The sequence below is a fragment of the Nocardioides aestuarii genome, from assembly GCF_039527245.1.
Classification (GTDB): domain Bacteria; phylum Actinomycetota; class Actinomycetes; order Propionibacteriales; family Nocardioidaceae; genus Nocardioides; species Nocardioides aestuarii.
Genome location: NZ_BAAAJT010000002.1, coordinates 3,021,989 through 3,066,313, shown reverse-complemented (window position 1 = coordinate 3,066,313; position 44,325 = coordinate 3,021,989). Strand labels below are relative to the sequence as shown.

General features: G+C 72.2%; 42 protein-coding genes (1 of these 42 running past the window's edge). 9 read left to right on the top strand and 33 right to left on the bottom strand.

The genetic code is table 11. The annotated features are described in order from the left end of the window. Nucleotides 1–89: 89 nt before the first annotated feature. The 10 genes from ABD091_RS15385 to ABD091_RS15340 all read right to left on the bottom strand — a co-directional run bounded on the left by ABD091_RS15385 (nt 90) and on the right by ABD091_RS15340 (nt 10,618). A complete protein-coding gene (locus tag ABD091_RS15385) occupies nt 90–770 on the bottom strand; it encodes a response regulator (protein ID WP_343920000.1) in 681 nt (226 codons plus the stop codon). A 51-nt stretch (nt 771–821) separates the two neighbouring features. Next, complete coding sequence (gene hpf / locus ABD091_RS15380; protein WP_343919998.1) at nt 822–1,442, bottom strand: ribosome hibernation-promoting factor, HPF/YfiA family; 621 nt, start codon at nt 1,440–1,442, stop codon at nt 822–824. A gap of 358 nt (nt 1,443–1,800) precedes the next feature. Next, nucleotides 1,801–2,526, bottom strand: coding sequence for a ComF family protein (locus ABD091_RS15375; RefSeq protein WP_343919996.1), 726 nt, complete (start codon nt 2,524–2,526; stop codon nt 1,801–1,803). A gap of 64 nt (nt 2,527–2,590) precedes the next feature. Then, complete coding sequence (locus ABD091_RS15370; protein ID WP_343919994.1) at nt 2,591–4,345, bottom strand: LpqB family beta-propeller domain-containing protein; 1,755 nt, start codon at nt 4,343–4,345, stop codon at nt 2,591–2,593. Beyond that, the gene (gene mtrB, locus ABD091_RS15365; RefSeq protein WP_343919992.1) at nt 4,342–6,012 is read right to left on the bottom strand and encodes an MtrAB system histidine kinase MtrB; all 1,671 of its coding nucleotides are present in this window, start codon (nt 6,010–6,012) and stop codon (nt 4,342–4,344) included. Before mtrB ends, ABD091_RS15370 begins: the two co-directional genes overlap by 4 nt. A 3-nt stretch (nt 6,013–6,015) precedes the next feature. Then, nucleotides 6,016–6,723 carry an MtrAB system response regulator MtrA gene (gene mtrA, locus ABD091_RS15360; protein WP_343919990.1) on the bottom strand — a complete coding sequence of 236 codons (708 nt, stop codon included), beginning with the start codon at nt 6,721–6,723 and terminating at the stop codon, nt 6,016–6,018. A 41-nt stretch (nt 6,724–6,764) separates the two neighbouring features. After that, nucleotides 6,765–8,195: an adenosylhomocysteinase gene (gene ahcY, locus ABD091_RS15355; RefSeq protein ID WP_343919988.1), complete on the bottom strand. Its 1,431-nt coding sequence runs from the start codon at nt 8,193–8,195 to the stop codon at nt 6,765–6,767. Between the two features lie 116 nt (nt 8,196–8,311). Then, on the bottom strand, nt 8,312–9,268 hold the full coding sequence (locus ABD091_RS15350; protein WP_343919986.1) for a DUF808 domain-containing protein: 957 nt from the start codon (nt 9,266–9,268) through the stop codon (nt 8,312–8,314). 149 nt (nt 9,269–9,417) lie between these two features. Then, the gene (locus tag ABD091_RS15345) at nt 9,418–10,023 is read right to left on the bottom strand and encodes a GNAT family N-acetyltransferase (protein ID WP_343919984.1); all 606 of its coding nucleotides are present in this window, start codon (nt 10,021–10,023) and stop codon (nt 9,418–9,420) included. Nucleotides 10,024–10,042: 19 nt separating this feature from the next. After that, nucleotides 10,043–10,618 (bottom strand): hypothetical protein, encoded by a 576-nt coding sequence (locus tag ABD091_RS15340; RefSeq protein ID WP_343919982.1) that lies wholly within the window; start codon nt 10,616–10,618, stop codon nt 10,043–10,045. Nucleotides 10,619–10,814: 196 nt separating this feature from the next. Between ABD091_RS15340 and ABD091_RS15335 the strand changes: the two genes are divergently transcribed. After that, entirely contained in the window at nt 10,815–12,197 is a 1,383-nt protein-coding gene (locus ABD091_RS15335; protein WP_343919980.1) for an HNH endonuclease signature motif containing protein, read from the top strand. 171 nt (nt 12,198–12,368) lie between these two features. On the opposite strand, the gene ABD091_RS15330 is transcribed toward ABD091_RS15335, so the two are convergent. Genes ABD091_RS15330 through ABD091_RS15310 form a run of 5 tightly spaced genes read right to left on the bottom strand, consistent with a single transcriptional unit; the run spans nt 12,369 to nt 15,872 of the window. Continuing rightward, nucleotides 12,369–12,839, bottom strand: coding sequence for a DUF6174 domain-containing protein (locus ABD091_RS15330; protein WP_343919978.1), 471 nt, complete (start codon nt 12,837–12,839; stop codon nt 12,369–12,371). 43 nt (nt 12,840–12,882) lie between these two features. Further along, nucleotides 12,883–13,911, bottom strand: a complete 1,029-nt coding sequence (locus tag ABD091_RS15325) for an SIS domain-containing protein (protein WP_343919976.1) — start codon at nt 13,909–13,911, stop codon at nt 12,883–12,885. Nucleotides 13,912–13,922: 11 nt separating this feature from the next. Further along, complete coding sequence (locus tag ABD091_RS15320) at nt 13,923–14,087, bottom strand: Trm112 family protein (protein WP_343919974.1); 165 nt, start codon at nt 14,085–14,087, stop codon at nt 13,923–13,925. Then, the gene (locus ABD091_RS15315; protein ID WP_343919972.1) at nt 14,084–15,451 is read right to left on the bottom strand and encodes a phosphomannomutase/phosphoglucomutase; all 1,368 of its coding nucleotides are present in this window, start codon (nt 15,449–15,451) and stop codon (nt 14,084–14,086) included. Before ABD091_RS15315 ends, ABD091_RS15320 begins: the two co-directional genes overlap by 4 nt. Nucleotides 15,452–15,497: 46 nt before the next feature. Beyond that, nucleotides 15,498–15,872 carry a DUF3499 domain-containing protein gene (locus tag ABD091_RS15310; RefSeq protein WP_343919970.1) on the bottom strand — a complete coding sequence of 125 codons (375 nt, stop codon included), beginning with the start codon at nt 15,870–15,872 and terminating at the stop codon, nt 15,498–15,500. A gap of 50 nt (nt 15,873–15,922) precedes the next feature. On the opposite strand from ABD091_RS15310, the gene ABD091_RS15305 reads away from it, so the two are divergent. After that, nucleotides 15,923–16,381, top strand: coding sequence for a metallopeptidase family protein (locus ABD091_RS15305; protein ID WP_343919968.1), 459 nt, complete (start codon nt 15,923–15,925; stop codon nt 16,379–16,381). A 7-nt stretch (nt 16,382–16,388) separates the two neighbouring features. Here the strand turns inward: ABD091_RS15305 and ABD091_RS15300 are convergent, their stop codons facing one another. The 3 genes from ABD091_RS15300 to ABD091_RS15290 all read right to left on the bottom strand — a co-directional run bounded on the left by ABD091_RS15300 (nt 16,389) and on the right by ABD091_RS15290 (nt 20,990). Next, nucleotides 16,389–17,798 carry a DUF5719 family protein gene (locus ABD091_RS15300; protein WP_343919966.1) on the bottom strand — a complete coding sequence of 470 codons (1,410 nt, stop codon included), beginning with the start codon at nt 17,796–17,798 and terminating at the stop codon, nt 16,389–16,391. Then, nucleotides 17,795–20,617 (bottom strand): glycosyltransferase family 2 protein, encoded by a 2,823-nt coding sequence (locus ABD091_RS15295; protein ID WP_343919964.1) that lies wholly within the window; start codon nt 20,615–20,617, stop codon nt 17,795–17,797. The genes ABD091_RS15300 and ABD091_RS15295 overlap by 4 nt, the downstream gene beginning before the upstream one ends. Before the next feature lie 118 nt (nt 20,618–20,735). Continuing rightward, on the bottom strand, nt 20,736–20,990 hold the full coding sequence (locus tag ABD091_RS15290; protein WP_343919962.1) for a WhiB family transcriptional regulator: 255 nt from the start codon (nt 20,988–20,990) through the stop codon (nt 20,736–20,738). Between the two features lie 219 nt (nt 20,991–21,209). On the opposite strand from ABD091_RS15290, the gene cofD reads away from it, so the two are divergent. Genes cofD through ABD091_RS15275 form a run of 3 tightly spaced genes read left to right on the top strand, consistent with a single transcriptional unit; the run spans nt 21,210 to nt 23,955 of the window. Then, nucleotides 21,210–22,217: a 2-phospho-L-lactate transferase gene (cofD, locus tag ABD091_RS15285; protein ID WP_343919960.1), complete on the top strand. Its 1,008-nt coding sequence runs from the start codon at nt 21,210–21,212 to the stop codon at nt 22,215–22,217. Continuing rightward, the gene (gene cofE / locus ABD091_RS15280; RefSeq protein ID WP_343919958.1) at nt 22,214–23,158 is read left to right on the top strand and encodes a coenzyme F420-0:L-glutamate ligase; all 945 of its coding nucleotides are present in this window, start codon (nt 22,214–22,216) and stop codon (nt 23,156–23,158) included. The genes cofD and cofE overlap by 4 nt, the downstream gene beginning before the upstream one ends. 44 nt (nt 23,159–23,202) lie before the next feature. Next, nucleotides 23,203–23,955 carry a DUF3105 domain-containing protein gene (locus ABD091_RS15275; protein ID WP_343919956.1) on the top strand — a complete coding sequence of 251 codons (753 nt, stop codon included), beginning with the start codon at nt 23,203–23,205 and terminating at the stop codon, nt 23,953–23,955. Between the two features lie 15 nt (nt 23,956–23,970). Here ABD091_RS15275 and ABD091_RS15270 read toward each other — a convergent pair whose 3' ends face one another. Beyond that, nucleotides 23,971–25,050: a mannose-1-phosphate guanylyltransferase gene (locus ABD091_RS15270; protein ID WP_343919954.1), complete on the bottom strand. Its 1,080-nt coding sequence runs from the start codon at nt 25,048–25,050 to the stop codon at nt 23,971–23,973. A gap of 18 nt (nt 25,051–25,068) precedes the next feature. Here ABD091_RS15270 and ABD091_RS15265 point away from each other — a divergent pair, with 18 nt between their 5' ends. Continuing rightward, nucleotides 25,069–25,776, top strand: coding sequence for a TIGR03089 family protein (locus ABD091_RS15265; RefSeq protein ID WP_343919952.1), 708 nt, complete (start codon nt 25,069–25,071; stop codon nt 25,774–25,776). A gap of 10 nt (nt 25,777–25,786) precedes the next feature. Here the strand turns inward: ABD091_RS15265 and ABD091_RS15260 are convergent, their stop codons facing one another. From ABD091_RS15260 to ABD091_RS15220, 9 genes are all read right to left on the bottom strand, one after another. After that, nucleotides 25,787–28,606, bottom strand: a complete 2,820-nt coding sequence (locus ABD091_RS15260) for an FG-GAP-like repeat-containing protein (protein ID WP_343919950.1) — start codon at nt 28,604–28,606, stop codon at nt 25,787–25,789. Nucleotides 28,607–28,783: 177 nt separating this feature from the next. Continuing rightward, entirely contained in the window at nt 28,784–29,044 is a 261-nt protein-coding gene (locus tag ABD091_RS15255; protein ID WP_343919948.1) for a hypothetical protein, read from the bottom strand. A 72-nt stretch (nt 29,045–29,116) separates the two neighbouring features. Further along, nucleotides 29,117–29,884 carry an ABC transporter ATP-binding protein gene (locus ABD091_RS15250; RefSeq protein WP_343919946.1) on the bottom strand — a complete coding sequence of 256 codons (768 nt, stop codon included), beginning with the start codon at nt 29,882–29,884 and terminating at the stop codon, nt 29,117–29,119. A gap of 1 nt (nt 29,885) precedes the next feature. Continuing rightward, nucleotides 29,886–30,806, bottom strand: a complete 921-nt coding sequence (locus ABD091_RS15245) for an ABC transporter permease (protein WP_343919943.1) — start codon at nt 30,804–30,806, stop codon at nt 29,886–29,888. Continuing rightward, entirely contained in the window at nt 30,796–32,868 is a 2,073-nt protein-coding gene (locus ABD091_RS15240; protein WP_343919941.1) for a glycosyltransferase, read from the bottom strand. Before ABD091_RS15240 ends, ABD091_RS15245 begins: the two co-directional genes overlap by 11 nt. Beyond that, nucleotides 32,865–34,046, bottom strand: a complete 1,182-nt coding sequence (gene glf, locus ABD091_RS15235; RefSeq protein WP_343919939.1) for a UDP-galactopyranose mutase — start codon at nt 34,044–34,046, stop codon at nt 32,865–32,867. Before glf ends, ABD091_RS15240 begins: the two co-directional genes overlap by 4 nt. A 43-nt stretch (nt 34,047–34,089) precedes the next feature. Further along, complete coding sequence (locus tag ABD091_RS15230) at nt 34,090–35,007, bottom strand: glycosyltransferase family 2 protein (protein ID WP_343919937.1); 918 nt, start codon at nt 35,005–35,007, stop codon at nt 34,090–34,092. After that, complete coding sequence (locus ABD091_RS15225; RefSeq protein ID WP_343919935.1) at nt 35,004–35,933, bottom strand: glycosyltransferase; 930 nt, start codon at nt 35,931–35,933, stop codon at nt 35,004–35,006. Before ABD091_RS15225 ends, ABD091_RS15230 begins: the two co-directional genes overlap by 4 nt. Nucleotides 35,934–35,957: 24 nt before the next feature. Continuing rightward, complete coding sequence (locus ABD091_RS15220; protein WP_343919933.1) at nt 35,958–37,412, bottom strand: LCP family protein; 1,455 nt, start codon at nt 37,410–37,412, stop codon at nt 35,958–35,960. Nucleotides 37,413–37,583: 171 nt separating this feature from the next. Here ABD091_RS15220 and ABD091_RS15215 point away from each other — a divergent pair, with 171 nt between their 5' ends. Beyond that, the gene (locus ABD091_RS15215) at nt 37,584–38,741 is read left to right on the top strand and encodes an LCP family protein (protein WP_343919931.1); all 1,158 of its coding nucleotides are present in this window, start codon (nt 37,584–37,586) and stop codon (nt 38,739–38,741) included. Nucleotides 38,742–38,748: 7 nt separating this feature from the next. Here the strand turns inward: ABD091_RS15215 and paaK are convergent, their stop codons facing one another. The 3 genes from paaK to ABD091_RS15200 are packed head-to-tail and all read right to left on the bottom strand — an operon-like array spanning nt 38,749 to nt 41,625. Further along, on the bottom strand, nt 38,749–40,020 hold the full coding sequence (paaK, locus tag ABD091_RS15210) for a phenylacetate--CoA ligase PaaK (RefSeq protein WP_343919929.1): 1,272 nt from the start codon (nt 40,018–40,020) through the stop codon (nt 38,749–38,751). Beyond that, the gene (paaI, locus tag ABD091_RS15205; protein WP_343919927.1) at nt 39,998–40,453 is read right to left on the bottom strand and encodes a hydroxyphenylacetyl-CoA thioesterase PaaI; all 456 of its coding nucleotides are present in this window, start codon (nt 40,451–40,453) and stop codon (nt 39,998–40,000) included. Before paaI ends, paaK begins: the two co-directional genes overlap by 23 nt. Continuing rightward, nucleotides 40,450–41,625 (bottom strand): cysteine--tRNA ligase, encoded by a 1,176-nt coding sequence (locus ABD091_RS15200; RefSeq protein ID WP_343919925.1) that lies wholly within the window; start codon nt 41,623–41,625, stop codon nt 40,450–40,452. Before ABD091_RS15200 ends, paaI begins: the two co-directional genes overlap by 4 nt. A 159-nt stretch (nt 41,626–41,784) precedes the next feature. On the opposite strand from ABD091_RS15200, the gene ABD091_RS15195 reads away from it, so the two are divergent. Further along, a complete protein-coding gene (locus ABD091_RS15195; RefSeq protein ID WP_343919923.1) occupies nt 41,785–42,162 on the top strand; it encodes a ClpX C4-type zinc finger protein in 378 nt (125 codons plus the stop codon). After that, nucleotides 42,159–42,503: a hypothetical protein gene (locus tag ABD091_RS15190; protein ID WP_343919921.1), complete on the top strand. Its 345-nt coding sequence runs from the start codon at nt 42,159–42,161 to the stop codon at nt 42,501–42,503. The genes ABD091_RS15195 and ABD091_RS15190 overlap by 4 nt, the downstream gene beginning before the upstream one ends. 6 nt (nt 42,504–42,509) lie before the next feature. Here ABD091_RS15190 and ABD091_RS15185 read toward each other — a convergent pair whose 3' ends face one another. Together ABD091_RS15185 and ABD091_RS15180 are read right to left on the bottom strand one after the other, a co-directional pair. Further along, nucleotides 42,510–43,682 carry an acyl-CoA dehydrogenase family protein gene (locus ABD091_RS15185; protein ID WP_343919919.1) on the bottom strand — a complete coding sequence of 391 codons (1,173 nt, stop codon included), beginning with the start codon at nt 43,680–43,682 and terminating at the stop codon, nt 42,510–42,512. Nucleotides 43,683–43,781: 99 nt separating this feature from the next. Continuing rightward, nucleotides 43,782–44,325 carry the 3' portion of an Ig-like domain-containing protein gene (locus ABD091_RS15180; protein ID WP_343919917.1) on the bottom strand. Its footprint extends 335 nt past the window's final position, so the window shows 544 of its 879 coding nt (coding positions 336–879); its start codon lies off the right edge, out of view; the stop codon is at nt 43,782–43,784.

Genomic DNA, 44,325 nt, shown 5'->3' with positions numbered 1-44,325 from the left:
GTGGGTTTGCGACCGTTCAGTCGTGTGCGCGTGACCGTCCGACCGTCACGAACCCGCGACTGGAAGGTCACAAACCCACGACTCGACCCTCAGGGGAGGTCGAGCAGCTTCTCCTTGACGGCGTACATGACCGCCTCCATGCGGGAGTGGAGCTGGAGCTTCTCGAGGATGTTGCGGACGTGGTTCTTGACCGTGTTCTCGGAGATGACCAGCTGCTTGGCGATCTCACGGTTGTTCATGCCGGTCGCGACCAGCCGCAGCACCTCGAGCTCGCGCTCGGTCAGCCGCAGGCCGGGGACCTGGCTCTTCTCCGGACGCGACATCTGCTTGAACTCGTCGATCAGCTTGACCGCCATCGAGGGGCTGATCAGCGACTGGCCCTCCGAGACCACGCGGACAGCCTGGGCGACCTCCTCGATCGAGGAGTCCTTGAGGAGGTAGCCGGCCGCGCCGCTCTTCACGGCCTCGTAGAGGTCGGCCTCCTCGTCGGAGACGGTCAGCATGATGATCTTGGCCGACGGCACCCGCTCCTTGATCGCGAGGCAGGCCTCGATGCCGGAACGCTTGGGCATCCGCACGTCGAGCAGGACCACGTCGGGGGCGATGCTCTCGGCGAGGGTGGTGCCCTCGACGCCGTCACCGGCCTCGCCGACCACCTCGATGCCCTCCTCGCTGCTGAGCAGCATGGTCAGGCCGCGACGGAACAGCTCCTGGTCGTCGACCACCAGCACCCGGATCGGCTCGCTGGTGTCGACCGCGTTGGTGGTCACGTCGCGCATCATGCCACGACGGGACCACCCCTCGCGGGCATCCGGGGCAGGTCAGGCCTGGGGGTCGAGGTCCAGCGAGATCACGCCGTAGTCGTAGCCGCGACGGCGGTAGACGACCGCGGGCCGCTCGCTCTCCTTGTCGACGTAGAGGTAGAAGTCGTGGCCGACCAGCTCCATCTCGTAGAGCGCCTGGTCGAGGGTCATCGGGACGGCGGAGTGGCTCTTCTCCCGGACGACGAGCGGACCGTCTCCGGTGACGCTGATCGGGCCGACGTTGTGCTCAACGACGGTCTCGTCGGCCTCCGGCTCCGCCGCGATGGTCTCCATCCCGGCCAGCGCCTGGCCGACCGAGGCGGGGGTGCGGGCCTTGTGGACGCGGCGCCGGTCCGCGGCCTTGCGCATCTGGGAGGCCATCTTGTCCAGCGCGAGGTCGAGCGCGCTCATCTTGTCCTCCGCGGCGGCCTCGGCCCGGATGACCGGTCCCTTCGAGAACGCGGTCAGCTCCACCTTGATCGCGCGGTCGTGCTGCCGCGGGTTGCGCTCGCTCTCCACCTCGACCTGGACCCGCATGATCCGATGGTCGTGCTTCTCCAGCTTCGTGAGCTTCTCGGCGACGTGGGAGCGGAACCGCTCCGACAGCTCGATGTGGCGACCCGTGACGACGACATCCATGTCAACCTCCGATGACTGGGAGAACACGCTGGACAGACCGGCCACCGGCTTTTCCGGGGCCAGGGGAAGATGGAGTCCGCCCGGCCGACCTGGTCTTCGTCCCCACAGCCGCCTGCTGAGGCTTCCGCAGCTTCTCTGCCACTACCGGCCTTCTCCCGCGCCGGCCCGCATCTGGCGGTCCGGTCGAGGCAGGACTTACCTCTAAGTCGCACCGTGATCCCCCGTCTCCGGGGTTACGTGGGCCGCTTCGCCTGCGACTGGCATCGGCTAGCCGGTACGACGTCTCGTTCACCCGAGCGGGCTCCCGCGGCGCCGAACCGACGCAACCACGGACCCGGGCGGACTCCATAACGAGACGCTAGTCCACGTCCTCCCCCCACGGAAGTCGTGGGCCTGACAATTCCCTGTGAGTGGGGATGCGCCCCGTCCCCGTACGCCGCTGCGTGGCCGCCACGGTCGCGATCCCGGTCACCGCGACCCCGGCGGCGGCGAGCGCGCGCTGCCCCTCGCGGACCGTCGATCCGGTGGTGAGGACGTCGTCGCAGAGCACCACGTGACCGGGGCGGCCGGCGTGGCGGCGCAGGGCCGCGGAGGGGCACCACAACGACCCGGCGAGGTTCGCCGCCCGCTCGACCGAGGTCAGCCCGGCCTGGTCGGAGACCCCACCGCGGGAGCGCAGCAGGCACGCGACCCGGGTGTCGGGGAGCAGCCGTGCGGCGCGGCGGCAGACGTCGAGCAGCGGCTCGTGGCCCCGGGCACGCGCCGCGCCCGGGCGGCTCGGCACCGGCACCAGCAGGCGTGGCCCGGGCGCCGCGGCCGCCGCGGCCGCCGCCAGCATCCCGGCCAGGTGGACGGCGAGCCCGGCCACGTGGCGCTCCTTGTGGGCCAGCAGCGCCGACCGCACCACCCCGTCGTAGGGCGCCGTCGACCACGGTGGCGCGAGCCCCGGAGGCGACGGGCTGGGCCAGGCGGGCCAGGCCGTGCCGGGCAGCAGTGCCACGCAGGCCGCGCACAGCGAGCGGCCCGGCTCGCCGCAGCCGACGCAGGTGCCGCCGAGCAGCAGGTCGAGCACCGGATCGAGCACGAGCCGATCCTCCCCCGCCCCGGCGCCGCGAGGTCGGCCGTGGGAACCACCTGTGGACGACGGGTCAGCCGACGTAGGTGAGCGAGGTGACCGGTGGGTCCTCGACCGCGACGCGCGAGCCGGAGAGGGCGTCGGTCAGCCCGCCGCGCGTGACGACGTAGACCGGGTCGGTCGCGCGCGGGGAGGACACGAGGGACCGCGGCCGCTCCTGCACCGTCGTCGCCAGACCGGCGACCCCGGCGGGAGCGCCGTCGACCGGGAGGGTGCGGACCTGGTAGAGGTCACCACCGAGACGGTGGGCCACCACGACGGAGGTGGCCGACGACCAGCCGATGTCGAGGACCGCGAGCCGCGGCTGCTCGTCCCAGGTGATGGTGCGGGCCCGGGTCCCGCCCAGGGGCCGGCCGCGGCCGTCGTAGCGCAGCCGGCTCACGACGATCCGGTCGCCGGCGGGGCGGTCGCCCGCGGGCCGGTCGAGCACCGCGACCAAGCGTGAGCCGTCGCGCGAGACGAGCGCCCGGGTGACGCGCTCGCCGGTGATGCCGGGCACGGTCACCTCCGTCCGGCGGCCGTCGCGGACCGAGGTCACGGTCGCCCCGCCGCTGGTGCGGTCGACGGCCCAGATCCGGCCCGCGTGGTCCCAGCTCGGGGCCAGCAGGTCGGTGGCCCCGCTGAGGACCTCCGTCACGGCGGCGTCGGGGTCGCGGACGTCGCTGACCAGCAGCGCGTCACCGGCGCCGGCGACCGCGGCGACACGGGCACCCGTCAGGTTCACCGCCACCGAGCGCACCCCCTGGACCGCGGTGCCCAGCGGTCCGCCCGCGACCTCCATGTCGCCGGGGACCCCGAGCACCAGGCGGCCCTCCCGCAGGCCGAACAGCAGTGAGGTCGACTGGGCGGCCACGGGGTCGAGGGTCTGGCCCTCGTCCATCGGGAAGGTCGTGCGGCCCCCGGAGAGCGTGACGGGCTCACCGTCGAGGGTCACGCGGAACCCGGTCAGCCCGGGGTCCTGGGCGAGGGTGCGGGCGAGCTGGGCGACCATCAGCGTCGCGTCCGGCTCAGCCGGCATGCCCGCGCCGCCGGTCAGGTCGACCTCGGCCACGCCCTGGCTGTCGGCGACCACCGAGAGGTCGACGGTCGCCCCGGCCGGCAACGCGCTCCGCTCGATCCCCGTCGCCCGCCCCACGGGGCCCTGGAGGAGGCCCTCGACGAGAGAGGTCGTGAGCTGGTCGCCCCGGGGCACGTAGACCGGTTCGGGCACGAGGATGCTCCCGGTCGGGTCGGGGTAGTAGAGCGACACCCGGCGGTAGGCCTGGCCGAACCAGGACTCGGGCACCACGAGGGCGTCCGGCGCGTCGTCGATGCGCCACTCCCCGTCCTCGCGGGTCATGGTGAAGGTCAGCTCCTGGTCGTTGCGCGGCAGCGACCCGAGCCACGAGCCGCGGGCGTCGATCTGGCTGGCTCCGTCGAGCTGGACGCGCACCTGGTTGCTGCCCTCCGCGGGAGAGGCGGTGGCGTAGGTGACGATCCGGCTGTGCCGCCAGGTCTCCGCCTCGGACGCGGTGAGGTACTGCTCCGCCGTGTTCGTCTGGAGCGGGATCGCGGTCTGGGCGTCGAGGAAGCCCTTGACGACCTCGGTGGGCGACGCGCCGGGGGTCGGCGGGCGCGGGTCGTTGTAGTAGCCGAGCTCGACGCCGGGGTCGACGCCCGTGCCGGCCTCGGTGACCGGGCCGCTGCTGGGGATCCCGACGCACCCGGTCGTGGCCAGCGCGAGGACCACCAGCAGCAGCGCCGTGCGGAGCAGCTCGCGCGCCGTCATCGGACCGGCTCCCGGGAGTCGTCGGGCACGAGCGGGACGGGACTGCTGCGCAGGACGCCGCCGACGTGGCGCGGCAGCGTCAGCCGGAACTGCGCGCCCTCCCCCGGCCGGCCCCATGCCTGGAGCCAACCGCCGTGGAGGTGGGTGTCCTCGAGCGAGATCGACAGCCCGAGACCGGTGCCGCCGCTGGTCCGGGCGCGGGCGGGATCGGCGCGCCAGAAGCGGTTGAAGACCAGTGCGGACTCGCCGGGACCCAGGCCGACGCCGTGGTCGCGGACCGCGATGGCGGCCGCGTGGGCGTCGCCGTCGACGCGGATGACGATGTCGCCGCTCTCGGCGTGGTCGATCGCGTTGGTGACGAGGTTGCGCACGATCCGCTCGACGCGGCGTACGTCGGCCTCGGCGAGGCAGGGGTGGGCCGGGGCCTCGACCAGCACCCGGCAGCCGCTCTGGCGGGCCAGCGCGCCGGTCGCGGAGACGATGCGGTGGGCCACGTCGACGAGGTTGACGTCGTCGATCTCGAGCACGGCCGCGCCGGCGTCGAACCGGCTGATCTCGAGCAGGTCGGCCAGCAGCCCCTCGAAGCGGTCGAGCTCGGTCTGGAGCAGCTCCGCGGCGCGGGCGGTGGCAGGGTCGAAGTCCTTGCGCGCGTCGTGGAGGACGTCACCGGCCATGCGGACCGTGGTCAGCGGCGTCCGGAGCTCGTGGGAGACGTCGGCGACGAACCGCCGCTGGACCCGCGAGAGCTCCTCGAGCTGGCGGATCTGGCGCTGGAGGTTGGTGGCCATCTGGTTGAACGAGGTGGCGAGCCGGGCCAGGTCGTCCTCGCCGGAGACCCGCAGCCGCTCCTGGAGCTGGCCCGCCGCGAGCCGCTCCGCGACCCGGCGCGCCATCCGGACCGGCGTCACGACCTGGCGGGTGACCAGCCAGGTGATGCCCGCGACGAGCAGCACCAGCAGGCTCGCCGCCGTGATCATCGCGTTGGTCAGCAGGTTCAGGGTGCGGGCCTCGTCGGTGAGCGGGAAGAGGTAGTAGAGCGTGTAGGTCTTCGAGTCGGCAGGAAGCCGCACCTGGGACCCCACCACGATGGCCGGCTCGCTGGAGACGACGTTGCCGTCGTCGTCGGTCCGGCGCAGCTCGGTGTAGGTGTAGGCCGTGGTCGCGCCGAACGGCTCGGCGAAGTGGTCCTCGAGCGAGGTCGGCACGCTCGAGGTGTCGAGCTGGGAGGTGTACTGCACCCCCCCGTCGGCGATGCGGGCGTCGCCCGCCGGGCCGGTGAGCACCACCGCGAAGTCACGGGTGTCCCCCAGCTCGATGATCGGGTTGACGAGCTCGGTCAGCTGCGGGGCGACGTCGGTGTCCGTCGGCGACACGCCGCGCAGCGCGTCCTGCGCCTCCGCCGTCACCTGCGTCGCCTCGCCCACCGCGGCCTGCTCGCGCTGCTCGAGGAGGCCGTCGCGGGTCTGCTGCACGAGGAACCACCCGACGATCCCGATGACCAGCGCCGAGAGCAGCACCACGCTGACGACGACGCGGGCCTGGATCGACCGGCGCCAGAACGTCAGCGCGCGCCGCACCACGCCGGCCGCTCGGGCACGGACGTCCGCGGCGCGGTCGCCGGCGGCGGTGCCGGATCGATCGGAGGACGCGTCGGCGGAGATGACCATGGGTCAGGCCTGCGACGACCCTGCCTTGTAGCCGACCCCGCGCACCGTCACGACGATCTCGGGGTTCTCGGGGTCGTGCTCGACCTTCGAGCGCAGCCGCTGGACGTGGACGTTGACCAGGCGGGTGTCGGCGGCGTGGCGGTAGCCCCAGACCTGCTCGAGCAGCACCTCGCGCGTGAAGACCTGCCACGGCTTGCGCGCCAGGCAGACCAGCAGGTCGAACTCCAGCGGCGTCAGGCTGATCTGCGCGCCGGCGCGCGTCACCGAGTGGCCGGCGACGTCGATGTCGAGGTCACCGATCGTCAACGCCTCGGGCGCCGGCGCGTCGAAGCGGCGTACGCGTGCCCGGATCCGGGCGACGAGCTCCTTGGGCTTGAACGGCTTGACGATGTAGTCGTCGGCGCCGGACTCGAGCCCGAGCACGACGTCGACGGTGTCGCCCTTGGCCGTGAGCATCACGATCGGCACGCCCGACTCGGCCCGGATCTCCTTGCAGACGTCGATGCCGTCCTTGCCGGGGAGCATCAGGTCGAGGAGGACGATGTCGGGCCGGAAGGAGCGGAAGGCGTCCATGGCGACGTCGCCGCGGGGGCACATCTGGCTCTCGAAGCCCTCCTGCCGGAGGACGATCGTGAGCATCTCCGCGAGGGAGGCGTCGTCATCGACGACCAGGATGCGCCCGCGCGGGGCGACGTCTGCTGCCTGCGTCATGCTGTCCATCTTGCCGCACCGGGCCTCGCCCGGTGGGGCACTCAGTAGCGGTAGTGGTCGGACTTGTAGGGACCGGCGACGTCCACGCCGAGGTAGCCGGCCTGGTCGTCGGAGAGGGTCGTGAGCTTCACGCCGAGCGCACCGAGGTGCAGCCGGGCGACCTCCTCGTCGAGGTGCTTGGGCAGCACGTAGACGCCGGTGGGGTAGTCGGCGGGCTTGGTGAAGAGCTCGATCTGGGCCAGCACCTGGTTGGTGAAGGAGTTCGACATCACGAAGCTCGGGTGACCGGTGGCGTTGCCGAGGTTCATCAGCCGGCCCTCGGAGAGCACGATGATCGCGTTCCCGCCGGGGAAGGTCCAGACGTCGACCTGCGGCTTGACGGTGTCGCGCTCGACGCCCGGGTAGGACTCCAGCCCGGCCATGTCGATCTCGTTGTCGAAGTGGCCGATGTTGCCGATGATCGCGTTGTGCTTCATCCGGGCCATCTGCTCGACGGTGACGACGTCCTTGTTGCCGGTGGCCGTGATGACGATGTCGGCGGTGTCGAGCACGTCCTCGAGGGTCGTGACCTGGTAGCCGTCCATCGCCGCCTGCAGCGCGCAGATCGGGTCGATCTCGGTCACGATGACGCGGGCGCCCTGGCCGCGCAGCGACTCGGCGCAGCCCTTGCCGACGTCGCCGTAGCCGCACACGACGGCGACCTTGCCGCCCATGAGGACGTCGGTCGCGCGGTTGATGCCGTCGATCAGCGAGTGGCGGCAGCCGTACTTGTTGTCGAACTTCGACTTGGTGACCGAGTCGTTGACGTTGATCGCCGGGAAGAGCAGGGAGCCCTGCTTCAGCATGTCGTAGAGGCGCAGGACACCGGTGGTGGTCTCCTCGGTCACGCCCTGGATCTCGTTGGCGATCTTGGTCCAGCGGTCGTCGCTCTGGGCGAGCGAGGACTGGAGGACGCCGAAGACGACGCGCTGCTCGTGGGAGGTGGCGGTGGCCGGGTCGGGGGCCTCGCCCTTCTTCTCCGCCTCGACGCCGAGGTGGACCAGCAGGGTGGCGTCACCACCGTCGTCGAGGATCATGTTGGCGAACTCGCCGGAGGGCCAGTCGAGGATCTGCTGGGTGCACTCCCAGTACTCCTCCAGCGTCTCGCCCTTCCACGCGAAGACCGGCACGCCGGCCGGGGCGTCGACGGTGCCCTCGGGGCCGACGACGACGGCGGCGGCCGCGTGGTCCTGGGTGGAGAAGATGTTGCAGGAGGCCCAGCGGACCTCGGCGCCGAGCGCGACCAGCGTCTCGATGAGCACGGCGGTCTGCACGGTCATGTGGAGCGAGCCGGCGATCCGGGCGCCCGCGAGAGGCTGCTCGGCGGCATAGCGCTCGCGCATCGCCATCAGGCCGGGCATCTCGTGCTCGGCGAGGGCGATCTCCTTGCGGCCGTAGTCGGCCAGGGACAGGTCGGCGACCTTGAAGTCCATCGGTGTCTCCTCGGTGTCGGAGTCAGGTCTGCGCCGCGCATCTGCGCGTTGTCGGGATCTCCCACGCGGACTCCGCAAGGGTAGGCCGCGTCACACCGGTTGGCTCAATCGTCGGCTCAGTGGGCCTTCGACCTGCGGGGCACCAGGTGCATGACGAGCACCGCGACCGCCCCGACGACCAGGCCCACCACCGCGGACGCAGCCGTGTTGACCAGCCAGGCGATCGTGCTGCCCACCGGGCCGTGGATCGCCTCGTGCACGGCCTCCTCCCAGTGGTGCACGACGTCGTACGGCGCGTGGACGCCGAGCTCGTCGAGGCTGGTGAGGAGGATGTGGCCGCCGACCCACAGCATCGCCACGGTGCCGATCAGGGAGATCGCCGCCAGCAGCCGGGGCATGGCCGCGACCAGCGCGTGGCCGACCCGCTTCGCGCCGTCGGAGTCGCGCCTGGCCAGGCTGAGGCCGATGTCGTCCATCTTCACGATGAGCGCCACGACCCCGTAGACGAGCAGCGTGATCAGCACCGCGACGACCACGAGGATCGCGGCCCGCTCGAGGAGGCCCGCCTCGGGATCGGAGTCGACGACCTCCTTCAGCGCGATCACCATGATCTCGCTGGAGAGGATGAGGTCGGTGCGGATGGCGCTCGCGACCGTCTTCGCCTCGTGCTCGGGGGTGAACTCCCCCTGTTCCATCTGCTCCTCGTGGTGGGCGCCGCCGTGGATCCGCTCCCACACCTTCTCCGCCCCCTCGTAGGCGAGATAGGTGCCGCCGCAGATCAGCAGGACGGGCAGGGCCTGCGGCAGGAACTGGCTCAGCAGCAACGCCGCGGGGAGGATGAACAGCAGCTTGTTGCGCAGCGAGCCGATGGTGATCTTCTTGATGATCGGCAGCTCGCGCTCGGCGGCGGACCCCTGCAGGTACTGCGGCGTGACGGCCGTGTCGTCCACCACGACGCCCGCGGCCTTGGCGCTCGCGCGGCCCGCGGCGGCACCGACGTCGTCGACGCTGGCGGCGGCGATCCGCGCCAGCGCGGCCACGTCGTCGAGCAGGGCGAAGAGTCCGCCGGCCATGTAGTTCCTCCCAGGTCACGTGGGTCGGCGTCAGCCTAGGGGTCGACGGTCATGTGTCGTAGTCGTAGCCGTCCCACGGCGCGTAGCAGGCGATGAAGTCCCCGGGGGACGTCGCACCGCCGGCGTACCTCGTCGACCTGTCCCCGACCCTAGGTGGTCCCGCCGCCGTCCCTGCCGAGCTGTCGGCGTACGACGCGCCGGCGCAACGTCGGCGAGGCGACGACCTCGTAGCCGGCGCCGAGGAAGACCTGCAGCGGGCCGACCGACGCCTCGTCCCAGATGACCGTCTTCCCCGGTGGCGGCTCGATCGGGTAGCCCTCGAGCACGTGGGCGCCGACGCGCGCGCCGTACTCCACCGTGGCGGCAGCGAGCTCGTGCATCAGCCCCGACTGGCGGTGGCCCTTGCGGACGAGGAAGCAGGTGACCGACCAGACGCCCTCGAGCTCGGGGTCCATCCGCATCCACGGCTGCTTGCGGTTCCAGATCCGCCAGTAGTTCTCGCGCTGCTCGACCGCCACCCAGCCGGCCGGCTCGCCGTCGACGTAGCCGAGGAGCCCCGACGTCGGGCCGTCGGTGCCGCAGGCGGTCTGCTCCGCCAGCGCGGCCTCACGCTGCTCCTGCGTGCTGTCGGTCCAGATCCAGCCCTCGACCTTCAACGCCTGACACCGGCACTTCGCCGCGCCTCCCGACCCGAAGACCGCCTCGACGTCCTCGTCCGTGGCCTCGTTGGCGGGGAGCCAGGTGAAGGCGGGCATGCGGCGACCCTAGCCGCGCTCAGCAGCGTGGTGCGGCGCTCAGCGTCACGCGCGTCGTGAGGGTGTCCGAGCGGCCGCCCTCGGCGGCGTAGTCGATCTCGAGGGGACCTCCGCTGCCGCGCCTGCCGTCGAAGCCGACGAGCACGACGTAGTACTCGCCCGGGGCACTCGGCGGCAGACGCGCGTCGTCGAGGCGCTCCCGCCGGCGCCATGCCCAGTCGGGAGACCCCGGACGGGTCGACCGCGGGGACGACGTGGGGAAGTTGGTCAGCCCCAGGGTCGCGAAGCGGCTGTCCTCGTCACGGACGACGTAGGAGATCTCACGCACCTCGAGGCCCTCCTCGCCCCAGCTGGCCCCCTCCACCACCACGTCGGTGTCGGACCTGTTCCTGAAGGTGTCCAGACCCACCCACCCCGTCCGCCCGGGGGACGTCGGGAGGCACACGTCGTGGAAGGACCCGACCGGACGCAGTGCCGGGGCCTGCTCCTCCCCGGACGACGTGTCGTCGCCCGCAGCACGGCACCCCGCTGCCGCGAGCACGACCACCACGACACCCAGCCCGACCGTCCGGCTTCGCCACCAGCTCCCCGTCACGGGCCTCAAGGTGCCACCCGGTCCGGCGGCGCGACGCCTGACACGCCGCCGCGGTCACCCCGCAGGCGAACCGGCTGGGTCGTCGGGCGAGCGGGCAAAGGACCCACCCTGCAGCCTGCAGCCCGTTGTCCACAGCATCCGGTCCGTGCTCGTTTCGGGCCCAGATGTTGTCAGTGGTGGCGGCTTGAATGGACTCATGTCCACCACCGCCGAAGCCGCCACCGGGTGCCGCGTGATGCCCGATGACGCCCGCGGCGTGCTGGCGGCGGCACGCGCTTGTCGTGCCGTGGCGGATCGGGCCGAGGTCGACCTGCTCCAGCTGGCGGTGCAGTGGGCGATCGTCCATCCCGCCGAGTGGCCCGAGGACTCCGAGCGCTACCGCCTCCGTGGCGGCGGAGAGGCACCGGTCGGGCTCGCCGGACCCGGTGCCCCGCTGGTCGCGGAGTTCTCCGTGGCCGAGTTCGGTGCCGCCGTCGGCATGACACCGGAGGCGGGGAAGTACTACCTCGGCCACGCTCTGGAGCTGCGCTACCGGCTCCCCAGGTTGTGGGAGCAGGTGCTGACCGGGACGGTGCCGGCGTGGCGTGCCCGCCGGGTCGCCGACGCCACGATCGGACGGGGCTTGTCGATGGAAGCCGCGGCGTTCGTCGACGCCCACGTCGCCGCGGTCGCAGGAAAGGTCCGGGTCTCCCAGCTCGACCGGCTCGTCGACGAAGCCGTCGGCCGGCACATGCCCGAGACAGCGGAGAAGGAGCGGAATGAGGCCGAGGACCGGCGCTGCTTCGTCATCCACACCGACCAGCCCTCCTTCAACGGCACCGCCCAGGTCACCGGCGAGCTCGACCTGATCGATGCCTTCGCCCTCGAGGACGCCATCCGCGAAGGTGCGGAGGAACTGGCCGACCTCGGCTGCACCGAATCACTCGACGTGCGCCGGTCCATGGCCGCCGGAATGCTCGCCCGCCACCAGCCCACCCTCGACCTCGACCCCGAGACCACCGGCGAGGAGGTCTCGACAGGCTCGACCACCAGACCCCGCCGCCGGAAGCACACGATGGTGCTCCACCTGCACCTCACCGACGCCGCACTGCGTGGGAAGGCCGGCCACCAGGTCGGCCGATGTGAGGCCACTCGGACCCCGATCACCGTCGAGACCATCAGGGACTGGTGCGGCAACCCCAACGCCCACGTCGTCATCAAGCCCGTCATCGACCTCGCCGACCACGTCCACGTCGAGGCCTACGAGGTCCCCGACCGGATCCGCGAGGCGGCCGCCCTGCGGGACCACCACTGCGTGTTCCCCTGGTGCACCCGACCCGCCCGGGGCTGCGACTGCGACCACGTCCGGTCCTGGACAACCGACGGCACCGGCGGCCCCACCTGCACCTGCGAGATCGCACCCCTGTGCCGCTCCCACCACCGGCTCAAGACCCACGCCGCATGGACCTACACCGTGATCGAGCCCGGCACCTACCTGTGGACCTCACCCCACGGCTACCAGTTCCTCCGCGACCACACCGGCACCGTGGACGTCACCCCCGCCACAGCCGGCCGACGGCGAGAACGACCCCGCCCTTGACCCCGCCACACCACGGCGGGGCCTTCGGCATGTCATCGGCTCGCGACGAGATGGCAGCCCGGGGGTCAAGCCCTGCGGGCGACCAGCCAGGCCACGAGGCCGGCGACGGCGATGATGAGCAGCAGCTCGAGCAGACCGATTCCGAACACAGCGCCAGCGTAGACGGACGGCTCAGTCGAGGATCGGCGACGGCACCGGGTCGAGCACCCGGAAGCCGCTGATCGACCAACGCACCTCGTCGTCACTCATGTTCGTGTCGTGATCGATCGAGATCCGGCTGGGCGCGGGCGAGCCGGCAGCCCACGTCACCGTCGCCCGGTCAACGTCATCGTCGGCCCTCGCGAGCAAGTCGTTGACACTCAAGCACAGCGAGTCCGGGACCCGATCCCCAGCCCGACCTACGTAGCCGGCCGACGCCACGTCGCCCTCGCGAACCTCGAGGCGCACCCGCCCGCTCGGGGCGCAGAAGCACGACTGCCGCAGCGTGTAGCGGTAGTCCTCCACGTCCAGCCGCGCCGTTGGGCCCGTCCCCGTCGACGACGAGGTAGGCGCGGAGGACGCCGGCGGGTTCACGGCGGGCGGGTCAGCGGAGCAGCCGGCAAGGAGCACGACCGCGAGGAACAGCAGGGCGGAACGGGTCACCGAAGTGGGACGCCGTCAGGCGCGGCGTGGTTCCCGGGCCGCGTCAGTCCTCGACCAGCCCCAGCCCGAGGTACTCCGCGGCATAGCTCCCCTGCAGCAGCAGCGACGCATAGCGCGCCACCTCCGTGGGGGCGTCGGTCGTCAGCGTCTCGACGCGTACGCCGCGGGACGACGCCAGCGCCTGCAGGCGACCCCGCGCCTCCCGCACCACCGGCTCCTCGTTGCCGTCGTCGAGGACGAGCAGCACCGGGGACAGGTCGCGCGGACCATCGGCGAAGGGATCGTCGAAGACGTCGCGCTGCCGGGTCGACTCCAGCAGCGGGAGCAGCTGCTCGACGTCGCCGGCCAGGGCGGCGCGGCCGCTGACCCGGCGCAGCGACTCGGCGATCCGGCGCGCTGCGCGCGCGGCCAGCACGCTCCCGCCCCACACCAGCGGCGCGGCCTCGGCCAGGGCGATCGCGGTGACCTTCGCGGGGTTGACCGCGAGGTCGCGGTGGGGAGAGCAGGCGATCGCGACGTCGTCGAGCGCCTGGGCGACCCGCTCGGCGTCGACCTCCGGACCGAGCTGGACCCGCTCGAGGTAGTCGAGCATGACGACCGCGGTCGCCAGCTGGTCACCGCCGGTGGTCGGGAGCACGGCACTCCACCGGCCGACCGCGTGGTCGGCCACGGTCGAGCGCGGCGGGCACGCGACCACGACCTGGCACCCGCGGCGCACCGCCTCCGCCACCGCGTGAGCGACGCTCGCACCACCGTCGGGCGCGAGCACGACGACCAGGTCGAGGCCACCGGCCCAGCCGGGGAGCGACGGGTGCGGCCAGGCGACGAACGGGACCGGGCACCACGGCTCGAGAACCGCCCGCAGCAACCGCGAGTCCGGCCCGGCCGAGATCACCGCACGCGGCCGCGCCATCTCCGTCGCGCGGCCCAGCGCCTCGTGGGTCGCCTCCTCCGCGCCCGCCACCTCACGGCGTACGCGCGCGCCGGACTCGGCGAGTGCCCGCAGCCGCGCATCGGCGCGCTGCCAGACCGCCTCGTCGTCGAGGCGGGACTCGTCGAACCAGGTCGCCATCGTCGGGGTCCTCAGGCCGGCCGGCGGGCCTCGTCGACCAGCAGCACCGGGATGTCGTCGCGGACGGGGTAGGCCAACCCGCACGAGCCGCAGACCAGCTCCTCGCCGACGGGCGCGAGGTCGCCCCGGCAGTCGGGGCACACCACGAGGTCGAGCAGGGTGGGGTCGAGGTTCATCGGTGGCTCCTGATGCGGTCGAGGACGGTGTCGCGCACCGCCGTCATCGTGGCGTGGTCCTTGCCCTCGGCGTTGAGCCGCAGCAACGGTTCGGTGTTGGAGGGCCGGACGTTGAAGGTCCAGTCGTCGTGGCTGACGGTCAGCCCGTCGAGCTCGTCGAGGGCGACGTCGTCGCGGTCGCGGTAGTCCGACCGAAGCGTGTCGAGCACCGCGGCCGGGTCGTCGACCGTCGAGTTCAGCTCGCCCGACAGCGCGTAGCGATCGTGGTCGGCCAGCAGCTCCGACAGCGTCCCGTCGCTCTCGGCCAGCGCGGCCAGGGCGTGGAGCGCGGCGAGCATGCCGGAGTCGGCGCGCCAGAAGTCGCGGAAGTAGAAGTGGCCGCTGTGCTCGCCGCCGAACACGGCGTCGGTCTCGGCCATCGTCTGCTTGATGAAGCTGTGGCCGACCCGGGTCCTCACCGGGGTGCCGCCCAGCTCGGTGACCAGCTCGGGCACGCCGCGGCTCGTGATCAGGTTGTGGATCACCGTGGAGCCGGGGTGGCGGCGCAGCTCCCGCTCGGCGATCAACGACGTCAGCGTCGACGGCGAGACGGCGACCCCGCGCTCGTCGACGAGGAAGCAGCGGTCGGCGTCACCGTCGAAGGCCAGCCCGATGTCAGCGCCCTCCTCGACGACGCGCGTCTGGAGGTCGACCAGCGTCGCCGGGTCGATCGGGTTCGCCTCGTGGTGGGGGAACGTGCCGTCGAGCTCGAAGTACATCGGGACCAGCTCGACCTGGCCCTCGCCCAGGAGCCCCGCGACGGCCGGCATCGTCAACCCGGCCATGCCGTTGCCGGCGTCGGCCACGACCTTCAGCCGGCGACCCTTCACCGGCGCGAGGTCGAGCAGGTGGGCGGCGTAGGCCGCGAGCAGGTCCTCGTGGCGCACCGACCCGGTCCGCGCGGCGGGTCGGGGGTCGTCGGCGAGGACCCGGTCGCGGATGTCGGCGAGGCCGGTGTCGCGACCGATCGGGACGGCCCCCGCGCGGCACATCTTGATGCCGTTGTAGCCGGCGGGGTTGTGGCTCGCGGTGAACATCACGCCCGGCAGGCCGAGCGAGCCGGACGCGAAGTAGAGCTGGTCGGTCGCGCACAACCCGATGACGACGACGTCCGCGCCCGCGGCGGTCGCCCCCTCGGCGAACGCCTCGACCAGCTCGGGCGAGCTCGGCCGCATGTCGTGGCCTACCACGACCTCGTCGGCGCCGGTCACCTCGACGAACGCCCAGCCGACGGCACGGGCGAGCCCGGCGTCGAGCTGCTCGGGGACGAGCCCCCGGACGTCGTAGGCCTTGAAGATGGCGTCGAGATCGGCGGCCGCAGGCATGGAGCGGAGCCTATCCGCCGCGACGGCGGCGGGACGACCAGCCCGGTCAGTCGGTGGTGAGCACCCGCAGGTGGCCGCGGCGCTGCACCTCGCGCACGCCCTCGCCGCCCTCGCTCGCGAGCGAGGGAAGGGTGACCTGCGGCGGCTGGGGCCGGCCGGCCTCGCGGACCGCGTCGGCCAGGGCCAGCAGGTCGTCCTCGTTGGGCCCGGGGTCGGCCGCGCCCGTCGAGAGCCGCAGCACCTCCCACCCACGCGGAGCGGACAGCCGCTCGCTGTGGATGTCGCACAGGTCGTAGGCGTGCGGCTCGGCGAAGGTCGCCAGCGGACCGAGCACCGCGGTCTGGTCGGCGTAGACGTAGGTGAGGGTGGTCGTCGCCGCGCGGCCGCAGGCGGTGCGGGAACAACGACGGGAAGCACTCACGGCGCCGACGTTACCCACTGATCCGCAGCACGCCGTTTAGGCTCGCGGTCGTGGAGCTCGACGTCGACCCCGGCCCCGTGCGGCCCGCCCGCCGGCGTCGTCGTGACCGTCGCGGCCGCGGCCGCCGCGGACCGGCTGTCGTGCCCACGGACCCGGGCACCCCGGAGCTGCCCACCGCGGGCGAGCGCTTCGACCGGCTGGTGCTCGACGTCGTCGCCGACATCGAGGACCGCTGGGCCGACCGGCTCGGCCTGCTCGAGTACGCCGTCGAGGACACGCCCCGCATCCCCGACGACTGGCACCCCGAGACCGTGCCGCTGTCGTCGCTGGTGCGCGGCACGCGCGGCCAGCCGACCCGGCTGGTCGTCTTCCGCCGACCGATCGAGCACCGGGCCGAGTCGCGGGGCGATCTCGAGGCGTTGGTGCTGACCGTCGTCGTCGAGCAGGTCGCCGAGCTCCTCGGCGTCGACGCCGAGCTGGTCGACCCGCGCTACCGACCGCTCGACTGACCCCGGGTCACTCGGGCAGCCCGGGGCGGACGTCCGGGACGAGGCCGAAGCGCACGAGGGGTCGCAGCGGCACCACCGTCGCGCCGTTCCCCTTCACGACGACCGAGGCCGCCACCTCCGTACGCCGCGGGGTGACCCGGACCAGCGCCGTGCCCTTCGGCAGGTCGACCACCGCGCCGCTGCCGTCGGTGAGCTCGACCTTGTCCTTCCGCAGCCGCTTCCCGTCGGCGTCGTACGCCGCCACCTCGGCCACCCCTGCGCCGCCGGCGCGCCCGAGCACCACGTGGGCGTTCCCGGACGGCACGAGGGCCGTGGTGGCCGCCTCGGTCGGTGAGACCGGCTGGGCGTGGACGAGGTCGCCGTCGACGACGGTGCGCAGGGTCGAGGTCACGGGCCCGGTGGAGGTCACCTGCAACCCGATCGCACCCTCGCGGACCTGGTCGCGGACGGTGGTGCTCAGCGTCACGGTCTCGACGCTCCCACCGCGGACCCGCACCTCCTCGAGCCCCTCGGGCACGAACGAGGCGTCCTCGGTGACCACCCTCAGCTCGACCCGCGCCTCGTCGGTGCCGGGGTTGGAGAGGACCAGGGTGTCCTCCCCCTCGCCGCCGACGAGCCCGAGCAGCAGCTGGTCGGTCGTCGGCTCCGGCGAGGCGGGCAGCCAGCCGGCGACCCGCGCCTCCCGGCCGATCTCGGGGATCTCGTCCACCACGGTCGCACCGAGCCGGCCGCGGGAGACGACGACCTCCACCGCGAGCTCGCCGCGCCGCGGCACGACCTGCGACAGGTCGAGCGACTCCGAGGTGCCACCGGGCACCGTCACGCCCCGCAGCGTCGGCACGTCGACCGGGCCGTTCGAGGTCCACACGGTCACGTCGGCGACCGCCGGGCCCTGGTCGGGGTTGGCCAGCTCGATGGTCGAGCTGTGGTTGGCACCGGCGCCGACCCCGGTGAAGAAGTAGTCGGGGCGCGGCAGCACGCACTCGGTCGAGGCCAGGCCCTCCTCGCGCGACCGCGCGCCGATCAGCTCGGCGGCGAGCTCCCCGGTGCCGCGGACCAGCACGGTGTCCTGCTCGTCGACCTCGGTGACGGCGTCCTGGCGGAGCTCGACCGGGGTGGACTCGTCCTCGTCGGGCACCCGGGTGGCGGCCTCACCGCCGGAGCCGGCGGCTGCGGCGAGGTCCAGCGGGTCCTTGCCCTCGCCCGGCGGGCAGACGAGGTCGGTGCGGGAGGGTTCGACCTGCTCGGCCGCCCGCGCGACCTGCTCCGGTTGCTCGTCGGGCCTGACCAGCGAGAGCGCACCGACCGTGAGGAGCGGCAGCAGCACCGCGATCACCGCGGTCGGGCTCACGACCCGGCGTACGGCGGACCGCCGCCCGCCGGTCGGGGTCGTCGGGGTGTCCTCGGGCTCGCTCATCGCCGCTCCTTCCGCTGGGTGGGCGCACAGAGCACGAGCACGGCGACGATGCCGAGGCCCTGCAGGACGACCAGGACGACCCGCCACCACGCGGTCTCGGGGGCCACGGCGCCGGGCTCCACCGGCTCGGCGACCCGCCAGGCACGGGTGGTGCGCGACTCGGCGCTGGCCTGCTCGAGGCCGTTGGTCGCATCGAGCACCGCAGCGACGTCGCCGTCGGCGGGCGAGGGCAGGACGACGTACTCGATGCCGTGGCCCGGCAGGGTCGCCGCCGCCTCGAGCTCCGGTGAGCTCACGAGCCGGCCGACGTCGCGGCCGAGGGTCGGGTCGGCGGCCATCAGCCCGACGACCTCGTCCTCGCCGAGCGTGACGCCGTCCTCGCGCTGCACCGACCAGGTCAGGCCCGTGTCGGCGGAGCCCTCGACGACGAGGATGCCGTGCTCGGGACCGAGCTCCGCGCTCTGCATCATGTAGGCCGGGATGCCGGTGTCGGTCGAGTCCTCGAGGTCACCCGGTCCGTAGACCACGAACCAGCCGAGTCCGACCAGCGGCACGACCGACGCGACCAGGACGACCCCGACGAGGGCGCGCCGTCCCCACCCCGCACGCCTCCGGTGGAGGGCACCCTGGGCGGCCACCACCGCCGCGACGACGAACCCCGCCTGGATGACGAGGACCAGGAAGCCCAGCCCGGCCTTGGTCGTCACCGCGTCGGCCTCGAAGGTGAACAGGCCCAGCACGACCGCCACGAGGGACGCAGCGAACGCGACGATCCAGCACACGAGGACGGGGATCCGGGTGGCCGCCGGCACCAGGGCGAGCACTGCGACGGCGAGCAGCATCAGGCCCAGCGTGTCGGGCGCGCCCGCGTCGCCGAGGTGGCCGGTGACGAGGTCGGCGAAGTCGACGGCCGCCATCGGCAGCCGACCGGCGTCGAGCGCGAGACCGGCCCCGGATCCGGTCAGCAGTGCGGGCAACCACCACGGCAGCAGCAGCACGACCGGGGTCGCCACCGCGACGGCCGGCGGCCCCCACACCGAGCGGTCGCGCATGCCGCGCGAGGAGACGTAGAACCCGGCCCCGACGACGAGCGCCGCGAGGACCAGGGAGAACCAGAAGGCCAGCGGCGCGAAGGCCGCAGCGAGGGCCAGCAGCACACCAGTGCGCCAGCCGGCGCGCCAGCGGCGGTCGGGCTCGGGGTCGGCGAAGCCCAGCGCCGCGTGGGCCAGCCACGGCAGCACGGTGGCGGCCACGACGACGCCGAGCCGGCCCAGTCCCCACGCGCCGCTCGCGGCAGGGATGAGCGCCCAGGTGGTGGCGCCGAGGAACAGCAGCCACGCCGGTGGGCCCTGCTCGTCGAGCAGCCGACCGACGACGCGCAGGAAGCGCCACGCGCCCCAGAAGGTCAGCGGCACGGCGAGCACGAGCAGCAGCGAGACGGTGGTCGCGGTGCCGACCAGGGAGCCGAGCAGCGCCAGCGGCAGGACGTAGGCCGGCGCGGGCACGGAGGTGCCCTGGCCGAGCGCGTGCTGCGACTCGAGGTGGAGGCGCCACCAGTCCGCGGCCTGCGCCGGGGCCGGCGACAGCGCTCCGCCGGCGACGGTGCCGAAGGCCTCGCGGGCGCCGACGAGGGCGAGCGCCACGAAGAGGAGGCCGCCGACGGCGACCGGGTTGGTGAGGAAGCGGGCGACGAAGCCCTGTTCCTCGGCCCAGGGGTCCTCCTCGTCGACGACCGCGACCGGCTTGCCCGCCGCGATCCGGCGCCGTTCGGCGACGTCGGCCGCCTGGTTCGTGGCGGCCGCGGCGAGGTCACTGACCACGTCGAGGCCGTGGCGGTAGGGCAGCCACCACGGTGCGAGCAACGGTTCGACACCGGACGTCCCGGCGCCGCGCCGGCGACGCTCGCGGCGGGCCCGCAGCACCAGCCGGGGACTGCCGTAGAGCGAGACCAGTGCGGCCAGCTCGTCGAGGGCCTGGCCGACCTGGCGGACGAGCATCAGCCCGAGCATCCGGACGAACGTCCCGATCGCCAGCCGCACGACGCGCCACGGCAGTGAACGGGTGCTGGCGTTGACGAGCAGCGTGTAGAGCGCGGCCCGCCGCTCCTGGTAGTGGATGTGGCGGCCCGTCAGCGGCGTGCGGCGTACGCCGCGGTGGGCCGCCTCGGCGTGGAAGACGACGGCCTCGGGAACGACGAGGGTGGTGTAGCCGGCCGCCGAGGCACGCCAGCCGAAGTCGATGTCGTTGCCGAAGATCGGCATCTGCTCGTCGAAGCCGCCGAGCCGGGCGAGCACGTCGCGGCGCACGAGCATGCCCGCGGTGTTGACGGCGAGGACCTCGCGGACGTCGTCGTGCTGGCCTTGGTCGTACTCGCCGCGCTCGAGGCCGGTCTCGCGCCGGCCGGTCCCGGAGATCGTCACGCCGAGCTCGAGCAGCCGGCGCAGGCTCGGCCACTCCCGCAGCTTCGGCCCGAGGACGTCGGCGTGGGGCCGCGCGTCGGCCGCAGCGAGGAGCGCCTCGAGCGCACCGGGGTCGGGGGTGCAGTCGTCGTGGAGCAGCCAGACCCAGTCGGCGCCGCCGGTGCGGTCGACCTCCTCGAGGCCGATCCGGACCGCCGCGGGGTAGCCCGTGCCGCCCGGAGCGGTCTGGACCGCTCCGAAGGCCTCGGTGAGGATCTGCGGGCTCTCGTCGCGGCTCGTCGTGTCGACGGCGACCACCCGGTCCACGGGCCGGGTCTGCGACGTGAGGCCCTCCACGACGGTCGGGAGCCACCGGGCACCGTCGTGGCTGACAAGCAGGGCGACGACCGTGGCAGACACGACCGAAGACCCTAACCGGCCTGCTCGCAGCCACCGAATGCGCGACCGGCCACCCACGGCCGATCCCGTCGTCACCCCCGGTTCTCGGCGCCGGGGGTGGCGACCTGGAACAGCTGAGTCAGACGGCGCGCTTCTTCAGCTTGCGGCGCTCCCTCTCGGAGAGACCGCCCCAGATGCCGAAGCGCTCGTCGTTCATCAACGCGGACTCGAGGCACTCGTTGCGCACCTCGCAGGTCAGGCAGACCTTCTTGGCCTCCCTGGTGGAACCGCCCTTCTCTGGGAAGAACGCCTCCGGATCAGTCTGGGCGCACAGCGCCCGCTCTTGCCAGCTGGCTTCCTCGGCGTCCCCGTCGAGGAGAAGTAGTTCTCTCACGGCCCTCGCCTTTCGACCCGGGCCTCGCGGTCTCCCGCGGGGCCCACGGATTGTGTTCCTCGGTTCCCCCGTGTCCCGCCTCCCTGACGGGAAGTGAAGAACACTGTGGGAATTACATGCCTGTCGTACACCTCCAGTCAAGCGGAAGTCTGGTATTGGCGAAAACCACCCACCCGGGGCCCATCCGTGGTAGCGCGGGTGGTACGGCAGGGTTGAGCCATGCGTGAGATCACCGTCCTCTCCGGTGGCGTGGGTGGCGCCCGCTTCGTCCGAGGCCTCCTCCACGGCATCGCGACCGGCTCCGTGCCCGGCGTCGGGGCCGACGCCCGGGTCACCGTCGTCGCCAACACGGCCGACGACTGGTGGCTCCACGGGCTCAAGGTCTGCCCCGACCTCGACACCGTGATGTACACCCTGGGCGACGGCATCGACCCCGAACGGGGGTGGGGGCGGCGCGAGGAGACCTGGCACGCCAAGGAGGAGCTGGCGGCGTACGGCGTCGAGCGTGCGTGGTTCGGGCTGGGCGACCGTGACCTCGCGACCCACCTGGTCCGCACCCAGATGCTGGAGGCCGGCTATCCCCTCCACCAGGTGACCGAGGCGCTGTGCCGCCGGTGGTTCTCCGAGCGCCAGAACGTCCGGCTGCTGCCGATGAGCGACGACCGCGTCGAGACCCACCTCGTGATCCCCGACGAGGACTCGCCGAGCGGCCGCCGCGCGGTCCACTTCCAGGAGTACTGGGTGCGGCTGCACGCCGAGGTCCCGGCCGAGACCGTGCTCGTCGTCGGCCAGGACGACTGCTCCCCCGCCCCCGGTGTGCTCGAGGCGATCACCGGAGCCGACCTCGTCGTGCTCCCGCCCTCCAACCCGGTCGTGTCGGTCGGCACGATCCTCGGCGTGCCCGGGGTGCGCGAGGCGCTGGTCGCCACCGACGCCCCGGTCGTCGGCATCTCGCCCATCATCGGCGGCCGCCACGTCCACGGCATGGCCCAGCAGCTGCTGGCGACGATCGGCGTCGAGGTCAGCGCCGGCGGCGTCGGGCGCCACTACGGCAGCCGGCGGGGCGAGGGCGTCCTCGACGGCTGGCTGGTCGCCGAGGACGACGCCGACCAGCTCGACGGCCTCCACGAGGCCGGGATCGCCGCGGCGGCCGTGCCGCTGCTGATGACCGACGACGACGCGACGGCGGCGATGGCCGCCGCCGCCGTCTCCCTGGTCCGACCGTGACCCACCTCGAGGTCTGGGCGCCCGACGGCGTCGGGGAGGTACGCCGCGGCGCGGACCTCGGTGCCCTGCTGGCCGGCCTGGTCGACCTCGAGGACGGCGACGTCGTCCTCGTCACGAGCAAGGTGGTGAGCAAGGCCGAGGGCCGGGTGGTCGACGGGACCCGCGAGGAGGCCCTGCCGCGCGAGACCGCCCGGCTCGTCGCGCGCCGCGGCCCGGTCCGGATCGTCCGCACCCACCACGGGCTGACCCTCGCCGCCGCCGGCATCGACGCCTCCAACGTCGAGCCCGGCTCGGTCGTCCTGCTCCCGGTCGACCCGGACGTCTCGGCCCGACGGATCCGCGAGCGGCTCCACGAGCTCACCGGTCGCAGCGTCGGCGTCGTCGTCACCGACACCGCGGGCCGGGCCTGGCGCGAGGGTCAGACCGACCTCGCGGTGGGGGCTGCCGGGCTGACCGTGCTCGAGGACTTCGCCGGTCGCCGCGACGGCTACGGCAACGACCTGGTCGTGACCGCGCCGGCCGTCGCGGACGAGCTCGCGGGTGCGGGCGAGCTGGCGCAGGGCAAGCTCGCCGGCCGGCCGTTCGCCGTCGTCCGTGGCCGCGCGGACCTGGTCCTGCCCCTCGGCGACGACGGGCCCGGCGCCGCGGCGCTGGTACGCCCCGACGGCGGCGACCTGTTCGGCTGGGGGTCGCGGGAGGCGGTGCTGCGGGCGTTGCGCGCCGATCCGGCCGACGCCGCCGCGTTCGGTGCCCCGTCGACGGCCGGGGAGCTGGCCGAGGCGGTGGCCGAGCTCGGCGGCGGCGTACGCGCCGAGGAGGGAGCGGTCGTGGTCGAGAACCTGGCCCCGGAGACCCTGCGCACGCTCGCGTTCGCCCACGGCTGGGAGGCCGACATGACCGAGGCGGACGGTTCCGTCCGGCTGCGACCGGTGCGCCCGTAGAATCCACGCGACCACCCGCTCGAGCGAGGACGAGGACCCCCACCGTGGCCAAGAAGGGCAAGCAGCAGAAGACCGATCGGCAGGCGAGGATCGACGCCATTCGCGGCCAGCAGAAGAGCGAGGAGCGCCGCCGCGGGATCATGATCGTCGGCGTCTGCACCGTCATCGCCCTGCTGATCGTCGGCGCCGCGGCCTACGGCCCGGTCAAGAACTGGTGGGAGTCCCGGGAGTTCGAGGACCTCGCCCTCAGCGACATCGGCGAGCCCGCGTCCGCCTGCCAGGACGTCGAGACCAAGCCCGCGTCGGGCAACGCCGACCACAAGCCCACCGGCGAGCAGGTCACCTACGACGAGGCCCCGCCGGCGTTCGGCCCCCACTGGAACGAGCTCGGCGTGGCCCCGGCCCCGTTCGAGCGCAAGCTCTACACCGAGGACCGTCCCGAGCTGGAGTCGCTGGTCCACAACCTCGAGCACGGCTACACCATCCTCTGGTACGACGAGACGATCGCCGACGACGGCGCGGCGATGCAGCAGGTCGAGGCGCTGGCCGACAAGTTCGCCGGCTCCGACAACCAGCGCTCGAAGTTCATCGCCGCGCCCTGGACCTCCGAGGACGGCGACGCCTTCCCCGACGGCCAGCACGTGTCCTTCAGCCACTGGTCCGTCGGCGCCGACGGCGACCCGAGCGGCGAGCAGACCGGGGTGTGGCAGTACTGCTCCGGCGTGAGCGGCGAGGCCCTCGACACCTTCATGCAGGAATACCCCTACACCGACAGCCCCGAGCCCAACGCGATGTGAGCCGCGGGGGCGTCGTCAGACCAGGTCGGTGCGCCCGGCGGCCTTGAGCCGGGCCACCACGTCCTTCACCTGCTGCGCGTGGGCCCGGGTCGTCACCAGCAGCGCGTCGGGGGTGTCGACGACGACGACGTCGTCGAGGCCCACGACTGCGACCGTGCGTCCGGTTCCGGGTACGACGAGGCCGGTGGCGTCGTCGACGTCGACGAGCGAGGCGTCACCCAGGACCCGGACGCCGCCGTCGTCGGCGCCGAGGAGGACCGCGAGCGCGTCGTAGTCACCGATGTCGTCCCACCCCGGGTCGACGGGGACGACGGCGACCCGACCGGCCGCAGCGGCCGGCTCGGCCACGGCGTGGTCGAGCGCGATCCGCGGCAGCCGGTCCCACAGCTGTCCGAGCAGGTCGGGCGAGGCTGCGATCTCGCGCAGCCGGGCGGCGAACTCGGGGTCCTGGCCGGCCAGCAGGTCGAGCAGCACGCCGGGCCGCACGACGAACATCCCGGCGTTCCACCGGTGCTGTCCGCCGGCGAGGTAGCGCTCGGCGACGTCGGCCGCCGGCTTCTCGACGAAGGCCGCCACCTGGCAGGCGCCCGGGTGACCCGGGAGCTCGGCACCGAGATGGATGTAGCCGAAGCCGGTCGCCGGGTGGGTCGGGGTGATGCCGAGGGTGACCAGCCAGCCGTCGCGCGCCACTTCGACGGCGGTGGACACGGCCGCCTCGAAGGCCGCGGTGTCGGTCACCACGTGGTCGGCGGCGAAGGAGCCCATCACCGCCTCCGGGTCGACGCGCTCGAGCATCGCTGCCGCCAGGCCGATGGCCGCCATCGAGTCGCGGGCCGACGGCTCCGCGACGACCGCTCCGGGATCCACGTGCGGCAGCTCGGCGAGCACGGCCTCGCGGTGGGCCTCCCCCGTCACCACCAACAACCGGTCCCCGACCAGCGGCGCGAGCCGGTCGACGGTCTGCTGGAGCAGCGATCGGCCGTTGCCGGTGAGGTCGTGGAGGAACTTCGGTGCCGCCGCTCGCGACACCGGCCACAGCCGGGTGCCGGCGCCGCCGGCGGGGATGACGGCCCAGAAGCTCTCGAGGGATCCCATGGTGGAACCCTAGGCGGCATGAGCCGAACCTTCGCGACCGTCCTCGCCGATCTCGTGCGCCGCGACCCCGGCCGGCCGCTGGTCACCTTCTACGACCACGCGACGGGCGAGCGCACCGAGCTCTCCGTGGTCACCTACGCCAACTGGGTCGCGAAGACCGCCTCGCTGCTCGTCGAGGAGCTCGACCTCGAGCGCGGCCAGACCGCGCGGCTCGACCTTCCGGTCCACTGGCTCGGCCCGGTCCTCCTCGGCGCGGCCTGGACCGTCGGGCTGGTCGTGACGGAGGCGGAGGACCCCGACTTGGTCTGCTGCGGTCCACAGACCGTCGGGCAGTGGGGCGCGGGAGCGGCCGACCGGGTCGTGCTGGCCACGGCGCTCCACCCGCTGGGACAGCGCTTCGCCGACCCGCTGCCGGCCGGCGTGCACGACCTGGGGGTCGAGGTGTGGTCACAGCCGGACTCGTTCGCCGCCTACGACCCGCCGGGTCCGGACGACCCCGCGACCACCGACCTGACGCACGACCAGATGTGCGAGGCGGCCACCGCCGGGAGTCTCCTCACCGACGGCGGCCGCCTGCTGAGCGAGGCGAACCCGGCTTCCCCTTCCGGTCTCGCCTCCTTCACCGAGCCGCTCGTCCGCGGCGGCTCGGTCGTCCTGGTGGCCCACGCCGACCCCGCCCGCGTGCAGGAGACCTACGACGCGGAGCGGGCGACGGCCAGGGCGTGACCAGCGGCCCTCACCCGGCCCGGTCGTAGGCCTCCATCCCCTGCCCGAGCAGGCGGCGTGAGGTGATGCCCTTCCGGGCGGTGACGGTCAGCGCGTAGAGACGGCCGGTGTCCTTCTCACGGACGACGAGGTCGCCGTGGCCGGTCAGCCGCAGGTCGCTGACCCCGATCACCCAGTCGTAGCGGGCGGCGTCGAAGCCCAGCGCCGAACGACCCGTCAGCCCGCCGGGGCCGTTGCCGGGATAGAGCGCGAGGCTGTCGCCGGAGCGCAGCAGCGTGTCGGGGGCGCCGTCGCCGTCCCAGCGCCCGACGCCGACCTGGGTGGCGGCGCTGATGGCGCTGTGGGCGACGTAGCTCGGCTTCAGGCCGAGCAGGCCGTTGCCGGGGTAGAGCCGCATCGATCCCCCCACCGGTTGGCCCATCAGGTCCGGCCAGCCGTCACCCGTGGCGTCGCCGACGGCCGCGAGCAGCCGCACGTCCTCGAAGCCGCGACCGACACGGACCTTGTCGGGGAACCGGCCCGTCCCGTTGCCCTGCCGCAGGAACAGGCCGCCCTTGGCGGTGCGGACGAGGATGTCGCCGTCGCCGTCCCGGTCCCAGTCGCCCACGTTGAGCAGCGTCGCGCCACGACCGACGGCGAAGCCGGCCGGCACCGGCGGCAGCAGCTCGGTGGTGTCGAGGTTCGGGAGGGTGTGGACGTCGTCGCCCTTCACCACGACCGCGTCGGGCATCGCCCCGGCCGTGAACTGCGCGCTGCCCGCGATCGAGCCCCGCTTCAGACGCGTGATCCGGCCCAGCGGCTCACCGAAGGTGGTGCCGGCCCGGCCCGGCAGGACGTACGCCGGGGAGCCGGCCGCGGCGCGGACCAGGAGGTCGGGACGGCCGTCGCGGGTGAAGTCGCCGAAGCCCGTCACGCTCGACCACCGGGTCCAGCTGCCGGCGACCTTGGTGGGGGTGCCGAAGCCGGCGGCCCCGGTGCCGGGGACCAGCCACAGCGCACCGGCGGCGTCGCGGGCCAGCAGGTCGGCGTCGCCGTCCCCGTCGACGTCGCCGGTCGCGGTGAGCGAGGTCCAGGCGGCCCAGTCGCCGTCGAGCCGCTGGCGGGTCAGCGCTCCGGCGCCGTCGCCGAGGTAGGCGACCGGCCGGCCGTCGGCGTCGCGACCGACGAGGTCGTGGTCGCCGTCGCCGTCGAGGTCGCCGACCGCGGTGAGCAGGCTGCGGCCCGCGAAGGTGCTCGTCCAGGTCCGGGTCGCGGCGGCGTAGCCACCGGAGCCGTCGCCCGGCAGCAGCGAGGCGCTGCCGTCGGCGCTCCGCACGAGGAGGTCGCCGATGCCGTCGCCGGTGAGGTCGGGACTGGCCACCACCGTGTCGGCGCCGGCCGCGAGGCCGGTCGAGACGACCGGTCGGCCCAGGCCGGTCAGGCCGCCGGTCGGGAGCACGAGGACCCGGCCGTCGCTTGCCCGTCGTACGACGAGGTCGGGGTGAGGTGTGGCCGCGAGGTCGGAGCGCAGGTCGCGACCGGCCCAGTCCTCCTGGACCCCGGCGGCGAGCTCCCGGATCCGGTCGAGCTTCGCGTAGAGGTAGCGGCCGGGACAGGCCGTCTGTCCGGCGTCGCGGTGGCCGTTGATCGCCCGGAACGTGTCCGGCCCGACCTGCTGGGACGGGTCGGCCGCGTCGACGCCGTGCAGCGAGAGCTTCCACGCCATCAGGGCGCCGTAGGCCTGCACCATCGCGCTGCTCGGGCGGGCCACGTCGAAGTTGCCGATCGCCGACATCGCGAAGGAGTAGTCGTTGTAGCCGAGGGTGTGGGCACCGACGACCGGGCGGTCGACGCCGCCGTAGCGCCCCTCCCAGATCCGGCCGAACCTGTCGACGAGGAAGTTGTAGCCGACGTCGCTCCAGCCGCGGGACTGGGTGTGGTAGGCGTAGATGCTCCGGAGCAGGCCGGGGACCTCGTCGCGGCTGTAGTCGTTGGCGTTGACGGTGTGGTGGACGAAGCCGGCGTGGACCTCGAAGTAGCGCAGCGAGCCCTTGTCGCGCAACGCCTCGTTGGCACCCCACTGGGCACGGGAGTAGATCTGCGGCTCGGGCGTCACGGTCGCGACACCGGCGGCAGGGGCCTCCGAGCGCGCGGCGGGCAGGTCTCCGGTGTCGATGGCGGGCGCCTCACGCTCGCTCCGGGTCGCCTTCCCGGGCCCCACGACGGCGAGCGACATGCCGCTCGGCACCGCGGAGCCGTCGGCGTCGGCGCGTACCTGCACGTCGTCCACGTGGCCGACGAACAGGACGTCCGTGCCGGGTCGTGCGTGGCGGCCCTCGCGGCTGTCGGGGTCGGGTGCGTGCTCGTCGTGGTACTCGAGCTCCGTCCAGCCCGACCACTCACCGTCGGTCCGGGTCCGGACGGTGAAGGAGAGATCCTCGTCGTCGGCGGCCTGGTCGGGGGCCCAGGTCACGCCGACGCCGCCGTAGCCGACGACGGGCGCCGGCCGGCTGAGCACCGAGGTGGTGCCGATCCGCTCACCGGAGGTGGTGCGGGACGTCCGGGGGGAACGGGCGTCACCGGCACTCGCGGTGAGCGGGTACTCCGTCAGCTCGGCGTCCACGGGGGCCGTGGGGACGCGCGAGCGGTGGTGGCTCTCGGCGGTGTACGCCGAGAGCGTGAGACGTCGTCCCTCACCAGGAGCTCCGAGCCCGGAGGTCGCGTCGCCCTGGGGGGTGTGGACGACGTCGAGGCTGACCACCGTGGCGGCGGGCGTGAGCGCGGCCAGGACGACACCGAGCGCCAGCAGCTGCTGGCACGAGGTGACGAAATGAGCCTTGCTCGGACGCATGGGGGGCTACTCCTGTGTGTGGGGGAAGGTCACACGAGTAGCAACATTCACACCAGTCACACAGACTCGTCCAGCAGTTCTGAGTAACTACATCGCTGTAATTTCCACTCGACACGCCGCGGTGAGGACAGTTTGTCAAGCCGAGCGTCGCGGCGCGGGATTTCGAGTGACGCGCCGTCAGCGGAGGTGGTCGTCGAGGAAGTCGAGCACGTCCAGCCGGAAGACCGAACCGGCGCCCCCACCGTTCGACAGACCGCCCTGGAGGTAGAGCAGCTGCGTGCCGTGGCCGTCCCTGCGGTGGGCGACGAACGTGGTGACGTCGCCACCGTGGGCCGTCAGGTCTCCGAACCCCGACGGCGGCACGTCGGGGTCACGGTCCGCGACCGCCGCGCCGGGGCGGGCCGGCGCCGCCTCGGGCCCACCCCCCGCTGCACCCACCGAGAGCGAGCAGGGCCGTCAGGAGCACGCCGAGCCGTGTCACGCGGGCGACGGTGAGCCCTTCGCCACGACTCAGTCGTCGGGGCCGAAGCCCTCGTCGTCGTCGCCGTCCTCGCCCTCGTCGTAGTGGAGGTAGTGGATCCCCTCCTTGACGTCACCGTCGAAGCCGAGCTTGCCCTTCTCGAGCACCAGGACCCGGTCGCAGAGCTGCTTGACCGCGCCCGGGCTGTGGCTGACGAAGAAGATCGTCGTGCCGTTCTCCCGGATCTCGCGCATCTTCTGCTTGCACTTGCGCTTGAAGGGGCGGTCACCGACGGCGAGCGCCTCGTCGGCGATGAAGACGTCGGACTCGACGTGGATGGCGACGGCGAAGCCCAGCCGCGACTTCATGCCGGAGCTGTAGTAGGTCACCGGGGTGTCGATGAACTTGCCGAGGTCGGCGAAGTCGATGATCGCGTCGAGCTTGCGCTTCGTCTCCGCCTCGGACATGCCGAGGATCGCGGCGTTGAGCCAGAGGTTGTCGCGGCCGGAGAGCTGGCTCTGGAACCCGGCGCCCGTGGCGATCAGACCGGCGACGCGGCCGCGGGTCAGGACCTGGCCGCTGTCGGGCCGCATCACGCCGCTGATGGTCTTCAGGAGCGTCGACTTGCCCGAGCCGTTGAGACCCATGACACCGACCGACTCCCCCGCCTCGACGGTGAAGGAGACGTCGTCGACGGCGTTGAAGTACTCGTGGGTCTTCTGACCACGCGCCTTCGCGAGCACGATCTGCTTCAGCGAGCGGTGGTACTGCATGGAGAACGACTTGGTGACGCTCTCCGCCTGGATCACGGTGGTCATGTCAGAGGCGCTCCGGGACTCGACGCTCGAGCTTGCTGAACCACAGCTGCGCGAGGACCAGCAGCGCCAGGCAGATCACCAGCATGATCACCCCGCGCGACCAGAGGTCGGGGGGCAGGTGCTCCGCAGCGGCGGCCTCGGGGTCGGAGTTGGTGCCGATCCAGAAGCCTCGCTGCACCAGCAGCACGGCCTCGGCCACCGGGTTGAGCAGGTAGACGTCCGCGACCCACGGGATCTTGTCGAAGCGCTCCTCGACCATCGAGAACGGGTAGATCATCGGGACGCTGAAGGTCGTGAACTGGGTCAGGGTCTGGGTCACCTTGCCGAAGTCGCGGAAGTAGACGTTGGCGACGCTGAAGATCAGGGCGAGCGAGAGCCCGAGCACCGCGATGATCGCGAAGCCGAGCAGGGCCGCCAGCAGGCCGGCCGGGTCGGGGCTCCAGCCGAGGATGGAGGACGCGACGACCATGATGATGACCATCGGCACCGAGTGGTAGAGCGAGACCAGCATCGTCGCGACCGGGAACAGCTCACGCGGCACCGGCAGCTTGATGATCAGGCCGCGGTTGCTCACGAGCGACTTCGTGCCGCCGTTGAACGTCTCGGTGAAGAAGTGGACGACGACCAGGCCGGCCACGAGGTGGATCGCGAAGTTCTCCATGTTGCCGCCACGCCCGATGAGGACCTGGAAGACGAAGTAGAACATCAGGAACCGGATGAACGGCTGGAGATAGCTCCAGAACCAGCCCAGGAAGGTGCCCTGGTAGCGCGACTGCACCGTGCTCTTGACCAGCAGTCGCAGCAGGTAGCGCTGCCGGAACACCTCGAGCAGGCCGCTGTTGGCCGCAGCCGGCACCAGCGGCGGCAGCTCCTCCTCCGGAGCTCCCGCCACCACCACCGGCCGCTCGGCGTCAGTGCTCATCCGACGGTCCACCCGCGCTCGACTCGTCGTCCATCCACGGCCGGAAGGTCTCCTCCCAGGCCTCGGGCGAGGTGATCTGGGGCAGGGCGTCGCGATAGCGCTTCGCGAGGGCGTCCCACTCGGCGGCCAGGATCCGGTGGATCGCCACGGTGCGCTTCATCTGGTCCTTGAACAGCTCGCGGTCGCGGCGGTAGAACGCCGCACCGGTCTGGTCGGGGAGCGAGACGATCGCGGAGTCGTAGCGGGCGATCTTGTGCCACCGGGTGTCCTGGGCCATGATCTCGGCCTCCGGGTGGGCCTGGGCCCCCTCGCGCGGCTTGCGCAGCTGGCGCAGCGGCTGGAGCAGGGCCTGCACCGTGGCGGCCCGCCCCGAGATCACCGGGGAGGCCTCCTTGCCCTTGCGCGGCAGCTTGTGGCGCTTGACCTCGGGGATCTGCTCGGGATCGGTGAGGTAGGTGGCGTCGTCATAGCCCTTGACCATCTCCCGGATCTCCGGCAGCACGGTCGGCAGCAGCTCGTGGAGCCGCTCCGGGCCGGCGAGGACGTCCTCGAGCGCCTTGTGGCGCAGCTCCACGGTCGAGTACTGCATCGACACCATGTGCTTGATCTGGTGGTTGAGGCTCTCGCGCACCAGCCGGCCACCGCGCGGGTAGGGCGAGTGGAGCAGGGCCGCGATGAAGCGGTTGCGGACGTGGAAGTAGGACTGCCAGTCGAGCGCGTCGTTCTTGTCGGTCCACGGCACGTGCCAGACGGCCGCGCCGGGGAAGGTGACGGTCGGGTAGCCGGCGGCCTTCGCGCGCAGGCCGTACTCGGAGTCGTCCCACTTGATGAAGATCGGCAGCGACAGCCCGATGTCCTCGAGCACCTTCGCCGGGATCAGGCACATGAACCAGCCGTTGTAGTCGACGTCGATGCGCGCGTGGAGCCAGCGGGTCGAGCGCAGGTTGCGCTCGGCGAAGTCCCAGCCCTGGAACACACCGGGGGCCGAGCCCCACCAGAAGGTGTAGGGCGACACCTTCTCGCCGAAGGAGTGGAGCTGGGTCTTCTGGAAGATGGAGAACATGTGGCCGCCGACGATGGTCGTCTTGCGGCAGAGGTCGCCGAAGGTCGCGGCCCGCAGGATGCCCTCGGTCTCGATCTCGACGTCGTCGTCGAGCATCATCACGTAGGTCGACCGGCCGGCCTTCAGGCCTTCGTACTGCGCCCGGGCGAAGCCGCCCGAGCCGCCGATGTTGCCCTGCTCGATGATCCGCAGCTTGTCGCCCAGCGACTTCTCGGCGATCGGGAAGAACTCGGAGTCGACGACCTTGTCCTTGCCCTGCTCCATCACGACGACCTCGTCGAGGACGCCCTCGAGCTGGGACGCGTCGCCGAGCTGGCCGAGGAGCTTGGCGCAGAAGTCCTGACGGTTCATGGTCGTGATGCCGATCGTGACCGTGCCGGACGGGACCCGGTCCTCGGGAACCTCGGCGGTCCACTCGGCGGCCTCGACCACGGCGTCGGCGTCGGCCGCGACGGCGTCGTACCAGTACCAGCCGCCGTCGACGAACGGCTTGAGCGGGAGGTCGAAGGAGAACTGGCCGGACTCGCCCTCGACGGTGGCGGAGTCGACGCGCTGGGAGCGGCCGTTGGCCATCGACTTGTAGACGGTGACCGTGGCGCCCTCGCCGCGCAGCCGCACGGTGAGCCGGACGCTGCTGACGATGGTGTGGCGGCGCCAGTAGGAGGCCGGGAAGGCGTTGAAGTAGGTGCCGAACGACGCGCTGTCACCCTGGGCGACGCGGAACGCGGTGCGCGACTCGATCTGGTCGGGGTGGATCGAGCTGACGCCCTTCGCGGCGTTCTGGATCCGCTGCGCGATGGCGTTGGCCTCCTGCGCGGCGCGGGTGTGGCCGATGTCGTACTTGTCGGCGTCGAGCGCGGCCGGGTCCGGGTCGACGTAGAGCTTGATGACGTCGGTGTCGCGCTCGGCCGGCATGATCTGGCGCTGGAGCAGCACCCGCGCCATGCCGGGGGCGGCGCTGCCGGCGGCCTCGCTGGTCTGGGCGTGCGTGACGGTCATGCGTCGACTCCTCCGCTGGTCAGCTCGGCGCCCTCGGAGAAGTGGGGCTTGAGCTTGTTGTCGTACATGGACAGGGCCGACCCGATCGCCATGTGCATGTCGAGGTACTTGTAGGTGCCGAGGCGCCCGCCGAAGAGGACCATCGGTTCCTTGGCGGCGAGGTCGCGGTACTTCAGCAGCTTCGCCCGGTCCTCGGCCGTGTTGACCGGGTAGTAGGGCTCGTCGCCCTCCTCGGCGAAGCGGCTGTACTCGTGGACGATCACGCTCTTGCCCGGCAGGTGGGTCTTCTCCCGCTCCGGGTGGAAGTGCTTGAACTCGATGATCCGGGTGTAGGGCACCTCCTGGTCGTTGTAGTTGACCACGCCGGTGCCCTGGAAGTCGTCGGTCTCGACGACGCTCTCCTCGAGGTCGACCGTCCGCCAGGACAGGCGGCCCTCGGAGTTGCCGAAGTACTCGTCCACCGGGCCGGTGTAGACGACCGGCACCTTCCCGACGTAGTCGTCCTTGACGTCGAAGAAGTCGGTCTCCAGCCGGACCTCGATGTGGGGGTGGTCGGCCATCTTCGTCAGCCACGCGGTGTAGCCGTCGACCGGAAGACCCTCGTAGGTGTCGCTGAACCAGCCGTTCTGGAAGGTGTAGCGCACCGGCAGCCGGGTGATGATGTCGGCGCTGAGCTGGGTCGGGTCGGTCTGCCACTGCTTGGCGGTGTAGCCCTTGATGAACGCCTCGTAGAGCGGGCGGCCGATCAGGCTGATCGCCTTCTCCTCGAGGTTGGAGGCGTCCTCGGTGGCGATCTCGCTGGACTGCTCCTTGATGAGCGCCCGCGCCTCGTCCGGGGTGTGACTCTGGCCGAAGAACTGGTTGATCAGGCCCAGGTTCATCGGCAGGGAGTAGACCTGCCCCTGGTACTTCCCGAAGACGCGGTGCTTGTAGTCGGTGAAGGAGGTGAAGCGGTTGACGTAGTCCCACACCCGCTCGTTGGAGGTGTGGAACAGGTGCGCGCCGTACTTGTGCACCTCGACGTTGGTCTCGGGGTCGCGCTCGCTGTAGGCGTTGCCCCCGATGTGGGAACGGCGGTCGAGGACGAGCACGTTCAGCCCGAGCTCGTTGGCGCACCGCTCCGCGACGGTCAGGCCGAAGAAGCCGGCTCCGACGACGACGAGGTCTGGATTGGACACGTGTTCTCCTTCTCGGGGCACTTCAGGGGAGTCGCGCAGTGGGTCAGTCTACGGATGTGGAGGGGTGCTGCCGCATTCCGCGGGCGGCGCGTAGGGCGCGGATCACGTTGGCCGCCTCGCCCCGGCCCCCGCGCAACGGGCTCAGCAGGACGACGACGGCCGCGATCAGCCACGGCTTGAGCCGCACCGGCACGTTCTCGCCGTAGCGGAAGTGGACGACGAACAGGTTGCGGTACATGTAGAGGCCCTTCCAGGACCCCAGGTCGTGCTGCTGGTCGAAGTCGAGCTGGCGCACGAGCACGGCGTCGCGGATCCCCCAGATCCGGAACCCGGCCCGCCGGGCGCGGAGGGCGAAGTCGACGTCGTCGTAGAAGATGAAGTAGGTCGGGTCGGGGAAGCCGATCTCGTCGACGACGCGGCGGTGGACCATGAATCCCTCGAACGCGACGTTCTCGAGCTCGACCCGCTCCGGCAGCGCCGACCGGCTGCCGTAGGAGGTCTCGACCATCGCGGTCTTGGGCTTGATCGCGAGCGGGTTGGACAGGTCGAAGCGCAGCGCCGCCTTCTCCACGAGCCGGCCGTGGGTGTCCTCGCGGACCGCCATGAGGCAGTCCTCCCTGCGACCGGCGAGGACCTCGAGGCAGTCGGGGGCGGGCACGACGTCGTCGTCCATCAGCCAGATCCGGTCGTGGCCGTCGAGGTAGGCCTGGCGGAGCCCGAGGTGGAAGCCGCCGGCGCCGCCGAGGTTGTCGGGGCTGTGGGTCACGCGGAGGGGCAGGTCTCCCCCGTGGTGCCGCTCGAGCACCTCCCGGGTGTGGTCGCTGCTGGCGTTGTCGATCACGTAGACGGCGTCGGGGCGCCGCGTCTGGGCGGCGAGTCCGTCGAGCATCCCGGCCAGCAGGTCGGCCCGGTTGAAGGTGACGACGACGACCGCCACGGACTCGCTGCTCGCACCGGTCACCGGACGTACCTCCGGTGGCCGGTGAAGTCGCCCCGCAGGGCGGCGCCGAAGCCGCGGGCGCTGAGCGCCAGCCGTCCCGGCTGGCGTCGCGTGAGCGTGTAGAACCAGAGCGTCTTGACCCAGAACATCAAGACGTGGGGCCAGCCCCGGTAGGTGCGCAGGTTGACCGTGTTGTTGCGGGCCATGCAGTAGTGCTTGAGGTCGCTGGGGCTGTGGTTGTAGGTCGTGCGTCCGAACATCATGGGGGTGCCGAGCTCTCCCACGCTCGGGTGCCGGACAGACGCGTCGGCCACGGTGGCGATCCGCGCGCCGGCCCGTTCCGCCCGCAGCCTGTACTCGTGGTCGTCCCCCCAGATGAAGAACTCCTCACGGGGATAGCCGATCTCGCGCGCCAGCTCGCGGGTGACGAGGACCCCGTTGAACGGGATCACCACGTCGCGGACCAGCCCGTCCCGCGCCGCGCGCTCGACGGAGGAGCGGTCGTGCACCACGCGGGTCCCCCCGGGGAGCCGGATCGGGAACACCAGGCGGTCGGGATCGGCCTCGTCGACGACGACCGGGCCCCAGAAGTCCAGCTCGCCCCGGTGGGCCAGCAGCAGGTCGAGGCAGTCGGGGTCGGGCATCCCGTCGTCGTCCATGAGCCACACGAGGTCGGCGTCTCGCTCCTCGACGGCGCGTCGCAACCCCTCGTGGAACCCGCCGGCCCCGCCGCGGTTGTCCGGGAGGGTGACGGCGAGCACCGCCGGGTCGTCGAGCCCGCGGAGCCACTCCCCCGTCCCGTCGGTGGAGGCGTTGTCGACCACCACGACCTCGTCGACGGACGGGACCTCACGCAGCCGCGTCACGAGGCGGCGTACGAGCTCGAGGCGGTTGTAGGTGACCACGGCGGCGACCACGCGAGGTCGCTGCTGGTTCTGCTCGGTCACGCCGGACACCCTCCCACGAGAGCATCAGCACGAGGCAGCGAGGTCGCCCGACTGGTTGGCGGCGTAGCCGTCGGCCATGCTGCCGATCGAGCCGCCCGTGGTCGAGGCCCCGGCCTGCTTCTTCTTGCGCTTCTTCGTCGGGTCCGCCGGCGGAGCGTCGCCCTCGGACCGGTCGATGCCCGTGGCGACCATCTCCTGGATCTCCGCGATGTCCGGCTCCGCGGTGTTGACCAGGGGCGGGACGAGGGAGACCGTCGAGATCTTCTGCGACCGGGCCTTGAGGGCGAGGTCGACGAAGCGGCCGACCTCGGACCCGGGGATGCTGGTCGAGACCATCGAGGCCCCGGCCGCGGCGATGTCCTCGAAGTTGGCCAGCGCCTGCTGTGGGCTGACCTGCTGGAGCATCGCCGCCATGACGCACTTCTGCCGCGCCATGCGCGAGTAGTCATCGGACCCGTAGCGCGCCCGGGCGAACCAGAGCGTCTCCTGGCCGTCGAGCTCCTGGACACCCGGCTCGATGTAGCGGAAGTAGGAGTCGCTGGGCAGGCCCACGGGGATCTGGTCCCGGACGTTGAGCGTCACGCCGCCGAAGGCGTCGACGAGGTCCTTGAAGCCCTCGAGGTTGACCATCGCCCAGTAGTTGATCTCCAGCCCCGTGATGCCCTCCATCCCCTGGATGGTGGCGTCGATGCCGGGGTTGTCGGAGTGCTTGAAGAGGTCGGGGTGGTCGAGGGCCCAGGTGCTGACCCCGTTGAGGTAGTCCTCGCTGAAGCCGTCCGGGAACTGCTCGTCCATGACCGATCCCTCCCGGAAGGGGAAGTTGGTCATGTTGCGGGGCAGGCTGATCAGCACCGTCTTGCCGGTGACGGCGTCGATGCTGGCGATGGTCATCGAGTCGGGCCGCAGCCCCCAGCGGCCGGCACCGGCGTCACCGCCGAACAGTGCGACGTTGAAGCGCCCGTGGGTCGCGCCGACGGCCTCTCCGTCGCCGAACATGGTCTGGATCAGGTCGCGCTGGACCGCGACGAGGTGGGAGCCGAAGAGCAGCGCGCCGGCGACCGAGAAGCAGAGGGCCCCGTTGACCCCGACCACCGCGCGCCGGTGCTGCATCGACAGCGTGAGCGGGTGACCGATGCGCCAGGCGTCGACGAAGAGGTAGGCCCAGCCGAGCGCGACCGCGATCAGCCCGAAGCGGAGCAGTCCGAGGACGAGGGTGTTGGAGGCCAGCTCGAGGGCGACCCGGTGGTCGACCAGCGACACGACGACCGTCACCAGCACGGTCAGCAGCAGCCCGGCCCAGACCCGCATCGCCGCCCGGCCGACGTCGCGGTTGCCGGCGACGAGCTGGGCGGACCCCGGCAGCACCAGGGTCATCAGCATCAGGGCGATCGCGCGACGGAAGCGCACGCGGGCGGCGCGCTCGTTGGCGTCGCGCCGGGGCGAGGTCCCGGAGGTGGGTGCTGGGGAAGGGCCGGGCATGGCAGGTGGTGCCTCTCGGTGCTCGGGGAAGGAAGCCTCAAGAAGGAGTGCCCGGTCAGTATCACCAGCCACACGCGTCACGGCGTGCAGGCGCGCCGGGCCCGTCCCGGCCACACCCGGGTCGGAGGGATCGGCGTCGAGGTCACAGGCGGGCACGGTAGTTTCTCCGCCATGGCTGACCGTCCGCAGGGTGGTGGACCCGAGAAGGGGACCCCGGAGTACGACTGGCTCTACGGCTCGAAGGGCCAGCAGCCCGCCGACGACGCGACGCGGGTGATGCCCGCCGCGAGCCGCGACTCCCGCGGCCAGCAACCGCAGCCGCCGCAGTCGCCGCCGCCCGCCCGACCGCGGCCGGCCGGCCCCGCGTCGGACAAGCCGAAGCGCTCCTTCCCCTGGGGCAAGGCGATCCTCGCGCTGCTCCTGGTGTGGGTGCTGTTCCTGGTCCTGGTGCCGCTCTTCGCGTGGTCGAAGGTCGACAAGGTCAACGCCTTCCCGTCCAACGGCCGCCTCGACGACCAGCCCGGCACGACCTACCTCATGGTGGGCTCCGACTCCCGCGGCGACCTCACGGCGGAGGAGCGCAAGCAGTTCGGCACCGGCGACGCCTCCGGCCAGCGCACCGACACCATCATGCTGCTCCACACCGGCTCGGGCCCCAACCTGCTGATGTCGATCCCGCGCGACTCGCTGGTCGAGATCCCCGGCTACGGCACCACCAAGATCAACGCCGCCTACGCCTACGGCGGCCCGAAGCTGCTGGTGAAGACGATCGAGAACGAGACCGGCATCGCGGTCGACGACTTCGTCGAGGTCGGGTTCGGCGGCTTCGTCGATCTCGTCGACGCCGTCGGCGGCATCGAGGTGTGCCCGAAGCAGGCCGTCCAGGACAAGCTGGCGAAGATCGACATCGAGAAGGGCTGCCAGGAGGTCGACGGCCCGACCGCCCTGGGCTACGCCCGGTCGCGACACGCCTTCGAGAACGGCGACCTCGACCGCGCCGCCAACCAGCGCGAGGTGGTCTCCGCGATCGGCCGTGAGGCCGTCTCCCCGTGGTCGGTGATCAACCCGTTCCGCTACTGGGCGCTCAACATGGCAGGCGCCCGCGCCGTCCGGGTGAGCGAGGGCACCTCGCCGTTCGCCATGGCCCGCTGGGCGATCGCGATGACCCGCGTCAACGGCGAGAACGGCCTGACCTGCGGCGTCCCCATCGCCGACTTCGCGGTCAACTGGGACCAGGAGCGGTCGGAGCAGATGTTCGACTACATCCGGACCGACGACACCGCGAGCATCCCGAAGAGCCTCTGCACCCCGACCGGGTTCGCGAAGTAGGCCGGACTCAGCGCTGGTCGCTGATCCGCCTGGCCTTGCCCAACGAACGCTCCAGCGACCCCGGTGCGAGCACGTCCACGCGTGCCGTCACCCCGATCCGGTTCTTGATGCGGGTGGCCAGGGTCTCGCCGAGCACGGGATCAGGCGTGCCGGCCGCCTCGACGCGCACGGTGAGCTCATCGAGGTTGCCGGGACGGGTGAGCACGCACAGGTAGTGGGGCGAGAGGCCCTCGACGGCGAGGATCTGCTCCTCGACCTGGCTCGGGAAGACGTTGACGCCGCGGACGATCATCAGGTCGTCGGTCCGGCCGGTGACCTTGGCCATCCGGCGGAACGCCGGGTAGGCCGTGCCCGGGAGCAGCCGGGTCAGGTCGCGGGTGCGGTAGCGGACGACCGGCATCGCCTGCTTGGTGAGGCTCGTGAACACCAGCTCGCCCTCCTCGCCGTCCGGGAGCGGCTCGAGCGTGACGGGGTCGACCACCTCGGGCAGGAAGTGGTCCTCCCAGACGTGGAGCCCGTCCTGGGTCTCCCCCGCCTCCTGGCTGACGCCGGGACCCATGACCTCCGAGAGGCCGTAGATGTCCACGGCCCGGATGCCGGAGCGCTCCTCGACGGTGCGTCGCATCTCGTCGGTCCACGGCTCGGCGCCGAAGATGCCGACCTCGAGGCTGGAGCTGCGCGGGTCGAACCCCTGCGCCTCCATCTCGTCGAGCAGTGCGAGGAAGTAGGACGGCGTCACCATGATCACCCGCGGGCCGAAGTCGGCGATCAGCTGCACCTGGCGCTCGGTCATGCCCCCGCTGACGGGGACCACGGTGCAACCGAGTCGCTCGGCTCCGTAGTGCGCGCCGAGGCCGCCGGTGAACAACCCGTAGCCGTAGGCGACGTGGACGAGGTCGCCGGGGCGACCCCCGGCCGCCCGGATCGAGCGGGCCATCAGCTCCGCCCACGTGTCGACGTCCGCGGCGGTGTAGCCGACCACGGTGGGCTTGCCCGTCGTACCGCTGGAGGCGTGGATCCGGGCGACCTGCTCCCGCGGCACCGCGAACATGCCGAAGGGGTAGTTGGCCCGCAGGTCGGCCTTGGTGGTGAAGGGGAAGCGGGCCAGATCGGCCAGCGACGTCACGTCGTCGGGCGACACCCCGGCCGCGCGGAACGCGGCGGCGTAGTGGGGTACGCCGGCGGCCCGGCGCAGCGTGTCGCGCAGCCGATCGAGCTGGAGCTCCTCGAGCTCCTCGCGGGTCAGGTCGGGAACCTCACCGGTCGTCTCCTCGGGCATCGTGCCCCTCCTCCCAGAACGGGCCGCCGATCTCCCTCGAGCGGCCGGTGAACTCGGCGACGACGTCGCCGCCGACGGTGACCGTGACGTCGTAGGTGCCGTCACGGCCCTCGCGGGCGCGTTCGACGGCGGTGGCCACGAGCTCGTCGCCGAGCCGCACGGGGCGCCGGAACCGGATCTCGGCACCCGCCGCGACGGTCGTGCGGTTGTAGGAGTTGCACGCGAAGGCGAAGGCGCTGTCGGCCAGGCTGAAGGTCAGGCCCCCGTGGCCGATGGCGTGGCCGTTGACCATGTCGTCGCGCACCGTCATCGACAGCACCGCACGGCCGGGCCCCACCTCGAGGATCCGCATGCCGAGCGCCTGGCTCGCCGCGTCGCCGGCCCACATCGCCTCGGCACTGCGGCGGGCGACCTCCTCGGGCGACAGGCTCACGACGACAGGCGCAGCACCGACAGCAGCGTGCGCGCCCCCTCGCCACCGACCTCCTCCGCGACCGAGGCGGCCGCCGGCACGTCGAGGTCGTCCAGCAGCGCGGCGAGCACCCGGTCGCGGCCGTCGTCCGCGCCGGACCGACCGGCCGCCGCGCGGAGCCGGGCGAGCCGGTCCTCCGCCGCTGCCAGGGCCGATGCGTCGTAGTCCCACGGCGCTCGCCAGTCGCGGTCGAGGAGCAGGAGCCGGACGGCAGCGCCCTCGTGGTCGGCGAGCAGGTCGCGGACCAGGACCAGGTTGCCGGTCGACTTCGCCATCTTGGCGCCGTCCGCGTGGACCGTGCCGACGTGCATCCGACGGCGGGCGAAGGGGGTCGTGCCGGAGGCGGCCTCGACCATCGCGGCCTGGTAGGCGTGGTGGGGGAAGGCGAGGTCGGCGCCGCCGACGAGCACGTCGACGTTGGCGCCGAACACGGTCATCGCCATGGCGGCGCACTCGACGTGCCACGCCGGTCGTCCCCAGCCCCAGGGGCTCGGCCAGGCCGGCTGGGCGTCGTCGGAGGGCTTCCAGAGCGGGACGTCCCACGCGGCCTCGCGGCCGTCGTCGGCGCGATCGCCGAACTCGTCGAACGCCGCGAGCGCCTCCTCCTCGGAGAGACCGGCCCGGTCGAGGTCGGCCGGGGCCCGGAAGAACACGGTCCCTGCGCGCTCGTAGGCGCGGTCGAGCCGGAGCAGGGCGTCGGCGAGCTGGACGACCTGGACCACGTGGGCGCGGGCGCGGGGCGCGGCGTCGGGCCGCGCGACGGCGAGGTCGCGCATGTCGCGGTCGAAGAGGAACTCCTGGGTCACCGCGACGTCGTCGGTCGTGCGGTGGGTCCTGACCGCGGCCGCGGTCAGGACGTCGTCGACGTCCGTGACGTTGCGCGAGGTCACGGTCGGCACCTCGACCGCCCGGGCGACGCTGGCCAGCAGGTCGGACCACACGAAGGTGGCGGCGTGGCCGAGGTGGGTGACGTCGTAGGGCGTGATGCCGCAGGTGTAGATCCGGGCCGCGCCGGCGAGGGGCAGCGGCACCCGGTCGAGCACGAGGTGGGCCGCGCGGGCGCCGGGCGGGTGCCACGGGTAGCGGGCCGGGGTGCGCGGATCGGGTCCGGAGGAAGGAGTCGTCGCCACCATGGACCCGATCATGCCCGACGACCACCGGGGCGATTTCGGTGGACATTCGTTCACGCGCTCACCTGTCTGGTTGAATGATCACCGGCTGGTCTCTCATCCGAGACCACTCCCGGGCCTCGGGGCGCGGGATCCTGGATCGGGGGGTGAAGGGACCATGGGGTGGACTACGACGTGGGCACATGGATGTGCTCCTTCTGCGGCGAGCACGGTTCGAGCGAGCGGAGGCTCGTCGGGGGCATCGGCGCGATGATCTGCGTCCCGTGCGTGGAGCGCTTCCACGCACTGGTCGCACCACCGGCGTCTCCTCCGGAGTCGTCCGACCCGCCGTGGGAGGCGATGTCGAACGCCGAGCTGCTCAGCCAGCTGCCGAAGATCATGCGCACCTCCGACCAGGTCGACCGCTTCGCCGCCGAGTGGGTCTCGCTGATCCGCGACCGCGGCGAGTCCTGGACCGCGATCGGCCAGGCGCTCGGCGTCACGCGCCAGGCGGCGTGGGAGCGGTTCTCCAAGCGGATCTCGAGCAACGCGGCCGGATGAGCACCCCCGAGCGGCGCCGGCACCTGATCGACCCCGCCGCGCCCCGGCGTACGGCGTCCGCGGTCGCGGCCGAGCGCAGCCTCACCCGCGTGCAGCGCTGGGTCATGTCGGCGCTCGCGGTCACGACCATCGCCCACTTCGCTGCCGGCCTCGTCCTCGCCGCCGTCTTCCTCGACGACCCGCGGCCGGGCGCCCGCGTCGGTCTCTGCCTGCTGGCGGGCGCCAGCGGCGTCATGGGCGTCGCGTCCGCCCTCGCCATCCACCGCCGGTCGTTGCTGTCGCCCTGGCTGCTGCTCGGGCTCACGCCGACGGTGGTCGGCCTCTGGCTGGTCCTCGGCTGAGCGGCGTCAGATCTTGGACTGGATGCCGGCGAGGAGCTGGCGGGCCATGACGATGCGCTGGACCTGGTTGGTGCCCTCGTAGATCTGGGTGATCTTGGCGTCGCGCATCATCCGCTCGACGGGGTAGTCGCGGGTGTAGCCGTAGCCGCCGAGGATCTGCACCGCGTTGGTGGTGACCTCCATGGCGGCGTCGGAGGCGAAGCACTTCGCTGCGGCGCCGAAGAAGGTCAGGTCGGCGTCGCCGCGCTCGGAGCGGCCGGCGGCGGCGTAGGTGATCTGGCGGGCGGCCTCGACCTTCATGCCCATGTCGGCGAGCATGAACTGCAGCCCCTGGAACTCCGCGATGTTCTTGCCGAACTGCTGCCGCTCCTGCGCGTAGTCCAGCGCGTAGTCCAGCGCACCCTGGGCGACACCGACGGCCTGCGCGGCGATCGTGACGCGGGTGTGGTCCAGGGTCCGCATCGCGATCGAGAAGCCCTCCCCGACATCACCGATCCGCCGGCTGTCGGGGACCCGGACCTTGTCGAGGTAGACCTCCTTGGTGGGGCTGCCCTTGATGCCGAGCTTCTTCTCCGGCGCCCCGAAGGAGACGCCCTCGTCGGACTTCTCGACCACGAACGCCGTGATCCCGCCACGGGTGCCCTGCTCCGGGTCGGTCACCGCCATCACGGTGTAGTACTCCGACTCCTCGGCGTTGGTGATCCACCGCTTCACGCCGTCGAGGACCCAGTCGTCACCGTCGCGGACCGCGCGGGTCTTCATCCCGCCGGCGTCGGACCCGGCGTCGGGCTCGGAGAGGCAGTAGGAGAAGCCGCCCTCGCCGGCGGCGAGCTTGGTCAGGTAGGTCTTCTTCAGCTCCTCCGACCCGGCGATCTGCACCGGGAGCGACCCGAGCTTGTTGACCGCCGGGATCAGGCTCGAGGACACGCACGCCCGCGCGACCTCCTCGATCACCAGGCACGTCGCGAGCGCGTCCGCACCCGCACCGCCATACTCCTCCGGCACGTGCGGGGCGTGGAAGTCGGACGCCTGGAGCGCCTCGGCCGCCTCCCGGGGGTAGCGCGCCTCCTCGTCGACGGCCGCGGCGTACGGCGCGACCTTGGCGTCGCACACGTCGCGGACGGCCTCACGGATCGCCTGGTGCTCCTCGGACAGCGCGTAGAGGGGGAACTCACTCATGGGCGGGATCCTACTCGCGGGTAGTAAGACGCGGACCGGCCGGTCTCCCCGCGGGGAGACCGGCCGGTCGTGCTGCTCAGGAGAGCGGTGGCGACGAGGTCAGCGGGTGACCTTGACGGTCACGGCGTCCTTGCTGCCGGTGTAGTAGCCGTCGCCCTTGTAGATCACGGTCAGCTTGTTCTTGCCGACCTTGAGCGCCTTGGTGGACAGCACGGCCTTGCCCTTGCGGAGCTTGCCCTTGTCGAGGGTCTTGGTGCCCTTCTTGAGGATGACCTGGCCCGAGGGCTTCTTGTAGGCGCCGGCGACGGTCACGTTGACCTTGGCGTTGGTGCCCTTGGCGAACGACCTCTTGGCCGACTTGCCGGTGGTGGTCGAGGCGGTCTTGACGACGTCGATCGTGGTCAGCACGTCGGCGGCGTCGCTGCGGGTGCAGGTCACGTCGGCCGGCTCACCGCCGATCTGCGCGACGATGCCGAACTTCTTCGGGGTCTGCACCGGGACGGCGGTGCCGGCCGCGGGAGCCTTGAACGCGATGACCGGGGTCGTGACGTCGACCGACCAGGTGGTGTCCTCGTTCTGCGTCATGTCGGTGACGCTCGCCGCGAAGGCCTCGACCGGGATCTTGGAGTTGCCGAAGTCACCG

Bases quoted from the DNA above. Each gene is read 5' to 3' on its own strand.
- hpf (WP_343919998.1), bottom strand. From the start codon at position 1,442: ATGGATGTCGTCGTCACGGGTCGCCACATCGAGCTGTCGGAGCGGTTC.
- ABD091_RS15370 (WP_343919994.1), bottom strand. From the start codon at position 4,345: ATGACGGCGCGCGAGCTGCTCCGCACGGCGCTGCTGCTGGTGGTCCTC.
- mtrB (WP_343919992.1), bottom strand. From the start codon at position 6,012: ATGGTCATCTCCGCCGACGCGTCCTCCGATCGATCCGGCACCGCCGCC.
- mtrA (WP_343919990.1), bottom strand. From the start codon at position 6,723: ATGACGCAGGCAGCAGACGTCGCCCCGCGCGGGCGCATCCTGGTCGTC.
- ahcY (WP_343919988.1), bottom strand. From the start codon at position 8,195: ATGGACTTCAAGGTCGCCGACCTGTCCCTGGCCGACTACGGCCGCAAG.
- ABD091_RS15350 (WP_343919986.1), bottom strand. From the start codon at position 9,268: ATGGCCGGCGGACTCTTCGCCCTGCTCGACGACGTGGCCGCGCTGGCG.
- ABD091_RS15345 (WP_343919984.1), bottom strand. From the start codon at position 10,023: ATGCCCGCCTTCACCTGGCTCCCCGCCAACGAGGCCACGGACGAGGAC.
- ABD091_RS15335 (WP_343919980.1), top strand. From the start codon at position 10,815: ATGTCCACCACCGCCGAAGCCGCCACCGGGTGCCGCGTGATGCCCGAT.
- ABD091_RS15325 (WP_343919976.1), bottom strand. From the start codon at position 13,911: ATGGCGACCTGGTTCGACGAGTCCCGCCTCGACGACGAGGCGGTCTGG.
- ABD091_RS15320 (WP_343919974.1), bottom strand. From the start codon at position 14,087: ATGAACCTCGACCCCACCCTGCTCGACCTCGTGGTGTGCCCCGACTGC.
- ABD091_RS15315 (WP_343919972.1), bottom strand. From the start codon at position 15,451: ATGCCTGCGGCCGCCGATCTCGACGCCATCTTCAAGGCCTACGACGTC.
- ABD091_RS15300 (WP_343919966.1), bottom strand. From the start codon at position 17,798: ATGAGCGAGCCCGAGGACACCCCGACGACCCCGACCGGCGGGCGGCGG.
- cofD (WP_343919960.1), top strand. From the start codon at position 21,210: ATGCGTGAGATCACCGTCCTCTCCGGTGGCGTGGGTGGCGCCCGCTTC.
- ABD091_RS15270 (WP_343919954.1), bottom strand. From the start codon at position 25,050: ATGGGATCCCTCGAGAGCTTCTGGGCCGTCATCCCCGCCGGCGGCGCC.
- ABD091_RS15265 (WP_343919952.1), top strand. From the start codon at position 25,069: ATGAGCCGAACCTTCGCGACCGTCCTCGCCGATCTCGTGCGCCGCGAC.
- ABD091_RS15260 (WP_343919950.1), bottom strand. From the start codon at position 28,606: ATGCGTCCGAGCAAGGCTCATTTCGTCACCTCGTGCCAGCAGCTGCTG.
- ABD091_RS15250 (WP_343919946.1), bottom strand. From the start codon at position 29,884: ATGACCACCGTGATCCAGGCGGAGAGCGTCACCAAGTCGTTCTCCATG.
- ABD091_RS15245 (WP_343919943.1), bottom strand. From the start codon at position 30,806: ATGAGCACTGACGCCGAGCGGCCGGTGGTGGTGGCGGGAGCTCCGGAG.
- ABD091_RS15240 (WP_343919941.1), bottom strand. From the start codon at position 32,868: ATGACCGTCACGCACGCCCAGACCAGCGAGGCCGCCGGCAGCGCCGCC.
- ABD091_RS15220 (WP_343919933.1), bottom strand. From the start codon at position 37,412: ATGCCCGGCCCTTCCCCAGCACCCACCTCCGGGACCTCGCCCCGGCGC.
- ABD091_RS15215 (WP_343919931.1), top strand. From the start codon at position 37,584: ATGGCTGACCGTCCGCAGGGTGGTGGACCCGAGAAGGGGACCCCGGAG.
- paaK (WP_343919929.1), bottom strand. From the start codon at position 40,020: ATGCCCGAGGAGACGACCGGTGAGGTTCCCGACCTGACCCGCGAGGAG.
- ABD091_RS15200 (WP_343919925.1), bottom strand. From the start codon at position 41,625: ATGGTGGCGACGACTCCTTCCTCCGGACCCGATCCGCGCACCCCGGCC.
- ABD091_RS15190 (WP_343919921.1), top strand. From the start codon at position 42,159: ATGAGCACCCCCGAGCGGCGCCGGCACCTGATCGACCCCGCCGCGCCC.
- ABD091_RS15185 (WP_343919919.1), bottom strand. From the start codon at position 43,682: ATGAGTGAGTTCCCCCTCTACGCGCTGTCCGAGGAGCACCAGGCGATC.